Origin of the sequence: Sphingomonas sp. CFBP 13706 (genome assembly GCF_014842355.1) — a bacterium.
In the GTDB taxonomy this organism is placed as follows: Bacteria; Pseudomonadota; Alphaproteobacteria; order Sphingomonadales; family Sphingomonadaceae; genus Sphingomonas; species Sphingomonas aerolata.
Window position 1 is genome coordinate 57,672 of record NZ_JACYVM010000008.1, and the last position, 57,671, is coordinate 115,342.

Genomic DNA, 57,671 nt, shown 5'->3' on the forward strand with positions numbered 1-57,671 from the left:
CGTCAGTCGACCTCGTCAACCCGCTGATGGGCACCGATTCCGACTATACGCTGTCGTACGGCAACACCTATCCCGCGGTCGCGGTGCCGTGGGGGATGAACTTCTGGACGCCGGTGACGGGCAAGCCGGGCAGCGGCTGGGGCTACACCTATGACGGCAACAAGATCAACGGCATCAAGCAGACGCACCAGCCCAGCCCCTGGATGAACGATTATGCCGCGTTCGCGCTGATGGCGACGACCGGCGCGCTGAAGGTCAAGGCGGACGAACGCGCCTCGTGGTACAGCCACAAGGCCGAGGAGAGCCGGCCCTATAGCTACAAGGTCTATCTCGCCGATTACGACGTGACCGCGGAGGTCGCGCCGACCAACCGCGCCGCGCAGTTCCGCTTCACCTTCCCCGAAAGCGACGACGCGCACATCATCCTCGACGGCTATGCGGGCGGATCGATGGTGTCGGTCGATCCAGCCAGGCGCCGGATCACCGGCTATGTCCGCAACAACCATGGCGGCGTGCCGGGCAATTTCCACAATTACTTCGTCGCCGAATTCGACCACGCCTTCACGGTCAGCCGGACCTGGGACGACAACGGCCAGATCGCCGCGACGCCGGTGCGCGAGGGCGATCATGTCGGGGCGGTCGTCAGCTTCAAGACGCGCAAGGGCGAGCAGGTCGGCGTCAAGGTCGCGTCGTCGTTCATCAGCCTCGACCAGGCCGAGCGCAACCTGCGCGGCGAGATCGGCGGCGACGGCTTCGAGCAGACCAAGGCCAAGGCAAAGGCGGTCTGGCAGCGCGAGTTCGACCGGATCGAGGTGAGCGATCCCGACATCGACAACCGGCGCACCTTCTACTCCGCGCTCTACCGCATGCTGCAGTTCCCGCGGATGTTCCACGAGGTCGATGCCAAGGGGCAGACGGTCCATTACAGCCCCTATGACGGCAAGGTGCATCCGGGGTTTCTCTATACCGACAACGGCTTCTGGGACACGTGGCGCGCGGTCTTCCCGTTCTTCGCGCTGATGTATCCCGAGCGCGACAGCGAGATCATGCAGGGGCTGGTCAACACCTACAAGGAGTCCGGCTGGCTGCCCGAATGGGCGAGCCCCGGCCACCGCGACGTGATGATCGGGTCGAACTCGGCGAACCTGATCGCCGACGCGTATCTGAACGGCGTGCGCGGGTTCGACGTCGAGACGTTGTACGAGGCGATGGTCAAGAACGCGACCACCTCGCAAGGGCGTCCGGTCGACAAGAAGGGCGCGGTCGTCGGCGCGGTCGGGCGCGAGGGCGTCGAATATTACAACCGGCTGGGCTATGTGCCCTATGACGTCGGCATCAACGAGAATGCCGCGCGCAGCCTCGAATACGCGACCGCCGACTTCTCGATTTCGCGGCTCGCGAGCGCGCTCGGCAAGACCGAGGATGCCAAGCTCTATGCCGCGCGGGCGCAGAATTACCGCAAGCTCTACGACACGCAGAGCGGGTGGATGCGCGGGCGCAACCAGGACGGCAGCTGGTCGACCCCCTTCAACCCGTATAAATGGGGCGACGCGTTCACCGAGGGCAATGCGCTGCATTACGGCTGGTCGGTGATGCAGGACGTGCAGGGGCTCGCCGACCTGATGGGGGGCAAGGAGGCGTTCGTGAAGCGGCTCGATTCGGTCTTCACCACGCCGCCGATCTTCGACGACAGCTATTACGGGCAGACGATCCACGAGATCCGCGAGATGCAGATCGTCGACATGGGCCAATATGCGCATGGCAACCAGCCGATCCAGCACATGCCCTATCTCTATGACTGGGCGGGGGCGCCGTGGAAGACGCAATATCATGTCCGCGACGTGATGAAGAAGCTCTACGCGCCGACGCCTGACGGCTATCCGGGCGACGAGGATAACGGCCAGACCTCGGCCTGGTACGTGTTCTCCGCGCTCGGCTTCTATCCGGTCACGCCCGCGGTCGGCCAATATGCGATCGGCAGCCCGCTGTTCCGCACCGTCAGACTGACGATGCCGGGCGGCAGGGCGCTGACGATCGAGGCGGCGAACAACGGGCCGGGCAATGTCTATATCCAGTCGGCGAGCTTCAACGGGACGGCGCACGACAAGCCGTGGCTGACGCGCGAGGCGCTGCAGAAGGGGGGCACTTTGCGTTTCGTGATGGGGGCGACGCCGAACCGCAAATGGGGTGCGGCCAGCAGTGCTGCGCCCTTCTCGATGAGCGCACCGGTGGCCAAGCCATGAGCGGCGCGCGCTTCACCCCCCGCCGCCGCGACGTGATGACCGGTGCGGCAGCGCTCGCACTGGCCACCGCGCTGCCCGGTGGGGCGGTTGCCGCGCCGCTGGCGAGCAGGCGGCCGCCGCGTGGCGAGCGTCGCTTCGTCAGCGCCGCGGTCGAGGCCGAGATCGCGCGGGTGAAGGCGAAGATCGCCGACCCCGAACTCGCCTGGCTGTTCGAGAATTGCTACCCCAACACGCTCGACACCACGGTCCGGCTGGGCATGGTCGACGGCAAGCCCGACGCGTTCGTCATCACCGGCGATATCGAGGCGCTGTGGCTGCGCGACAGCTCGGCGCAGATGCAGACCTATGTCCATCTCGCGGCCAAGGACGCAGGTCTGCGCCGGGTCTTTGTCGGGCTGATCGCCCGGCAAGCGCGCTGTATCCTGATCGACCCCTATGCCAACGCGTTCATGGACGATCCGACCGCGAAATCGAACCTGGGCGCGCGGACCGACCAGACCGAGATGAAGCCGGGCGTCGCCGAGCGAAAATGGGAGATCGACTCGCTCTGCTACCCGATGCGGCTCGCGCACGGCTACTGGACCGCGACGCGCGACAAGACGCCGTTCGACGACCTGTGGGCGCAGGCGATGGTCCGCGCGGTCGCCACCTTCCGCGAACAGCAGCGTAAGGACGGCAAGGGCCCGTATCATTTCCAGCGGCTGAACGTCTCACCGACCGAGACGCTGATGTTCGAAGGCTATGGCGCGCCGACACGCAAGGTCGGGCTGATCCATTCGATGTTCCGCCCGTCGGACGATGCGTGCCTCTATCCCTTCCTTATCCCGTCCAACCTGTTCGCGGTGTCGGCGCTGCGCATGCTGGCGACGGTCCAGCGCGAGGCGCGCGGCGATACGGCGGGCGCGGCGGACAGCGAGGCGCTGGCGACCGAGGTCGAGGCGGCGCTGCGCATGAATGGACGGATGCCGGACGGGCAGGGAGGTGAGGTCTGGGCCTATGAGGTCGACGGCTTCGGCAATGCGATCTTCATGGACGATGCCAACGTGCCGAGTCTGTCGGGCCTGCCGCTGCTCGGCGCGGCGGACCGCGCCGACCCGCTGTTCCGTCGCACCGCCGCGCTCGGCTGGAGCGATCGCAACCCCTATTTCTTTGCGGGCAAGGCCGCGCAGGGGATCGGCGGGCCGCATATCGGCCTCGACATGATCTGGCCGATGTCGATCGTCACGCATGCGATGAACAGCGATGACGACGCCGTCATCCGCCAGTGCCTGACATGGCTGAAGACGACGCATGGCGGCACGGGCTTCATGCACGAATCCTTCCACAAGGATGATCCGACGAAATTCACGCGCAGCTGGTTCGCCTGGGCCAACGGGCTGTTCGGCGAGCTGATCCTCGACCTCGAGCGCCGCAAGCCCGCCTTGCTCGCCGCGCGCTACTGACATGGACCTACGGGAGAGACACATGACCACCGCCAACCGCCGCCAGGTGCTCGCCACCACCGGGCTTGCCGGCCTTGCGGGCGTGCTGCCCGCCGCCGGTGCCACCGCGCAGGGCCAGCGCCCGACCGCGGGCAAGCCCGATCTGTTCATCGGCACGGGTGGCCACGGCCACACCTATCCCGGGCCGTCGCTGCCGTTCGGGATGGTCCAGCTCGGCCCCGACACCGACAACAGCCGCTGGGATGCGTGCTCGGGCTATCACCAGGATGACGGCTCGATCATGGGGTTCAGCCACACGCATCTGTCGGGGACGGGGATCGGCGACATGCTGGACGTGCTCGTCGTGCCGACGCGCGGGCCGCTCAAGCTCAAACCCGGTGCGCTCGACAAGCCGCAGGAGGGCTATCGCCAGCGCTTTTCGGACGAGCTGGCCGAGCCCGGCTATTACCGCGTGAAGCTCGAATCGGGCGTGCTTGCCGAGCTGACCGTGACCGAGCGGACGGGGCATCACCGCTACACCTTCCCGCAGGGCGCGGGGCACATCCTGATCGACTTCGCGCACATGATCCTCGACGTCTGGGACAAGGGCGTGCTGATCGACGAGGCGTCGCTGGCGCTGTCGCCCGACGGGATGCTGACCGGCAGCCGCCGCGTCCACCGTTGGGCGAAGGGTCGGCGGATCCATTTCGCGATGCAGCTATCGCGTCGCCCCGACCGCGTCGAATTCTTCGGCGACGACGACACGCCGGCACCCGCGGGCGCGAAGGCGATCACCGGCAACCGGCTGAAGGTCGCGCTGTTCTTCGACCAGGCGGGCGGCGAACCGATCCTGATCAAGACGGGCATCTCCGCGGTCGACGTCGCGGGCGCCAAGGCCGCGCTGGCGGGCGAGGCCCCGGGCTGGCAGTTCGACAGCGTGCGCCGGTCGGCGGCGCGGACCTGGCAGACGCAGCTCGACTGTATCCGTGTCGAGGGCGGCACGCCCGATCAGCGCACGATCATGGCGAGCGCGCTGTATCATACGTTCCTGTCGCCCACGCTCTTCACCGACCGCGACGGCCGTTATGTCGGGCTCGACCGCAAGGTGCACACAGCGGCGCCGGGTGATCCCGCGTACAGCACCTATTCGCTGTGGGACACGTACCGCGCGCTGCACCCGCTGCTCAATCTGGTCCAGCCCGACAAGGCCGCGCAGTTCACGCGCGATCTGGTCCGCCAGACGATCCAGAGCCCGGCGGGCTCGCCGGTCTGGCCGCTCCAGGGTGTCGAGACCGCCTGCATGATCGGCTGGCATTCGGTGTCGGTGCTCGCGGAGGCGTGCGTGAAGGGCGTGAAGGCGGACTATGCCGCCGCCTGGCCGCAGATCCGCCGCCGTGCGTTCGACCGCAGCTTCCGCGATCTGGAGAGCACGCTCGGCCGCGGCTATTATTACGACCTCGGCTTCATCCCCGCCGACAAGGTCTGGGAGTCGGTCAGCCGGACGCAGGAATATGCGTATGACGACTGGGCGATGGCGGTGCTCGCGGACGCGGCGGGCGCCTCCGCCGACGCGCAGGCGTTGCGCAAGCGCAGCCTCAACTACCGCAACGTCATCGATCCGAAGATCGGCTTCGCGCGGCCGCGCTTCGCGGACGGGACCTGGTGGGCGGACTATGATCCGATCCAGCTCGGCCACAACCCCGACAAGCACCGCGATTATACCGAGGCGAATGGCTGGCAGGCGACGTTCCTCAACCAGCACGACATCTACGGACTGATCGACCTGTTCGGCGGCGATGCCGGGTTCGTGAAGAAGCTCGACGCGCTGTTCGTCGCGCCGTCGACATTGCCCAAGAACGCGCCGCCCGACATTTCGGGTCTGGTCGGCCAATATGCGCATGGCAACGAACCCGATCAGCATGCCGCGTACATGTATGCCTATGCCGGTGCGCCGTGGAAGACGCAGGCGATGGTGCGGCGCCTGTGCACCGAGATGTACAAGGCCGATCCCGACGGCGTGATCGGCAACGACGATTGCGGGCAGACGAGCGCGTGGTTCATCTTCTCCGCGCTCGGCCTCTACCCGGTCGATCCGGTCAGCGCGGTCTATGTCTTCGGCTCGCCGCTGTTCGACGCCGCGGAGGTCGCGCTCGGCGGTGGCAAGACGCTCAGGATCACCGCGTCGGGCAATGGTCCGCAGGCACCCTATGTCCAGTCGGTGCGGTGGAACGGCAAGCCCTGGACGAAGAACTGGATCGGGCATGCGGACCTCGCCCAGGGTGGCGAGCTCGCCTTCGTGATGGGGGACAAGCCGTCACGCTTCGGCACGGCGAAGGCGGATCGTCCGCCATCCTATCACCCCGGACCGCGTCCGACGCGGGCTTGAGGGCGACCGCGCCGTGCCGGGTGCTGCTGCACCTGGCGCGGCGCGGGGGTTCGTTAGCGGACGACCAGACGCGTATAGAGGTGCCAGGTCGCATAGCCGAGCCAGGGCAGCACCACCGCCAGCCCGATCGCGAGCGGGATCAGCCCGAGGACGAGCAGCCCGGCGACTCGCACCCCCCAGCCGAACACCGCGCGCGGGTTGCGTCGCGCCGCCGCGAGCGAGGTGCGCAGCGCGAGGCCTGCATCGACCGGCTGATCGACCACCATCGGGAACGCGACCAGCGCGAAGACCAGCGTCGCGATCGCGAACGGCGCGCCTGCCAGATTGCCGAGCAGGATCAGCGTCCACCCCTCCTGCGTGGTGAACAGCCGGCCCGCGACGTCGCCGATCCGCAGCGGTGCGGTCGCACCGAAGGTCAGGTCATAGACCGCATAGGCCGTCGCCAGCCATCCGACCATGAGGGCCGCGAGCCCGGCGGTGAGGACCGCGAGCGGCAGGCGGCTGCGTCCGTTGAGCGGATCGAGGAAATGCCACCAGCTCGAGTCGCGCCCCTCTTCGCGGCGACGCGCGAGTTCGTAGAAGCCCGAGGCGGCGGCGGGGCCGAGGATCGAGAGCCCTGCGACCAGCGGGAAGAACAGCGGGAGCAGCGGCGCGTTGTACGTCACCACCGCGGCGACCAGGCAAACGATCGGATAGAGCAGGCCGATCACGATCAGGTCGCCGCGCTTGGCGAGAAAATCCTTCCACCCCTCGGCGAGGGCCCAGCGCAGGTCGGCGGTGCCAATCTCGCGGATCTCGGGGATGGCGGGTGCTGGCGCGATGAAGCTGTGCGGATGGGTGGCCATGATCTGCTCTCCGTTCAGGGGGTGGCGTATATCCTCGTCATGCGGGGTATCGTTGGGCGGCGTGACCGAACGGCCGGTTCAGCCGCACGATCGCCCAGTTGAGCCAGGCCGCAAAGCTGACCCACAAGAGATAGGGCGCGATCAACAGGCTCGCGAAGCGGTCGTTGGGCCACAGCCCGACGACCAGCGCGACCAGCGACGCCCAGAGAAACACGACCTCAATCAGCGCCCAGTCGGGGCGCCGCGCGCGGAAGAACAGCGGGCTCCACAGCAGGTGGAAGACCGCGTTGACTGCAAACAGCGTCACCACCTCCGCGCGCGTCGCGGCGTCGGGCGCGGCGGTCCAGGCGATCGACGCGGACCAGGCGGCGAGGGCGAGGATGATCGTCCAGGCGGGACCAAACAGCCAGTTTGGCGGCTGCAACCGCGGCTTGCGCAGCGTGCGGTACCAGGGGCCGATCGGCGTCATCAAGCCGCCGACGACGCAGAGCGCGATGGCGGTACTGCCGCTCACGACAATCGGGTTAAGCATTACATTGTCCATCTTGCCGAGTGTCCAATGCGTGTTACACCTTTGGCATGCGCGTGTCTTTCCCCTTTTCGGCGATCGTCGGTCAGGACGAGATGAAACGCGCGCTGCTGATCGCGGCGGTCGATGCGCGGATCGGCGGGGTGATGGTGTTCGGCGATCGCGGCACGGGCAAGTCGACCGCGGTGCGTGCGCTCGCCGCGCTGCTGCCGCCGGTGCGGGCCGACCAGGCGGGGTATCAGGACGGGACGCCGCGCAGCGGGCAGGTGCCGGTACCGTTCGTCGACCTGCCGCTCAGCGCGACCGAGGACCGGGTGGTCGGCGCGCTCGATCTCGAACGCGCGCTGGGGGCCGGGATCAAGGCGTTCGAGCCGGGGCTGCTCGCGCGCGCCAATGGCGGCTTCCTGTATATCGACGAGGTCAATCTGCTCGAGGATCATATCGTCGACCTGCTGCTCGACGTTGCCGCGTCGGGCGAGAATGTCGTCGAGCGGGAGGGGCTGAGCGTCCGCCACCCGGCGCGGTTCGTGCTGGTCGGCAGCGGCAATCCCGAAGAGGGCGAATTGCGGCCGCAGCTGCTCGACCGGTTCGGGCTGTCGGTCGAGGTCCGCACGCCGCAGGATCTGGAGCAGCGCGTCGAGATCCTCCGGCGCTGCGATGCGTTCGAGCGGTCGCCGGCGGCGTTCGTCGAACATTGGGCGGCGGACGAGCGCGCGACGCTGGCGGCGATCGCGCGGGGGCGGGCGGGGTTGCCGATGGTCGTGCTGCCCGACGCGGTGCTCGCCTTCGCGTCGCGGCTGTGTATCACGGTGGGGGCTGACGGGTTGCGCGGCGAACTGACGCTGATGCGGGCGGCGCGGGCGCTCGCGGCGCTCGAGGCGGTGTCGGAGGTGACACAGGCGCATGTCGCGACGATCGCGCCGATGGCGCTGCGCCACCGGTTGCGGCGCAACGTGCTCGACGAGACCGGGTCGACCGCGCGGATCTTGCGCGCGCTGGAGGAGGTGGCGGGGTGAGCGGGCGGGCAGCGGGGGCGCCGGATCCGCTGGCCGATGCACTGATCGCGGCGCGGCTCTGTGCGGCCGATCCCGGGCTTGGCGGCATCGCGCTGCGCGGCGGCGGCGAGCTGCGCGATGCGGTGATCGCGGCGCTGCGGTCGCATCTGCCGCCCGATGCGCCGATGCGGCGGGTGCCGGTCCATGTCGATGACGACCGGCTGTTCGGCGGGCTGGATCTGGTCGCGACGCTGGCCCAGGGGCGCGCGGTGCAGCGCGCGGGGCTGCTCGTCGAGGCGGCGGGCGGGGTGCTGCTGCTCGCGATGGCGGACCGGCTGTCCGATGCGGTTGCGGGGCGGATCGTCGCGGCGATGGACGGCGGCGGCGTCGGACGATGCCTTGTCGTGGCGCTGGACGACGGGATCGGTCCCGACGAGCGCCCGCCCGCGGCGCTGCTAGAACGGCTCGCGTTTCGCATCGACCTGCACGACGCGAAGCCCGTGGCGGCGATGCAGGGCGGGGAAGATTTCGGGGACGCGGGGACGCCGCCGACGTCCGAGGCTGTCCTTGCGACGCTGGTCGCGACCGCGGCGGCGCTGGGCATCGAGACCGCGCGTGCGCCGCTGTTCGCGTTGCGCGCGGCGCGGGCTGCGGCGCGGTGTGCGGGGCGCGACGTCATCAGTGACGAGGATCTGATGCTCGCCGCGCGGCTGGTGCTCGCGCCGCGCGCGACGCGTCTGCCGGCCGAGCAACCCGACGACTCGCCGCCGCCCGAGCCGCAGCCGCCTGACGCGCCGCCGCCGGACGCGGGGGATCGCGACCAGCCGGAAGGCGAAACCCGGCCGCTCGACGACGTCGTGCTGGAGGCCGCGCTCGCGGCGCTGCCGAAAGATGTGCTGGCGCAGATCGCGGCGGGGGGCATCCGGCGCGGGAGGACGCGCGCGTCGCGCGGGGCGGGCGAGCGGCGTCGATCGCCGGCGCGCGGTCGGCCCGTCGGGGTGCGCCCGGGTGTGCCGGGCGGGGGGCAGCGCCTGAGCCTGATCGACACGCTGCGCGCGGCCGCGCCGTGGCAGCGGCTGCGGCGCACGGCGGACAGCGCGTCGCGGGTGCTGGTCCGCCGCGACGACCTGCGGATCCGCCGGTTCGAGACGCGCGCTGAATCGGTCACGATCTTCGTCGTCGATGCATCGGGATCCGCCGCGCTGTCACGACTCGCGGAGGCGAAGGGCGCGGTCGAGCTGCTGCTTGCCGATTCCTATGTGCAGCGCGCGCAGGTCGCGCTCATCGCGTTCCGGGGCAGCGGCGCGACCGTGCTGCTCCCGCCGACCCGGTCGCTGGCACGCGCGCGGCGATCGCTCGCCGAGCTGCCGGGCGGGGGTGGCACGCCACTTGCGGCCGGACTGCGCGCCGCGATCGACGTTGCCGATGCGGCACGCGCGCGCGGGCAGACGCCGTTCGTGGTCCTGCTGACCGACGGGCGCGCGAACATCGCCGCGGATGGCCGGGCGGTGCGCAGCGTCGCCGCCGCGGATGCGAGCGCCGCCGCCGCCGCGCTCGGCCGTGCGGGAATCGCTGCGGCATTCCTCGACATTTCCGCGCGGCCGGGACCCGAGGGGGCGGCGCTCGCCGCGGCGATGCAGGCGCGCTATCTCCCGTTGCCGCGCGCGGATGCGGCGCGGATGCACGCGGCGGTCCGCGCGGTGCAGCCCGCATGAGCGCGCCGCGCTGGAGCGTCGAGGGACGCGACTGGCCCAATCGCGCCACCAGCCGGTTCGTCGCGGCCGGCGGCCTGCGCTGGCATGTCCAGACCTTCGCGCCCGAGGCGCCCGAGGCCCGCGACGCGCCTGCGACGATCCTGCTGCTCCACGGCACCGGCGCGGCGACGCATAGCTGGCGGACGCTCGCGCCGTTGCTCGGCCAGCTCTACCACGTCGTCGCGGTCGACCTGCCCGGGCATGGCTTCACCACCGGCCGCCCGGTCGGCGGCCTGTCGATCGCGGGCATGGCGGGCGCGGTCGCGACGTTGCTCGGCACGCTGCAGGTCACGCCGCAGGTGATCATCGGCCATTCGGCGGGGGCGGCGATCGCGGCGCGGCTGGCGATCGACGGCAGGGCGTCCCCCGTGGCGATCATCGGGTTAAGTGCCGCGCTGCTGCCCTTTCCGGGGTTAGCCGCGACACTGTTCCCGACGACGGCGCGCGCGCTGTTCGTCAACCCGATCGCGCCGCATCTGTTCGCGCGGATCGCGCGCACCCCGGGCGAGACGGGTCGGTTCCTGTACCGGTCGACCGGATCGCGGATCGATGATGCGGGCGTAGCCTGTTATGCGGCATTGCTCGGCACGTCGGCGCAGTGCGCGGGCGCGATCGGCATGATGGCGGCCTGGGATCTGGTCGGATTGCGGCGGGATCTGGCGCGGTTGAAGACGCCGGTGCTGCTTGTGCATGGCGACGCCGACCGGGCGATCCCGCTGTCGAATGCGCGCGAGGCGGCGGCGGCGGTCGGTGACGGGCGGCTCGAGACGCTGCACGGGCTCGGCCATCTCGCGCATGAGGAACGCCCCGAAGAGGTCGCGGCGATCGTCCGGCAATACATGGAGGCCCATATATGACCGGTGTTCTCGGCCTGCTCGACCTGATGATCGCGGGCGCGCCGGTCATCATCTTCTGCGTGTGGCAGCTCGTCTCGGTCAATCGGGCGATCGCGAAGGACAAGGTCGCCAGAGACTCCCTGACACCGCCCGACGCCGCTTCACCAGAAGGCGCGGGGCATCCGGTAGGGGAGCATCGACTGGACGATCGGTGACCGGAAGCGACCGAGCGCGAGGCTTTCATGCACCGCGCGTACCTCCTCGCCGAACAGTCGCGTGGCGAGCGCGGAACGGGCATAGAAGGGGGCGTCGATCCACGTCTTCACCACGCGCGGGCGATGTCCCGCATCGGCCCGCGTCGCGCGCTTTATGAGCCAGCCGGTCCGCGGCAGGGCCGCCGGGGCGGGCTGGACGACGTCGTGCCACCGGCCCTGCGCATCGAATTTGAGCGCGAGGTCGAACGGCGTGCCGTCGCGGCGTCGCCCCTCGTACAGCACCGCGACGTCGCTTTTCAGATGCGCGCGCGACCAGTGCCAGTCGTCGAACCCCGCCTCGAGCGGTTCGTCGCCGAAGTTCGAATCGAAATAGCCGGGGCCCGACCAGCGGACGCCGGGATGCGTCATCGCGACCTCAACCTGGGCGCGGGGTGCGACCGGATGCCAGCGATGCCGCCCGCCCGGATCGAGCGCGAAGGCGGTGGTGCCGATCATCGCGGGGCTGACCCGGATCGTGCCGCGCACAGGGTAGGGCAGCGGCGCGGATCGTTCGCGGATCTCGATCACCAGCGTGTCGCCGTCCCAGCTGAGGCCGCTCGGGCCCACCACGAAATGATCGGGGCCCCGGTCGACGCGGTGCGCGGGACGTTCGGTCATCGCCCAGGCGCTGCCGCGCGGGCCGGTCAGCGCGACGTTGATCGCACAGTGGTTTTCGGGGGTCTTCCGGCCGCTGAGCTTGTAATAGGGCGAGAAGACGCTGCCGATGAAGGCGATGATCGTCAGCCCGTGGGCGCCGTCCGCGCTGGTCGCGTCGACATACCACCAGGCATAGCCCTGGGCATCGACACGAACGTCGAAGCGTGGTCCCTGAGCAGGCAGTCGACGGCTAGCCGGCCGGAAAGCGCCGCCATCGGGACGCCCGCGCCGGGGTGGGTGCTCCCGCCCGCGCAATAGAGCCCAGGGATCCGTGTCCGGCTGCCCTGCCGGCGGAAGGACGCCGCCCACCCGTGCGAGGCCCGTCCATAAAGGGCTCCACCCGTCGAGGGACACAGCGCCTCGAACGCGTGCGGCGTCGTCATGACGGTCGAGGGCGCCAGATCGAGCGAAAGTCCCGCCTGCGAAACGCCCTCCAGCATGCGCCTCGTCCATGTCGCGATCTCCTCCTGGCTGGTGTCCGGTCCGTCGCCGGTGGGCGGCGCGTTGACGATGATCTGCACGCGTTCGGGGCGGGCCGGGGCGGGCGCGCCGCGGCGGTCGTCGTCGCCGCTGTCGCTGCGATCCTGCGCGCAGACATAGACGCTCGGCCGGGCGGCGGCGCGACCGGCCGACAGCGCGGCGAATTCGGCCGGATAGTCGTCCGAGAAGAAGACGGTGTGGCGGGCGAGCGGAAAGCCCGCGGCCTGCGCGTGTCCGGTCCACACCATCGCGCTGAGCGATCGGTGCGCGGCGGGAACGGGGGCGACCGCGTGACGGACCGCGGCGCCGAACCGGCCGACGGCGATCGCGGCGGGATCGGCGTTGCAGATCACCGCCGACGCGGCGATGCGCTCGCCATCCTCGAACATGACCCCGGCGGCGCGGCCCCGCTCGATGAGGATCGCGCGGACCGGCGCGCGGTAGCGGAAGCGGACGCCGTTCTGCCGGCCAAGCGCCTCGAGTGCGAGCGCGAGCCGATACATGCCGCCGTCGATCAGCCACACGCCGCTCGCCTCGACATGCGCGATCAGCATCAGCGTCGCCGGGCACTGCATCGGCGACGCCCCGCAATAGGTCGCATAGCGCGCGAACAGCTGGCGCAGGCGCGGGTCGGTGAAATAGCCGCCGAGCGCGTGCCACAGCGACGTATAGGGGCGCAGCGTGCAATAATCGCCAAGGCCGCGCAGACCCATCCGCCAGCCCAGCGTCAGCGGCCCCGGGCGTGTCGCGTGGAGAAAGGGCCGGTCGAGCGCGGTAAAGAGCCGTTTCGCCTCTGCCCGGAACGCGCGATAGCCGCGGGCATCGGCCGCGCTGGCAAAGGCGCCGATCGCGTCCTCGCTCGCGGCGGGATCGGCGAACAGGTCGAGGCGGGCGGGGCCCCAGGCATGGCGGGCGAGCAGCGCGGCGGGGCGCATCGTCACGTGCCGATCGAGCGTGTCGCCGCATGCCGCGAAGACATCCTCCATGACCGATCGCAGCGTGAACACCGTCGGCCCCGCGTCGATCGCGTCGCCGTCGACCGCGATCGTCCGCAGCTTGCCCCCTGGCCCGGGTTGCGCCTCGACGACCGTCACGGTGCGGCCTTGCGCGGCGAGCAGCGCGGCGCTGACCAGCCCGCCGACCCCCGCCCCGATCACCACCACGCCCGCATCCGCCACCGGCATCCTCCAATTGACGCGATGCTAACACCTGTCCACAAATATGGACATATGAAAACGTATCATCATCTTTTCGCCCGTGTACGGGAGCGGTGGCTGGACTGTCGCAACCGCCTGCTTGCCGATCCGCGTGTCCAGCACGCGGCGCAGCGCTTTCCGCTCAGCCGGCCGATCGCACGTCGTCGGGCGGGCGCACTGTTCGATCTGGTCGCAGGGTTCACCTATTCGCAGATCCTTGCCGCCTGTGTCGAAACCGGGCTGCTCGCGTTGCTGGCACGCGGCCCGGCGGACGCGCAGACGATCGCGGCGCAGCTCGACCTGCCGGTGGCGGGCGCAGAACGGCTGTTGCGCGGGGCGGCGGCGCTGCGGCTCGTCGAGCCGCGCGGGGCGGACTGGGCGCTCGGCAGCGACGGCGCGGCGCTGCTCGGCAATCCCGGCATCACCGCGATGATCGCGCATCACCGTCTGCTCTATGCCGATCTGGCCGATCCCGTCGCGCTGCTGCGCCGCGGGGGCGGGGGCGGGGCGGTGTCGGATCACTGGCATTATGCCGAGTCGGCGGGGCAGGGCGATGCCGCCGCGGTCTCTGCCTATTCGACGCTGATGGCGGCGTCGCAACCGATGGTCGCAGCACAGACACTCGCGGCCTATCGGTTCGACCGGCATCGCCGCGTGCTCGATGTCGGCGGCGGCGAGGGGGCGTTTCTGTGCGCGCTCGGGGCGCGGTTCGCGACGCCCGGTCTCGGGCTGTTCGACCTTCCCGCGGTGACCGAGCGCGCGCGGGGGCGGTTCGACTCGGCGGGGCTGGGGACGCGCGCGACGCTGCACGGCGGCGATTTCCTCATCGATCCGCTGCCCGAGGGCTATGATCTTATCACGTTGGTGCGCGTCCTGCACGATCATGACGACGCGGTGGCGCTGACGTTGCTGCGTCGTATCCATGCTGCGCTGCCCCCCGGCGGCACGCTGTTGATCGCCGAACCGATGGCGCAGACGCCGGGCGCGGAGCGGTCCGGCGATGCGTATTTCGGCTTCTACCTGCTCGCCATGGGGACCGGCCGACCGCGTAGTGTCGCGGAGATTCGCGCGATGCTGCACGCTGTGGGCTTTGGCCAGGTCCGCACCCGGCGCACGGCGCTGCCGCTCATCACCTGTGTGATCACCGCAACACGATAATGTGTCCAATTAAGTTGACAACATGATTTGTCTAGAGCAGATTACGATCATGATCTGATGGAGGACGGGGCGGTGGGCAACGGACGTATGGACGCACTGGCGGTCATACTGGAAGCGCCGGAAAGGCTTGCGCTCCGCACGCTGTCGCTCACCCCGATGGGCGATGCCGATCTGTGCGTCGAGATCGACTGGAGCGGGATCAGCACTGGCACCGAACGGCTGCTGTGGAGCGGTCGGATGCCCGAATTTCCCGGCATGGGCTATCCGCTGGTCCCGGGATATGAATCGGTCGGGCGGATCGTCGATGCCGGTGTCGAGGCGCGCGCGCGGATCGGCGAATATGTCTTCGTCCCCGGCGCCAATTGCTATCGCCAGGCGCGCGGCCTGTTCGGAGGGGCAGCCCGGCGCGTGATCCTGCCCGGTGCGCGCGCGGTGCCGATCGACGCGACGCTCGGGCGCAACGGCGTGCTGCTCGCGCTCGCCGCCACCGCGCACCACGCGATCGCGGTCGGCGGCGCGCCCGATCTGATCGTCGGTCACGGCATATTGGGGCAGCTGATCGCGCGGATCGCGGTCGCGTCGGGGGCAAGCGCGCCGACGGTGTGGGAGGTCCAGCCGGCACGTCGGATCGGCTCCGGCTACCGCGTGATCGACCCGGTCGACGATGATCGCTCCGACTATCGCACGATCTGCGACGCGAGCGGGACCGCCGATATCCTCGACCTGGCGTTCGCGCGGCTCGGCAAGGGCGGCGAGGTGGTGCTGGCCGGCTTCTACGACCGGCTGTCCTTCGCCTTCCCGCCGGCATTCCTGCGCGAGGCGCGGATGCGCGTCGCCGCCGAATTCACCCCTGCGGACATCGCCGCGGTGCTTGCGCTGATCGAGACCGGGCTGCTCGAGCTCGACGGCCTGATCAGCCACACCCGACCCGCGGGTGAGGCGATGGACGCCTATCCGCAGGCCTTCACCGACCCCGATTGCGTCAAGATGGTCCTCGACTGGAGAGCGCTATGAGCATGTTCGATCCCGGACCCCTGCGCCGCGAGGCCGAACAGGAGCCGGATCCGGTCCCGACCGGCCCGGTCACCAAGGACACGCAGATCATCGCGATCTACGGCAAGGGCGGCAGCGGCAAGTCGTTCGCGCTGGCGAACCTCAGCTACATGATGGCGCAGCAGGGCAAGCGCGTGCTGCTGATCGGCTGCGATCCCAAGAGCGATACCACCTCACTGCTGTTCGGCGGCAAGTCGACCCCGACGATCATCGAGACCAGCTCGCGCAAGAAGCTCGCGGGCGAGGAGATCGGGATCGAGGACGTCTGCTTCCAGCGCGACGGGGTGTTCGCGATGGAACTGGGCGGCCCGGAGGTCGGGCGCGGCTGCGGCGGGCGCGGGATCATCCACGGGTTCGAGACGCTCGAGAAACTCGGGTTCCACGAATGGGGCTTCGACTATGTCCTGCTCGACTTCCTGGGCGACGTGGTGTGCGGCGGCTTCGGCCTGCCGATCGCGCGGGACATGTGCCAGAGGGTGATCGTCGTCGCGTCAAACGACCTGCAATCGCTCTATGTCGCGAACAACGTCTGCAAGGCGGTCGAATATTTCCGCAAGATGGGCGGCAATGTCGGCGTCGCAGGGATGATTCTCAACAAGGACGACGGCACCGGCGAGGCGCAGGCGTTCGCCGCCGCGGTCGGCATCCCGGTGCTCACCGCGATCCCCGCGAACGAGGACATCCGCAAGAAGAGCGCGAACTACCAGATCATCGGCAAGCCCGGCGGGCAATGGGCGAGCCTGTTCGAGGAGCTTGCGGTCAATGTCGCCGAAGCTCCGCCGCTTCGGCCGACGCCGCTCGACCAGGATGGGTTGCTCGGGCTGTTCTCGGCGGATGTGACGGGCGCGGATTATGCGCTGAAGCCTGCGAGCCAGGCGGACATGCGCGGGGTGGCCTATGTGGCGAAGCCGACGCTCGAGGTCGTGTACGATGCGGTCTGAGGTGGGCCTTCCTTCTTCTGCTTCGAAGCCCCTCCCCTTCAGGGGAGGGGTTGGGGTGGGGACGTCCGACCGCGTNCGCCAATACTACAACCCTCCGCTCCGCCGCCGAACTCGCGGGAAAGTCCGACATCCTAGCCCGCTACGACGCCGACTACCCCAAAGGCCCGCACGACCAACCGCAATCCATGTGCCCCGCCTTCGGATCGCTCCGCGTGGGGCTTCGCATGCGCCGCACCGCCACCGTCCTCTCGGGCTCGGCCTGCTGCGTCTACGGCCTGACCTTCACGTCGCATTTCTACGGCGCGAAACGCAGCGTCGGCTATGTGCCCTTCTCGTCCGAGACGCTGGTGACGGGCAAATTGTTCGAGGACATCCGCGACGCGGTCCACCAGCTCGCCGATCCGGCTCTGTACGACACGATCATCGTGACCAATCTCTGCGTGCCGACCGCGAGCGGAGTGCCGCTGCAACTGCTCCCCGACCAGATCAACGGGGTGCGGATCATCGGGATCGACGTCCCCGGTTTCGGCGTGCCGACGCATGCCGAGGCGAAGGACGTGCTGGCGGGGGCGATGCTCGCCTATGCGCGCAAGGAGGCCGAGCAGGGCCCCGTTGCCGCGCCGAAACAACGCCCCGACCGGCCGAGCATGACTCTCCTGGGCGAAATGTTCCCGGCTGACCCGCCAGGAATCGGGCTGTTGCTCGAACCGCTGGGCCTTGCGGCCGGCCCGGTCGTCCCGACCCGTGAATGGCGCGAGCTCTATGCGGCGCTCGACTGCGCGGTGGTGGCCGCAATACACCCCTTCTACACCGCCAGCGTGCGCGAATTCGAAGCGGCGGGGCGGACGGTGGTCGGCTCGGCGCCGGTCGGCGCGGACGGGACCGCGGCGTGGCTCGACGCGATCGGCGCGGCGTGCGGGATCGCGCAGGACAGGGTCGATGCGGCGAAGAACCGTGTCCTCCCGGCGATCCGCGGCGCGCTGGCGGCACGGCCGATCAAGGGGCGGATCACCGTATCGGGCTATGAAGGTTCCGAACTGCTCGTTGCGCGACTGCTGATCGAGAGTGGCGCGGACGTGCCCTATGTCGGCACCGCCTGCCCGCGCACGCCCTGGTCGGAACCCGATCGCGACTGGCTGGTGAGCCGCGGCGTGCAGGTCCAGTATCGCGCGAGCCTCGAACAGGATCTTGCCGCGGTCGACGCGTTCGGCCCCGATCTCGCGATCGGCACCACGCCGGTGGTCCAGCACGCCAAGCAGAAGGCGATCCCGGCGCTCTATTTCACCAACCTCATCTCGGCGCGGCCGCTGATGGGGCCGGCGGGGGCGGGGAGCCTTGCGCTGGTCGTCAACGCGGCGCTTGCCAATCAGGCGCGGTTCGACCGGATGACCGCGTTCTTCGACGGTGTCGGCACGGGCGCGACCGCCGGTGTGTGGGAAGACACGCCGGTTGACCGGCCCGAATTCAAGGCGAAATACGCCGCCAAACGCATCGCCGCCGCCAAGGCCGAAGAAAGCGTCGGGGTATGACCCTCATCCTCGATCATGACCGCGCGGGCGGCTATTGGGGGGCGGTCTACGCCTTCACCGCGATCAAGGGATTGCAGGTGATCATCGACGGGCCGGTGGGGTGCGAGAATCTCCCGGTCACCTCGGTGCTCCATTATACAGACGCGCTGCCGCCGCACGAACTGCCGATCGTCGTCACGGGCCTTGGCGAGCAGGAGCTTGGACGCGACGGCACCGAAGGCGCGATGAAGCGCGCTTGGGCGACGCTCGATCCGGATCTGCCCGCGGTCGTCGTGACGGGGTCGATCGCCGAGATGATCGGCGGCGGCGTCACGCCCGAGGGCACGAATATCCAGCGCTTCCTGCCGCGCACGATCGACGAGGATCAATGGCAGTCGGGCGACCGCGCGCTGACCTGGCTGTGGACGCAGTTCGGACCGAAGAAAGTGCCCGCGCCGCGTCCGCTGAAAGACGGCGAGCGCCCCAGGGTCAACATCATCGGGCCGATGTACGGCAGCTTCAACATGCCCTCCGATCTCGCCGAGATCCGCCGCCTGATCGAGGGGATCGGCGCGGAGGTGGGCATGGTCTTCCCGCTCGGCAGCCATCTCGCTGATGTCCGCAAGCTGGCGGACGCGCAGGTCAATGTCTGCCTGTACCGCGAGTTCGGGCGCGGACTGTGCGAGATACTCGAGCGCCCGTATCTGCAGGCGCCGATCGGGCTGGAGAGCACGACGCTGTTCCTGCGCAAACTCGGCGAATTGCTCGGGCTCGATCCCGAACCGTTCATCGCGCGCGAGAAGCACACGACGATCAAGCCGCTGTGGGACCTGTGGCGCTCGGTCACGCAGGATTTCTTCGGTACCGCGAGCTTCGGCATCGTCGCGACCGAGACCTATGCGCGCGGGCTCCGCAATTTCCTCGAAACGGACATGGGGTTGCCCTGCCACTTTGCGTTTGCGCGCTCGGCCGGGATCAAGCCCGACAATCAGGCGGTGATCGACGCGATCCGCGGCAACCCGCCGCTGATCGTCTTCGGCAGCTTCAACGAGCGGATGTACATGGCCGAGGCGGGCGCGCGGGGCGTGTACATCCCGGCGAGCTTCCCCGGCGCGGTGATCCGCCGCCACACCGGTACGCCGTTCATGGGCTATGCCGGCGCGACCTATCTGATCCAGGAGGTGTGCAACGCGCTGTTCGACGCGCTTTTCCACATCCTGCCGCTTGCCGGACAGCTCGACCAGGTCGAGGCGACGCCGGCGCGGATCGAGCGCGACGTCGCGTGGGACGACGACGCCAAGGCCGCGCTCGACGCGGTGATCGAGCGCGAACCGGTGCTGGTGCGGATCTCTGCCGCCAAGCGCATCCGCGACGCGGCCGAACGCGGCGCGCGGCGCGCGGGCGAAGCGTCGATCAGCACGGACCGCCTCGCGCACGCAATCACCGAAAGCCGCGGGCGATGACCCCGGCACTGCCTTTCCCGTCCGGCCCCAGCGGTGCCGATGCGGGTGACTCCTTCCTCGCGGGCATCCGGTCCGCCTGGATCCAGGGAGCGCGTTTCACGCTCCCCTTCTCCTCGGGAACAACGGAGACGTCATCATGAGCGACCTGAGAGACAAGGACGAGAGGATGGGGCTTGGCACCTACCTCACGCCCGAAGAGGCCAAGGAGTTTCACAAGCTGTTCATCACCAGCTTCCTGATCTTCACCGTCGTCGCGGTCATCGCGCATTTCTTGGTCTGGAACTGGCGCCCCTGGTTTTGAGCCGCACGCCCTAATCGCAAACCAATGAGAGGAACCACGTCATGTGGAGAATCTGGCTGATCTTCGATCCGCGGCGTTCGCTCGTCGCTCTGTTCACGTTCCTGCTGGTGCTGGCACTGTTGATCCACTTCATCCTGCTCAGCACTGATCGCTTCAACTGGCTCGATGGCCCGCACAAAGCGCCCGCCGTCACCGCGCCCGCGGGCAGTTGATGCGACGATCGGCGGTTGCGGAGGACGGGGGCAGACCGAACCCGTCCTCCCATACCCCCTGGCTCCACCGCAGTCCCGACCCCGGCCGATCGGCGCGGGGTGATGGGACGGCGTGACGGGATGCCGTGACGAAACGGGGAAACGGAGACGTGCCATGGCGCTGTTGAGCTTCGAGCGAAAATACCGGGTGCGCGGCGGGACGCTGCTTGGCGGCGACCTGTTCGACTTCTGGGTCGGGCCCTTTTACGTCGGGTTCTTCGGCGTCACGACCGCGATCTCCGCGCTGCTCGGCACGTTGCTGATCTTCTACGCCGCCTCGCTCGGGCCGAGCTGGAATCCCTGGCTGATCAGCATCGCGCCGCCCGACATCGCCTATGGTCTGGGGCTAGCGCCGCTGCGCGAGGGCGGGTTCTGGCAGGTCATCACGATCTGCGCGATCGTGGCCTTCGTGTCCTGGGCGCTGCGCGAGGTCGAGATCTGTAACAAGCTCGGCATGGGCTATCACGTGCCCTTTGCCTATGGCTTTGCGATCTTCGCCTATGTCTCGCTGGTCGTCGTCCGACCATGGCTGCTCGGCGCATGGGGCTTCGGCTTTCCGTACGGGATCTTCAGCCATCTCGATTGGGTGTCAAACACCGGCTACCAATATCTCCACTTCCACTACAATCCCGCGCACATGCTCGCGGTGAGCTTCTTCTTCACGACCGGGGGCGCGCTGGCGTTCCACGGCGCGCTGGTGCTGTCCGCGGTCAACCCGGCGGAGGGCGAACCGGTCAAGTCGCCGGAATATGAGGACGCGTTCTTCCGCGACACGATCGGCTACTCGATCGGGACGCTCGGCATCCACCGGCTGGGCCTGTTCCTTGCGCTGTCAGCAGGGTTCTGGAGCGCGATCTGCATCATCATCTCGGGGCCGCTCTGGACGCGCGGCTGGCCCGAATGGTGGACGTGGTGGCTCAACCTGCCGATCTGGTCCTGAAGGGGGTATGGCGATGGCGCGCTATCAGAACATGTTCACCCAGGTGCAGCTGCGCGGACCGCTCGAGGCGGGACCGCGGCTTCCCCCGGGCAGCTTCCCGCGGGTCGGCACGGGGACCTATAACTACTGGATGGGCAAGCTCGGTGCGGCCCAGATCGGTCCGATCTATCTCGGCAGGCTGGGCCTCGCCTCGCTGATCTGTGCCTTTCTGGCGTTCGAGATCATCGGGTTGAACATGGCCGCCAGCGTCAACTGGGACCCGGTCCAGTTCGCGCGCCAGCTGCCCTGGCTCGCGCTCGAGCCGCCCGGCCCGCAATGGGGGTTCAAGCTGCTGATGCCGCTTTCCGAAGGCGGCTGGTGGCAGATGGCGGGCTTCTTCATGAGCGCGTCGCTGATCCTGTGGTTCGTGCGGACGTACCTACGCGCGCGCGCGCTCGGCATGGGGACGCATGTCGCCTGGGCGTTCGCGGCGGGGATCCTGCTGATCCTGACACTCGGCTTCATCCGGCCGATGCTGATGGGCAGCTGGGCGGAGGCGGTGCCGTTCGGCATCTTCCCGCATCTCGACTGGACCGCCGCCTTCTCGATCCGTTACGGCAATCTGTTCTACAACCCGTTCCACTGCCTCTCGATCGCGTTCCTCTATGGCTCGACGATGCTGTTCGCGATGCACGGCGCGACGGTGCTGGCGATCGGCCGCTATGGCGGCGAACGCGAGATCGAGCAGATCACCGACCGCGGCACCGCGTTCGAGCGCGGCGCGCTGTTCTGGCGGTGGACGATGGGGTTCAACGCGACCGCCGAGTCGATCCATCGCTGGGCCTGGTGGTTCGCGGTGCTGACCCCGCTGACGGGCGCGATCGGGATCCTGCTGACCGGGACCGTGGTCGACAACTGGTATCTCTGGGCGGTGCTGCACGGTTATGCGCCGGGCTATCCGGACACCGGCGTCGTCGATCCCGCCTTGCTCCCGGGAGGTGTACGATGACCGCATTACCCACCAAGACGCCCGCCAAGGCGCCCACCAGGACAATGGTACTCGGCGTGGCGCTCGTCCTGCTCGGGGGGTGCGAGATCGGCCCCAAGACAGCCACGCAGACGGGCTATCGCGGCGCCGGACTGAACCAGATCATCAACCCCAAGCTGATCGCGGCGGCCAGTGCGATACCCGAAGCGCCCTATCCGTTGCCGCCCGAGGGCGGTCCCACGGCGGGTGAAAGCTACGAGAATGTGAAGGTGCTCGCCGGACTGGGCCGCGAACGGTTCGATCATCTGATGGCCGAGATGACGCAGTGGGTCGCGCCGCCCGAACAGGGGTGCAATTACTGCCACAACCCGGAAAACATGGCGTCGGACGAGAAATACACCAAGATCGTCGCGCGCCGGATGTTGCAGATGACTCAGGCGATCAACGGACGCTGGGCGAGTCACGTCAAGCAGACCGGGGTGACCTGTTACACCTGTCATCGCGGCAATGCGGTGCCCGCGTATAAATGGGCGATCGCCGAGGGGACGCCCGAGCCCGGCAAGGTGCTGGGCAACCGGCATGGCCAGAACGCGCCGAACCCGAATGTCGGCTATGCGTCGCTGCCCTATGATCCGTTCGCCGAATATCTCGGCGGACGGGCGCAGATCCGTGTCGCCAGCAGCAGCGCGTTCCCGAATGCCAACCACATCGTCTCGATCAAGGCGGCGGAGAAATCCTATGGGCTGATGATGCATGTCAGCGGCGCGCTGGGGGTCAATTGCACCTATTGCCATAACAGCCAATCGTTCCGCTCCTGGAACCTCAGCAGCGCGCAGCGGGGTACCGCCTATTACGGTATCCGCATGGTCCGCGACATCAACCAGACCTACATCACGCCGTTGCAGCCGATCTTCCCGGCCAATCGCAAGGGGCCGCATGGCGATCCCTACAAGGTGAACTGCACCACCTGTCACCAGGGCATCAACAAGCCGCTGGGCGGGGTCAGCATGATCGACCAGGCGCCGATCCTGAGGGGCGCGTTGATCGCCCGCGCGGTGCCCGAGGGCGGACCAGGTGCCGGCGTCGCGGTGCCGGCCGCCTTTGCCCGGCCGGCGGCGATGACGGACACAAAGTGATGTGGTCCGCGCCGCCGGGGGCGCGGATCTCACCGCCATCGGCCAGGCGGGCCTGAGGATGCACAATCACCCGATGCGCGCGGCGCTAGCCGAGGAGATGCACCTTCGGCGACTGCCGCGCTTTGCCGCGCCGTGCCGGCTGGTGCAGATCGTGACCGTGCTCGAGGAGGCGGCGGCGGACGCGGCCCGCGCGCATATCGCGACGCTGGCCGAGCAGGGCCGTGAGATCGTCCCCGTGGCGGGGAAATATGGCGTGCTGGGCCTGGGGCCGGTGACGCTGGTGTGGGAGCGCCATACGGAATTCGCGACCTATACGCTGTTGCGCGGCGGTGCGGGCGAGGCCGAGGCTGGGGCAGAAGCCGGGGCCGGGGCCGCCGCCGGCACGCCGTCGCGATACGCGCCGTCGCTGTTCGGTCCCGGCCCGTTCGAGCCCGCGCTGTCGGCCATATTCAAGGACCTGCCCGGTGCGATCATCCGGGCGACGCAGATCGCGCTGGTGCCTCGCGCGGCGGGCGATCCGACACCCGACGATCTCGAACGCTGGTTCGCGTCGGAAGCGACGATCCTGTGCGACGTCGCGGACGGCGCAGGGCGGATCGTGTCCGATTTCCGGCTCAACCCCGACGGCTATGGCCGGCTGCTCGTGCTCGACCGAGGCCTCGAGCGGGACGAACCGGCGCAACTCGTCATGCGGCTTCAGGAACTGGGCAATTACCGGAACATGGCGCTGCTCGGCCTGCCGCTGGCGCAGCGGCTGACGCCGAGCGTCACGGATCTGGAATCGCGTCTGGCGCATCTGACCCAGGCGGTCTCCGAACGGACATCGGAAGACGACCGGCTGCTCGACGAGCTGACCTACCTGTCCGCACGGCTCGCCCGCCTCGTCGCGGAGACACGCTATCGGATGAGCGCTACGCGCGCCTATGCGCAGTTGAGCACCGACCGTCTCGCCAGCCTGCGGATCGGCGGGGTGCGCGGCTATCAGACACTGGGCGATTTTACCGAACGGCGGCTGGTACCTGCGGTCCGGACCTGCGATTCCTTCTCGGCCCGGCTCGAGGATCTGTCGCAGCGCGCTGCCTGGACGAGCGAGCTGCTGCGGACGCGGATCGACATCGCGCTCAGCAAGCAGAATCGCGACCTCCTCTTGTCGATGGATCGTCGCGCGACGGTGCAGCTGCGGCTGCAACAGACGGTCGAGGGGCTCTCCGTCGTCGCGATCAGCTATTATCTGGTGTCGCTCATCGGCTATCTGCTGACTGCCATTCCGGGCGTCCATCATGACGTCGCCACGGCGGCGGCGGTGCCCGTGGTGATCGCGCTTGTCGCGCTGGGGCGCTGGCGGATGCACAAACACCTGGCAGCGTGACGCCCGGCGGCGGCGGTCCAGAGCCGTCGGCGCCCCTTAGACGCCGACGGCACCCGGTCAGGCCGCCATCGCCCGCCGCGCCAGCGCGCATTGCGACCAGATCTCGCTGAGCGCGGTCACCAGCGTGTCGATATCGGCATCGCTGTGCACCGGCGACGGCGTCAGCCTGAGCCGTTCGGTCCCCACCGGGACGGTCGGGTAATTGATCGGCTGGACGTAAATGCCGTGATGTTCGAGCAGCCAGTCGCTGATCCGTTTGCACTTGTGCGCATCGCCGACCATCACCGGGATGATATGGCTTGGATTGTCGACCGTGGGAATGCCGGCCGCATCGAGCCGGCGGCGGACGGTGGCGACGCGATCGCGGTGCCGCGCACGCTCGACCTGGCTCACCTTCAGATGACGGATGCTCGCGGTCGCGCCCGCGGCGAGCGCGGGGGGGAGGGCGGTGGTGAAGATGAAGCCGCTAGCGAAGCTGCGGACGAAATCGCACAGCGCCGCCGACGCCGCGATATAGCCGCCCATCACGCCAAAGGCCTTGCCGAGCGTGCCCTCGATCACCATGACCCGGTCCATCAGCCCCTCGCGCTCGGCAACGCCGCCGCCGCGCGGACCATAGAGACCGACGCCGTGCACCTCGTCGAGATAGGACAATGCGCCATGCGCCTCGCAGACGTCGAGCAGTTCGGCGATCGGCGCGATATCGCCGTCCATCGAATAGACGCTTTCAAAGGCGACGATCTTGGGCCGCGACGGATCGAGTTGCGACAGCCGACGATCGAGATCCGCAGGGTCGTTGTGCGTGAAGACCTGCACCTCGGCGCGGCTGTGGCGGATGCCCTCGATCATCGACGCATGGTTGAGTGCGTCGGACAGGATGACACAGCCGGGCAGCCGCGCGCCGAGCGTACCGAGCGCGGCCCAGTTCGAGACATAGCCCGAGGTGAAGAGCAACGCCGCCTCCTTCCCGTGGAGATCCGCCAGTTCGGCCTCGAGCAGCACATGGCTGTGCGTCGTCCCCGAGATGTTGCGCGTCCCGCCCGCGCCCGCGCCGCACCGGTCGATCGTCGCATGCATCGCCTCGAGCACCGCGGGGTGCTGGCCCATGCCGAGATAATCGTTCGAGCACCACACCGTCACCGGTCGCCGGGTCCGACGGATGACCTGTTCGGCGGCGGGAAAGGCGCCGGCAGTGCGCTCGAGCTCGGCAAACACCCGGTAGCGCCCATCGTCGCGGAGCGCCGCGAGTTCACCTTCGAAAAATGCCTCATAGTCCATGCGATCGTCCCCGTCCGTCGGTGATGGCGGCCTGTGCCGCTCGTGTGGAGGAAGCGGCCCAGCGCCAGAGGCGCGCATCGCGCATCGGCAGGACCAGAAACAGATGCTCGACGAGCCCGAGAACCGCCAGCCCCGCGAGCAGCGTACCCGCGGCCGCAGCGCCGCTACCGGCGGGGGCGGCCTCTGCGACCGTCCAGGCCCACGCCGCGATCGCGCCACTGGCGAGGATCGAGACCGGGAACAGCGCGTTCAGCCGGCGCTTGCGGAAATAGCTTTTGAGATAAGCCAGATGCGCGGGAAACACCTCGTCGCTGAGATTGGGCACGCCCAGATACAGGTTGAACTTGGCCGACAGCCGCAACACGAACAGCAGCAGGAAGGTGAGCGGCGCGGCCTGGTTCGGCCCGCCCCAGCTGACCGCGAAGAGCAGGATCGCGGTCGCGGCGATCGCGAGCTCGTGATGGATCACGGTGGCGGTCGCGGCGCGGAAGCGGGGCCACCCGGTCGCGTCGGGCGGACATTCGGTGCGACGCGGACCCGCAACCGCCCCCATGAGAAAGCTCATTTCGTGCCAGCCCCAGATCAGGATGGCCGCGGCGAACCCGGTATAGGCGGCGCCGGCGCTCGCATCGTCGGCGATCGACCCGACCAGCGCGACCGCGGCGATCGCGACCAGCCCGGCAAGCGTCAGGCTGGTGCGGAACGTCGCCGCGGGGCGGCTGTCGAGCCAGACCACCGCGGCCGTCCCGATAAACCACATCAGCAGCGCGAAGAGCAGCGGGGGGACGCTCACCACGCCGGGACCAGCCGCACCGTCGCGGGCGCGGTGTTGCGCTTGACCGGCGTGAGATACAGCCAGGCGAAGCTGACGGCGGCGGCCGCGGTCAGGCCGAGCCGCTGGATCCCCCCGATCACCCCGCCGCGCGCCTTGGCCGCGTCGATCGCCCCCGCGATCCGCCGCATCCGCTCGAGCCCGGCGCGGAAGCGCGGGCTGTCGGTGTCGAGCACGACCGGGAACACCTGCCGCGTGATCGCCGAACAGATCGAAAAGACGCGCATGTCATAGTCGGTCGGGTCGATCCCCAGCGCCGTGTGGAAGGCGGGCCGGTTGTGATCGCGCACGTACATCGTCGCATAGACCGCGACGAGGAAGAAGCGGATCCACCATTGGTTGACGCCGCGCAGCAGCTTCGGATCGGTGCGCATCAGGATCGCAAAGGCATCGCCGTGGCGGAACTCGTCATTGCACCAAAGTTCGAACCAGTCGAAGATCGGGTGGAAGCGCAGCTCGGGATGCCGGGCGAGGTGGCGGTAGATGGTGATGTAGCGCGCATAGCCGATCTTCTCGCTGAGATAGGTCGCGTAGAAGATGAATTTCGGCCGGAAATAGGTGTATTTCTTCGTCCGCGTGAGGAAGCCGAGATCGACGCCGATGCTTGCATCCTTGAGCGTGTCGTTGATGAAGCCGGCATGGCGGCTCTCGTCGCGGCTCATCAACTTGAACAGCTGTTTGACGTCGGGGTTGGTCACGCGCTTGGCGATCTCGGCATAGAGAATGCAGCCGGAGAATTCGGCGGTGAGCGAACTGACGAGGAAATCGGTGAATTCCTCGCGGAGCCCGTCGGGGAGGCTTTCGATCACACCGTCGAACGCGGCGGTGCGCTTGAAGTGCAGGCGGTTGGGATCGCTCGCCATCTCGCCGATCAGCGCATCCCATTCGCCGCGGACCGCCGAGACGTCGATCCGGTCCATCGCGGCGAAATCGGTGGTGTAGAAGCGGGGTGACAGGACGGTGTCGGCGCGGGCGATCGCGAGTGTATCGGGCAGGGGGGTATCGGGCAGGGGCGTATCGGGAAGGGGCGGGGGCGACGCAGCGAGAGGGGCGGCGCGCGGCGCGGGGGCGAGGGTGGTGATCCTGTTCATGCTATCGTCCGATCCGAAAAGCTGACCTCGTATAATTCCGTCATCGCGAAATGGCCGGCGAACTGCGTCCAGAGCCGCCCGGCCAGACCCGCGCGTTCGACCGTCGCGATCCGGTCGACGACGCAGCGCTCGCCGAACCCGACCCGGATCGGTGCGCCGTGCACGCGGACGCGGTCGCCCGGCCCGATCGCGACATCGCCCGCCAGCACGACATGCGCGCAGAGGAACGCGTCGCTATGCTCGATCTCGACGCGGCAGGGCGTGTCGAACCGGGTGGACCGCAGCAGCGTCATGTCCCGGGCGCCTGTGCGGGCAACAGCGCGGCAAAGGTCGCGCGGTTGGTCGGGCCGAAGGCGCTGAGCTCGATCGTCCGGCCCGTCGCGGTGTCGGTCAGCGACAATTCGCCGTCGCGCCAGAGCGTCAGCGTGAAGGGGGGGCGGTTGTCGATCCCGCGCGCGCGCCGGTCGCGCGCGAGGCCGCGCATCACGCCGCGGACGAATCCCGTCTTCTGCCCCGCCGCAATCACCGCCACGGTCCCGCCGCGCGCATTGCCGATCACCACCGAGCCATCGGCGCGGTCGACGAAGCGCAGGTCGCGCGACGCGACGGGGGCGATCCTGGCCTGTTCGCGCATCAGCACGGGCGAGGCCGCCGGGGCGATGTTCGCGATCCGGACGATGCTCGTCGCCGCGAGCGTGAAGGCCAGCAACGCGCCGGCGCCGATGAGCGTGGTGCGCGGGACGAGGTCCGGATGGCGATGCGTGCCGCTCATGCCGCCTGCGCCTTGGCGAAGACGCCGCCGGCCGGCGCATGCTGCGCTGGGTCGGAAGCCGCCAACTGCCCTGTCGGGTGCACCGTCAGGCAGGTCCGGGCGATCAGCGCGGCGACGGTCGCTGCCTCGGGCACGGCGCGGAGCATCGGCCGGGGCGTGACGATCCGCCAGGGCCGGGCGTGCGGCCACAAGGCGAGATAGCCGAGCTTGTAGCGGCCGGTGACCGTCAGCGGCATGTCACCCGTCCCGTCGGCGCGCTCCGCGAGATCGACCGCGCCGATCAGCGTCAGCGGCAGGTTGATACATTTGGGCAGCGCCATGCCGATCCGCAGCACCACGCGGTGGGTGGTCAGCGTATAGAGCGTCGTCCGCGCCGCGCCCCAGGCGAGCAGGTGGAGCAGTGCGACCCCCAGCAGCCCGACGATCGCGGTCATCGCCGCTCCGACGAGGTCCCGCGGACCGTCGATCCCCTGCCGTCCGGCCTCCGCCAGCGCCCACAGCGTCAGCGCCGCGAAATAGGCCGCGACCAGTCGGGTGTGGAAGGCGGTGCGCGCGAGCACCCGCCAGTCGGGTGATCCCTGCCACAGGATCCGCTCACCGGGCGGGGGCACCCCGGGAAGGCCGGGGATCGGTTCGACGTCATGCTCGGTCACAGCAGCGGCTCCTGACGTGCGGGCGTGGCATAGAGATAGCCGCCGCCGAAATAGGCCTGGACGCGCTCCTCCTCGTACAGCGTGATCCGGTCGGCGGCCTCGATCGGCGGCACGTCGGCGAACTGGCTGGCGAGCAGCGCGTCGATGACGACGCGGCGGCGGCGACGATCGACCTTGGCCATCATCATCGGCGCGAGCACCGCGCGGCCACCGACCGACACCTGCATGTAGCGGATCAGCCGGTCGGCGCGGTCGATCCACAGATCGTCGATCGTCCCGGCGACCACGCCATCCGCGCCCAGCATCGGCCATCCGAGCAGGTCGGGATCGCCGACCGCGACCGCATAGTCCGACGCCACGCTGAGCGGGACGATCCGCGGATGCCCCTCCATGTCGAGATCGGGATGCCGCGCGCGCTCGGCCCAGGCGGCGGGACCGATGCCGTCGACGAGCGGGTTGCCGGTCGGCGCATAGGGGGCGCCCGCGAACCGGTCGGTGCGCCTCGCGGCGATGTCGACGGGCTCGCGCCCCTGGGTCGGCGCCGTGACGCGGCCACGACCGAAGGGCAGCAGGAACGACTTGGTCGAGGCGGTATGCAGCGGGCCACCGACCGTATCGAGCCGGCCGGTCAGTTCGTCCTCGAGCGGATAGCCCTCGCGCCGATCCTCGCGGCGCAAATAGAAGACGAGCACGAGGAAGAACAAGGCGAACGCCCAGAGGACCAGGAGCGCGACGTCGATGCCGGATGTCAGATGCGGGTTCATGATCGTCCCTTCAGACCGGAAATTCGCTGAGACCGAAACGCGGCACCGGCCGCTCGCCGACCGCATCGACGATCGCGCCCCGACCGCGCACGAGCGGGCCGAGCGCGACGAGCGTGCCGAGCAACAGGAGAATCTCGACGCCGTAGACCGCGGCATAACCGGTGACACGGGTCGCCAGCGTCGGGCCGTACGCCCCCGCCAGCGCCGCCGCCGAGACGAGGTCGCGCAGGACCGCGCCGAGTGCGATCGCAACACCAGCGCTGCTCGCCTGCACCGCGCCCCAGGCCCCCAGCGCGAGCCCGGTGCGTCCGTCGAGTGGCCCCGCGTCGGCGATCGCCATCGCGGCGGTCAGCGTGCCCACCGAGAACAGTCCGCCGCCAAAGCCGATCAGCGCCGCGCCGGTGCCGAGCAACGCGACCGACGACAGCGCGCCGGCGAAGATCACGCACAGGAACGCGGTGACGCCGAGCACGCCGCCAAAGCCCGCCAGCTGATGCGGATCGTCGCCCTCGCCAAGCCGTCTGGCGGCGAGCGCGAACCCGCCCAGCATGCCGAGCGCCCAGAGCGCGGTCAGCGCGGTGGTCGCACCGACCGTCATGCCGAGCACCTGCCCGCCATAGGGTTCGAGCAGCACGTCCTGCATGCTGAACGCCGCCGCGCCCAGACCGACCGCGACGAGCAGCCGCAGCGTGCGCGGGCGGGCGATGAAGACCGCCCAGATCGCGCCGAAGTTCGGGCGATCGGGCCGGGGCACGACCGAGCGAGGCCCCCGCGCTTCCTGTTTCCAGATCGCGACCAGATTGAGGACGACGGTCAGCATCGCTGCGCCCTGGATCAGCTGAACCAGCTTGGTCGGGGTGAAATCGGCAAGCAGCCGGCCGATCACGATCGCGCTGACCATCATGCCGAGGACCAGCATGACGTAGAGCAGCGCAACGACACGCGGCCGCGCATCGTCGGGGGCCAGATCGGTCGCGAGCGCCAGCCCCGCGGTCTGCGTGGTGTGCATCCCCGCGCCGACCATCAGGAAGCCGAGCGCCGCGCCGATCTGCCCGAAGATCGCGGGGCCCGTGCCGCCGCCGGTCATGACCAGCAGCGCGAAGGGCAGGATCGCCAGCCCGCCGAACTGCAAGAGCGTGCCGAACCACAGATAGGGCACGCGCTTCCATCCGAGCAGCGAGGCATGGTGATCCGACCGGAACCCGATCAGCGCGCGCGACGGCGCGAACAGCAGCGGCAGCGAGACCATCGCCGCGACGAGGCTGGTCGACATGCCGAGCTCGACGATCATGACCCGGTTGAGCGTGCCCGTCAGCAGCACCGCGGTCATCCCGACCGACAGCTGCACCAGCGACAGCCGCAGCAGACGCCCGAGCGGCAGGTCGTCGGTCGCGGCGTCGGCGAACGGCAGGAACCGGGTGCCGAGCCGCGCCCAGAACGCGCCGGTCTTCAAGGCGACCAGCCGGTTCATGCGGCGACCATCTCCAGCGCGTGGCTGGTGTAGAAGCCGCTGGCGACGCGCGCGTCGCGGCCGATCCGCGCATGGCCGACGCTCGCGCGCAGCTGCGCGCGCAGTACACGTTCGCGAACCGGCTCGATCGCCGGCGCACGGTCCGCGAGGGGAAAGAGCGTGCCGATCGCGTGCATTACGAGGAGCGGCCGGGTCGACGGCGCGAAGGTGAACAGCATCGAACCGCGCGTGCGTCGGGTCAGCGTCTCCACCAGCTCGACGAGGTCGCTGCTGCGGTAATGGATCAGCGAATCCATGGCGACGACATGATCGAACATGCCGAGCGCAGCGTCGCGCATGTCGCCGACTCGCCAGTCGATCGCGAGCCCGGCCGGCGACCGGTCGCGCGCGACCTCGACAAGGCTGGCGGCGAGATCGATCGCGACGACCGCCGCGCCGCGCCGTGCCGCCTCGACCGCCAGCGCGCCCGTGCCGCAACCCGCATCGAGCAGCCGCAGCCCGGTCATGTCCGCGGGCAGCCAGGACAGCAACGTCTCGCGCATCCGGTTGCGGCCGGCGCGGACCGTGGCGCGAATGCCGCTGACGGGCGCATCGGACGTCAGCCGCGCCCAGGTCTGCGACGCGGTGCGGTCGAAATAGGTTTCGAGCCGGTTGCGGCGCGCGGCATAGCCGGTGGAGGGAACCAGGCTGGCCATCATTCGAACCCCAGGAATTCGAAGATGTCACGATCCTTCATCGGCACCGCATCGAGCGCGTCACAGCCCGACCAGAGCAGCGCGGCGAGGCGTTTATATTCGTCGCACGCGGCCGCGACCTCGGGCGTCTGCTCCATTTCGAACAATGTGCATTTCTTGAGGCGGCTGCGCCGGATCGCGTCGAGATCGGGGAAATGCGCGATACGCTTCAGCCCGGTGGCGGCATTGTAGCGGTCGATCTCGTCGGTCGCGGCGGACCGGTTGGCGATGACGCCCGCCATCCGCACCTCGTAATTCTTTGCCTTGGCCTGGATCGCGGCGGCGATGCGGTTCATCGCGAAGATGCTGTCGAAGTCGTTCGACGCGACCACCACCGCGCGCTCGGCATGCTGCAGCGGGGCGGCGAACCCGCCGCAGACGACATCGCCGAGCACGTCGAACAGCACGACGTCGGTCTCCTCGAGCAGATGATGCTGTTTCAGCAGCTTGACGGTCTGGCCGACGACATAGCCGCCGCATCCGGTGCCCGCGGGCGGCCCCCCCGCCTCGACGCACATCACGCCGTTATAGCCTTCGAACATGTAATCCTCGGGCCGGAGTTCCTCGGCGTGGAACTCGACGGTCTCGAGCACGTCGATCACCGTCGGCATGAGCTTCTTGGTCAGCGTGAAGGTGCTGTCGTGCTTGGGATCGCAGCCGATCTGCAGCACGCGCTTGCCGAGCAGCGAAAACGCCGCGGACAGGTTGGACGAGGTCGTCGACTTGCCGATCCCGCCCTTGCCGTAGATCGCGAACACCTTGGCGGTGCCGATCCGGTCGGCGGGATCGAGCCGGACCTGGACGCTGCCCGCGCCATCGGGCCGGGTTGCAACGGGGCGGGTAGGGGGATCGAGCAGGGCCATGATATCGTCCTTATGCCGCGACCGCGGTGATACCCTCGAGGCGATCCTCGAGGTCGTCGCTTGCCGCGTGAAGCGCGGCCAGTGTTGCTGCGTCGGGTGACCAGAAATGCCGGTCGCTCGCTTCGATCAGGCGGTTGGCGACACGCGCCGACGCCTTGGGGTTCAGCGTCGCCAGCCGTTCGCGCATCGCGTCGTCGAGCACATAGGTCTCGCTGATCCGCTGATAGACCCAGGGGCTGACGTCCCCGGTCGTCGCCGACCAGCCAAGCGTGTTGGTGACGTGCGCCTCGATATTGCGGACGCCCTCGAAGCCGTGCTTGAGCATCGCTTCGTACCAGAGCGGATTGAGCATCCGGGTGCGCGTCTCGAGCTCGACCTGTTCGGACAGCGTCCGGACCTTGGTCGCGCCCTGCGTCGCATCGACGATATAGACCGGGGCCGCGCTGCCGCGCGCGCGCGTGATCGAGCGGCTGATCCCGCCCAGCGCATCGACATAATGGTCGATGTCGGTGACGCCGAGTTCGACCGAGTCGAGATTCTGATAAGCGAGGTCGACGCCCGCGAGCGCGGCCTTGAACAGATCGGCCTGGCGCGCGGGGGTGCCGGTGCGGCCATAGGCATAGCCCTTTTGCCGTTCGAACACCTCGGCGATCTCGTCGGGATCGCTCCACGCGCCATCGTCGATCAGCAGGTTGACGTTCGTGCCATAAGCACCCTCGGCATTGGAAAAGACGCGCAGCGCCGCGGTTTCGAGGTCGCAGCCGGTCTGCTCGGAATAAGCGAGCGCGTGGCGGCGCACCGCGTTGCGGTCGAGCGGTTCGTCGGCGGTCGCGGCGAGCCATGCGGCCTCCGCGATCATCCGCGTCTGGAGCGGCAGCAGGTCGCGGAAGATGCCCGACAGCGTCACGATCACGTCGATCCGCGGGCGACCGAGCTCGTCGAGCGCGATCAGTTCGGCACCCGCGAGCCGGCCATAGCCGTCGAACCGCGGGCGTGCGCCGATCAGCGCGAGCACCTGCGCGATCTGAGTCCCCTCCGATTTGAGGTTGTCCGTCCCCCAGAGCACCATGGCCAGCGTCTCGGGGAAGGCCGCGCCGCTCGCGGTGTGGCGCGCGATCACCTCGTCGGCCTGTGCGACGCCCTGCGCCATCGCGAAGCTGCCCGGGATCCGGAACGGATCGAAGCCGTGAATATTGCGCCCGGTCGGCAAGGCCTTGGGATTGCGCAGCACGTCGCCGCCGGGCGCCGGGCGGACGAACCCCGCATCGAGCGCATGGATCAGCGCACCGAGTTCGGGATTGTCGGACGACAGCGACGGATCGGCGCCCGCGGCGATCATCTGCGCGCGCATCGCCTCGGGCAGCGGCTCGCCGAGCACATGCAGGCCGTAGGGGATCAGCTCGCGTTCGACTTCGTAGAGATTGGCCGACAAGGCATCGAGGTCGCGCGCGTCGAGATCGAGCGCGGCCGCCGAAGCGACGATCATCGGATCGAGCAGGTCGCGCTCCGCGTCCGACGGCGACGAGCGCCACCGCTCGAGCAGCGCCTTGAGCTCGGTCATCCCCTTGTAAAGCCCCGCTTCTGCGAGCGGCGGCGTCAGGTAGCTGATCAGGGTCGCGCCCGAGCGGCGCTTGGCGATCAGCCCTTCGGACGGATTGTTCGCGGCATAGAGATAGAGGTTGGGCAGATCGCCGATCAGCCGTTCGGGCCAGCAGTCGCCGCTCAGCCCCGCCTGCTTGCCGGGCATGAATTCGAGCGCGCCGTGCGTGCCGAAATGCAGGACCGCGTCCGCGGCGAAATCCTCGCGCAGCCAGCGGTAGAAGGCGCTGAACGCGTGGGTGGGGGTGAAGCGGCCCTCGAACAGCAGCCGCATCGGGTCGCCCTCATAGCCGAAGGCGGGCTGGATCCCGACGAACACCTGCCCGAACTGCGCGCCGAGGACGTGGATCGATGCGCCGTCGCTCTGCTGGCGGCCGGGGGCGGGGCCCCATTGCGCCTCGATCGCGGCCAGATGCGGCTCGCGCCGGACATGGTCGTCAGCGGGGATGCGCGCATGGACATTGGCATCGGCGCCGTAGCGCGCGGCGTTGCCGTGGAGCACCGCCTCGCTCAGCGCGTCGACGTCGGCGGGGACGTCCACCGCATAGCCCGCGGCCGCGAGCGCCGTGAGTGTCGCGTGGAGCGACTCCCAGACGGCGAGATGCGCCGCGGTGCCCGTCGCGCCGGCATTGGGCGGGAAGTTGAAGAGCACGACCGCGAGCCTGCGCGCGCGTCGTTCGGACCGGCGCAGGTCGACAAGGCGCGCGACCTTGCCCGCCAGCGCCTCGGCGCGGTCGGGGCAAGGGCGCATCTCGCGCGTCAGCCCGGATTCGGTGAAGGTGCAGCGGCGCGCGCACCCGCTGCACGCGCCCGATCCGTCGGCACGACCGCCGAACACGCTGGGGACGACCGCGCCGTCGAGTTCGGGAATTGCCACCATCATCGTCGCCTCGAGCGGCAAAAGCCCCTGACGCCCCGCGCCCCATTGCTGGAGCGACTGGAATTCGAGGGGATGCGCTGCGACATAGGGCACGTCGAGCGTCGCCAGGATCGCCTCCGCCGCCTCGGCATCGTTATAGGCGGGGCCGCCGACGAGGCTGAACCCGGTGAGCGAGACGACCGCATCGACGATCGGCACGCCGTCGCGCATGAAGAAGCGCTCGATCGCGGGGCGCGAGTCGAGCCCGCTGGCAAAGGCGGGGATCACGCGCAGCCCGCGCGCCTCGAATGCGGCGATCGCGCCGTCATAATGACCCGTGTCACGGCCGAGCAGATAGGAGCGCAGCATGAGCACGCCGACGGTGCCGCGCGAGCCTCCCACCCCGGGCAGCGCGTCCACCCGGTCGGCGATCCGGCCCGGTATCGCCGGATGGTAGACGCCGACCTCTGGATAGTCGTGCGGCGCGGCGGCGCGGACCGCATGGCCCGCATAACGGCCGGCGAGCGCCTGGATCATCGCGACGACATTGTCGTCGCTGCCCGCCAGCCAATATTGCAGCGTCAGGAAATAGGCGCGGACGTCCTGCGCGGTGCCGGGGATGAACCGCAGGATCTTGGGCAGCCGCCGCAGCATCCGCATCTGCCCCGCGCCCGACGAGGCACCGGGCTTGGCGGATCCGCGCAGCCGCTTGAGCAGCGCGAGCGGACCGCTGGCCGGCTTGTCCATGCGATAGTCGCCGAGCTTGGTGAGCCGGACGATCTCGCTGCCCGACATCAGCCCGACCATCGCGGCGCAGGCCTCGCGGCGCGCGGTCAGCGCGGGGAGAACCGCGCGGATATGGTCGTCGAGGAACAGCATCGTCGCGATGACGATGTCGGCGCGGCCGATATCGGCGATGCAGCGATCGAGCGACCCGGTGCCGCGATCCCAGTCGGCCGCGGCGTGGAAGCCGATCGTGATCCCGCTATCGTCCGCGGCGAACCGTGCGGCCGCGCGTTCGGCGGCGCCCGACAGATGGTTGTCGAGCGTGACGATCACGACATGCAGCGGGACCGGGCGGCGGATGGCGCTATCGGGCATAATGGGCCTTCGCATCATAGAGCGTGTCGATCGTGATCGTCGCGACGTCGCGCTCGGCGGCGAATCGTTCGGTGTTGCGACGCGCCTTCCCGCGGACGAAGAAGGGGATCTTGAGCAGCTCGCGCTCGGCATCGGCGGACCAGACGCGCGCCGCGCTGGCGTCGGGGGCGGGGCGCGATGCGACCTCGGGCGATACCGGCTGTGGCGCTGTCTCGGGCGCCACCGGGAGGGGCGCGAGATGGCTCGCGCCGGCCATGTCGCTGAACTCGAAATCGTCGCGGAACATCGTCAGCAGATGCTCCTCCAGCCCCATCACGAGCGGATGGACCCAGGTGTCGAACAGCACGTTCGCGCCCTCGAACCCCATTTGCGGCGAGTAGCGCGCGGGGAAATCCTGGACATGGACGGGGGCCGAGATCACCGCACAGGGGATCCGGAGCCGCTTGGCGATATGCCGTTCCATCTGCGTGCCGAGCACCAGTTCGGGCTGCAGCGCCTGGATCGCCTCCTCGACGACCAGATAGTCGTCGGTGATCAGCGGCGTGACGCCGTAGAGCGCCGCGGCGGCGCGCAGGTCGCGCGCGAATTCGCGGTTGTAGCAGCCGAGCCCGACGACCTCGAACCCGAGTTCGTCCCGCGCGACGCGGGCGGCGGCGATCGCATGCGTAGCATCGCCGAAGATGAAGACGCGCTTGCCCGTCAGATAGGTCGAGTCGACCGAGCGGCTCCACCAGGGCAGGTGGCCAGGGTCGCACGCGCCCGTCGGATCGATCCCGGTCAGCGCCGCCAGCTCGGCGATGAACTCGCGCGTCGCGCCGTGGCCGATCGGCACGGTGGTGACGACGGGCTGTCCGTGCTCGCGCGCGAGCCAGCGGCAGGCGGTGTCGGCGATCTCGGGATAGAGGCAGATGTTGAAATCGGCGTCGGGCAGCCGGGCAATGTCCGCGGTGGTCGCGCCGAGCGGCGCCACGACGTTCACCGCGATCCCCAGCGCATCGAGGATGCGGCGGACTTCGATTACATCGTCGCGGTGTCGGAAGCCGAGCGCGGTCGGGCCGAGGATGTTGGCGGTCGGGCGCGCGTTTGCCCGGTTCGGCGCGGGGCTGGGCGCGAGGGTCCGGACGAGCTGGTAGAAGGTCTCCGCCGCGCCCCAATTCTCCTTGCGCTGGTAGCTCGGCAGTTCGAGCGCCACGACCGGGCAGGGCAGGTCCATCGCCGCGACCAGCCCGGCGGGATCGTCCTGGATCAGTTCGGCGGTGCACGATGCGCCGACCAGCATCGCGCCCGGCGTGAAGCGCGCATAGGCATCGCGCGCCGCGGTCTGGAACAAGGCCGCGGTATCCTTGCCGAGATCGCGCGCCTGGAAGGTCGTGTAGGTGACCGGCGGGCGCTTGCCGCGCCGCTCGATCATCGTGAACAGCAGGTCGGCATAGGTGTCGCCTTGCGGCGCGTGGAGGACATAATGCACGTCCTCCATCGCGGTCGCGATCCGCATCGCGCCGACATGGGGTGGTCCCTCATAGGTCCAGACGGTCAGCTGCATCACACCCTCAGCAGGTCGCGCCGCCGCAGCGGTCGCGCGAAGAGGTCGGCGAGGTCGCCCGCCTGGTCGAAGCCGTGGACCGGCGAGAAGACCAGCTCGATCGCCCATTTCGTCGTCAGCCCCTCCGCCTCGAGCGGGTTGGCGAGACCGAGGCCGCAGACGGTAAGGTCGGGGCGGTCCGCGCGCAGGCGGTCGAGCTGGCGATCGACATCCTGCCCCTCGCTCAGCCGCGTCGCGGCAGGAAGCAGTGCGAGTTCGACCGCGAGGTGGCGGCGGTGAAGATAAGGCGTGCCGACCTCGACCGGGACCATGCCGAGCTCGGTTGCGAGAAAGCGCGCGAGCGGGATTTCGAGCTGGGAATCGGGCAGGAAGCTGATCCGCCGTCCCTCGAGCAGCGGGCGTGCATGCGCGAGCGCGCGCTTGGCGCGTTCGCGGCCGGGTGCGATCGTGCGCCGGAACTGCATCGCGTCGACGCCGAACGCCTGGGCGGCGGCGTACAGCCAGTCGGTCGTGCCCTCGGCCCCGAACGGGAACAGCGCGTCGAGTCGTGTCGCGCCGCGATCCTCGAGCGCGCGCGCCGTCTCCCCGAGAAACGGCTGGGCGAGCAGGAAGCGCGTATTGGGCCCGACTGGCGGCATCGCCCCCGCACGCCGTGCGGGCAGGCTGTGGACCGGGCCGATGCCGAGCGCGTCGAACAGACGGAGGAACTGGTCCTCGACGACATCGGGCAGCGCGCCGACGATCATCAGGCTCGGCGCGGGGGATGCGTCAGCGGCGAGGCCGGGGACCAGCGCCGCGAGGCAGGCATCCTCCCCCTCGGTGAAGGTCGTTTCGATCCCGCTGCCCGAATAATTGAGGATCCGGGTCGTCCCGCCATGCTTGACCGATAGCCGGACCGCGGCGCGCGACAGGTCGAGCTTGATCACCTCCGACGGGCAGGAGTCGACGAGGAACAGCAGCTTTATGTCGGGCCGGCGCAGCAGCATCTGGTCGACGATGCGGTCGAGCTCGTCATTGCAGTCCGCCATCCCCGCGAGGTCGCGCTCCTCGATGATCGCGGTGGCGAAGCGCGGCTCGGCAAACACCATCACGCCCGCCGCCGATTGCAGCAGATGCGCGCAGGTCCGCGAGCCGACGACGAGGAAGAACGCGTCCTGAATCTTGCGGTGCAGCCAGATGATTCCGGTGAGCCCGCAGAACACCTCGCGCTGGCCGCGCTCGCGCAGCACGGGCGCGGCGTCGCATCCGGTCCGGCCGAGATGGTGCGCGGTTGCCAGGGGGGCGGTGGGCAGGGGGGTGGAAAGCGGCGCGGTCATGACGCGACCATGCCCGCCGGTGCACGCTGCAACCGCGCGGCCCGCAGCTTGATCAGGAACTGTGCGGCATTGACGACGTAGCTCGCATAGGCCGCGAGCGCGAGCCACATGCGTCCCGCCTCGCTGCCGAAGTCGCGGGCGAGCGCGACGAGATAGGCGGTGTGCAGCGCGAGCACGAGCATGCTCACCACATCCTCCCAGAAGAAGGCGGGGGCGAACAGCCATTGGCCGAACACCTGCTTCTCCCAGATCGCGCCGGTGATCATGATCGCGTAGAGCGCGCCCGTCTTGACCACGATCGATATCGTCGCGGCGACCACGCCATCGCCCGTCGCCAGATAGCGCAGGACCAGCGTGAGACTGACGAGGAAGATCAGGAACTGGATCGGGGCGAGCACCCCCTGGACCAGCGTCCAGGCCGACGAGTCGCGGCGCTCGCGCTGGTCCGGCGTGTAGAGCGGGGCGGCTGCCCGGCGGGCGCCCGGGACGGCCGTGCCGCCCTGCCGATCTGCCGGAGAAAGGTCGTTCGCTCGCATCGCGCCCCGCCTGCCCAAGTTCCGCTCGGACCTTACACCCGCCCCTTAAAAAGTGTCAAGTTATTTAGACGTCCATAAACCGGAACAGCTTGTGCGGTGCAGCAAAACCGTCCGGTTGTCAGTCAATTGCAAGTGGGATATGCTGCGAGTCGCCGCTAATCTGCCAAATGCAGGTCCCGGTCTGTAGTTGTTGGCGTGTCGACCAGGCTGGGGAGAGCCGGTAATGGCAGCGGTTACTCACTATTCGCGCGGTTTCCGGTGGAGCACCGGGTCGTTCGCACGTCGGGACTGGAGCGATGGCCGCCGAGATCTTGGTCCGGGGCCGCGTCGCGATGACGGGGACTATGATCGCCCTTTGTCGGCGCTGATCGAATGCGAGATCATTCCGCGGCTGATGGCGGCACATGCCAGTGCGGCGATGCCCTCTGCCGAGATCGGGACGGATGGCCCGATCGACAGCGTCGAGGTGGGCATCTTCGCGCCGCTGGTGATGCAGGTCGATGCCGACCGCCTGCTTGCGCACATCGAGACGATCCTCGACCGCGGTGTTTCGGTCGAGACGGTCATGGTCGATCTGCTCGCACCCGCCGCGCGCCTGCTCGGTGAATATTGGGATGATGATCGCTGCGATTTCGTCGATGTCACGATGGGGTTGTGGCGGCTGCAGGAAGTCGTGCACGAGATTGCCGGCCGCATGCCCAGCATTCGGACAGATCCGGGCGATCGACATCGGGCATTATTCGCGTCGTTACAGGGCGATCATCACAGCTTCGGGACGATCGTCCTCGACGAGGTCTTTCGGCATGGCGGCTGGCTGACGGACCGGATCAACGACGCGGAAACGCCCGTGTTGCTGGATGCCGCAACGGCGGACTGGTTCGATATCATCGGATTGACGATCAGTTGCGACTGCCATATCGCCGGACTTGCATCGATCATTGCTGCGTTGCGAGGGGTTTCGCGAAATCCTCGTGTCTGCATCATGGTCGGCGGTGCGATTTTCAATGCAGACCCGGATCTCGCCACCAAAGTCGGCGCCGATGGTACCGCGTCCGATGCGAAACTCGCGCTGAAACTGGCCGGCAATCTTCTCCGCGAAAGCGCATGGGGGACCACGGCGTGTAATTGATTGCTGCAGATTGGAGCGCGACGCTCGTCGATGGACAAGACTATCGCCTCTTCCCCGCATCTGGCCTTCGCCCGCCCCGACGCCGCGCCCGGGGCCCTGAGCGCGCGCGTGGCCGCGTCGCTGCTCGCGGCCGTCGGCGACGTCGCCTTCATCCTTGCCGCCGATGGGCGGATCCTCGACGTTGCGGTGTCGCAGGGTGATCTTGCCAATCACGGCTTTGCCGGCTGGGTCGGCGAACGCTGGATGGACACGATGACGGTCGAAAGCCGTCCCAAGGCGGCCGAGATGCTTGCGGCGGCGGGCCGCCCCGAACCCGCGCGCTGGCGACAGGTGACGCATCCCGCGGCGGGTGGCGATGTGCCGGTCCGCTATCTGGTGATGTCGCTGGGCACTCCCGATCGGCTCGTCGCGATCGGCCGCGACCTGCGCGGCGCGGCGGCGACGCAGCAGCGGCTGCTGCAGACGCAACAGGCGCTGGAGCGCGACTATATCCGCCTGCGCCAGGCCGAGACGCGGTACCGGATGGTGTTCGACATGGCGTCCGATGCGATCCTGGTCGTCGACGCCGGGTCGCGCCGTATCCGCGAGGCGAATCCGGCGGCGCTGCGGCTGCTCGATGCCGCCGCCGATACGCTGGTCGGTGCACCGGTCAGCACGATCGTCGATCCGCATGATCGCGACGACCTGGTCGCGCATCTCGGTGCGGCGGAGGCGGCGGACGATGTCGCACCGGTCGCGCTGCGGCTCAACGATCGCGCGGTCGACGTGCGGATCGATGCGAAGCTGTTCCGTCAGGCGCGCAGCCCGTCGCTGATCGTCCGGATCGAGGCGGTCGAGCCGGTCGTCGGTGCGCGCCGGCACGAGGCGACGCTGGGCGACGTGGTCGAGCGCATGCCCGATTCGTTCGTGCTGGTCGATCGCGACTTGGTGGTGCTGACCGCGAACGCCGCCTTTGTCGAGCTGACCGAAATGCCGTCGATCGAGCGGCTGATCGGCGCGCGGCTGGGCGCGTGGCTGGGCCGGCCGGGCATCGATCTCGAGCTGATCGTCGCGCAGCTGCGCGAACATGGCTCGGTCCGCAACGTCGCGACGATCCTGCGCGGCGCGGCGGGTGCGCAGGCCGAGATCGAGGTGTCCGGCGTGGTCGCGCCGATGGGTGGCAGCGAGTGTTTCGGCTTCACGATCCGCCATGTCGGACGCCGCCTGCGCCAGGTGCCGCTGGTCGCGCACGACACGCCGCGATCGGTCGAGCAGCTGACCGAGCTGGTCGGCCGCATGTCGCTGAAAGAGATCGTGCGCGAGAGTACTGATCTGATCGAGCGTCTCTGCATCGAGGCGGCGCTGGCCTATACGTCGGACAATCGCGCGTCAGCGGCGGAAGTGCTCGGCGTGAGTCGGCAAAGCCTCTATTCGAAGCTTCATCGCCACGGCCTTGGCAATCTCGTGTCGGGTGACGGCTGAACGCGCGAGTGTTATCAACGTTGGTGTCAACATATGTTGACAGATGAGAGTGTCTGATCCTAGCTTCGTGACATGGATCGCCTGTCCGCTTCCCGTGTCGCGATGCCGCCGCCCGCGGCTCGCGACGTGCTGGAACTGCTCAAGCCGGTCACCTGGTTTCCACCGATCTGGGCGTTCCTGTGCGGGGTCGTGTCGTCGGGCGTTCCGCTGGGCGATCGCTGGCCGTTTCTGCTGGGAGGTGTCCTGCTGACGGGGCCGCTGGTCTGCGGCACGAGCCAGGCGGCCAATGACTGGTTCGACCGCCATGTCGATGCGATCAACGAGCCGCTGCGGCCGATCCCGTCGGGGCGGATCGCCGGCAGCGGGGGCTTGTGGATCGCGATCGCGGGCAGCCTGATCTCGGCGGCGGTCGGGGCGGCGATGGGGCCGCTGGTGTTCGCGGCGACCGGCGTCGCGCTGGCCTGCGCCTGGGCCTATAGCGCGCCGCCATTCCGCTTCAAGGCGAGTGGGATCTGGGGGCCCGCGGTGGTCGCGCTGACCTATGAGGGGCTGACCTGGTTCACGGGCGCGGCGGCGATGACCGGCGGCTGGCCCGATGCTGCGGTGATGGTCATACTCGGCCTCTACACCGCCGGCGCGCACGGCATCATGACGCTCAACGACTTCAAGGCGGTCGAGGGCGATCGGATGATGGGGTTGCGTTCGCTGCCGGTCGTGCTGGGGGTGAATCGCGCCGCCCGGCTGGCCTGTATTGTCATGGCGGTCCCGCAGGTCGCGGTGATCGGCCTGCTGGCGCTATGGGGGCACGGGCTTGTCGCGCTGCTGGTCGCGGCGTTGCTGGCGGGGCAATTGGCGCTGATGGTGCGGCTGCTGCGCGATCCGCTCAAGAATACGCCGTGGTATAACGCGACCGGCACGACGCTCTATGTCCTCGGGATGCTGGCGTCGGCGTTCGGGCTCGGCGGGGTGGCGGGGTTGTGAGCGGGGTCCCGCTCGGCTGGCTCGGTATCGTGCGGCTCGGGCTGGTGCAGAGCGCGATCGGCGCGATCGTGATGCTGGCGACCTCGCTGCTGAACCGCGTTATGGTGGTCGAATATGCGCTGCCCGCGGCGCTCCCCGCCGGTCTGGTCGCCTGGCATTATGCGGTCCAGCTGTCGCGACCGGTCTGGGGGCATGGTTCGGATCGCGGCACGCGGCGGACACCCTGGATTGTTGGGGGCATGGCGGTGCTCGCGCTCGGCGCCTTGCTCGCGGTCGGTGCGCTGCCGCTGCTCGCCGCACGCGCGCCCGGGGGGCTGGCGCTGGCGATTGCCGCGTTTGCGATGATCGGCATGGGCGTGGGCGCGGCGGGCACCTCGCTGCTGGCATTGCTCGCGACGCGAGTCGCGCCCGAACGGCGCGCGGCGGCGGCGGCGATCACCTGGATCATGATGGTCGCGGGGATCGCGGTGACCGCGGGAGTGGCCGGTGCGCTGCTCGAACCCTTTTCCGCAGCGCGGCTGACCCGGGTTGCGGCCGGCGTCGCGGCGTGCGCATTCGCGCTGGCCGTGGTGGCGCTTCTCGGCGTCGAGGGGGCTGCACCGTCCAGGACACTCGCCACGCCGGTCGACGCGTCCCGGCGGGGGGAGCGATCGGCTACGCTGACGGCGGCGTTGCGGACGATCTGGGCCGATGGCGAGGCCCGCCGCTTCACGCTCTTCGTCTTCGTCTCGATGCTGGCCTATGCGATGCAGGACCTGATCCTCGAGCCGTTCGCCGGGCTGGTGTTCGGGCTCGCGCCGGGTGCCTCGACGCAACTGTCAGGGGTGCAGCACGGGGGTGTGCTCGTCGGGATGATCGTCGCGGGGGTCGGCGGCGGGGCGTTTGGCGGCGGGCGGGGTGAAGGCGGGGAGACGCGCGGGCTGCGCTGGTGGATCGGTGGCGGGTGTCTCGGGTCGGCGGCGGCGCTGGCGGGGCTCGCGCTGGCGGCGCGGATCGGGCCGGGCTGGCCGCTGACCGCCAATGTCGCGCTGCTCGGGCTGGCCAATGGCGTCTTTGCGGTCGCGGCGATCGGCGCGATGATCGCGCTCGCGGGACGCGGGCAGGCAGAGGGGCGGGAGCAGGCGGGACTCCGCATGGGCGTGTGGGGCGCAGCGCAGGCGATCGCCTTCGGGCTTGGGGGGCTGCTCGGCGCGACGGGCGTCGATCTCGGGCGGAGCCGGATCGACTCTCCCGCCACCGTCTTCACCCTGGTCTTCCTGGCCGAGGCGCTGGTCTTCGTCGTCGCCGCAGCGCTGGCGATGCGCAGGCCGGGTCGCCAGCAGGACATGACGCCAGTCGCGCGCGCGCGCGGCGGCATGACGACCTATGACTGCGTCGTCGTCGGCGGCGGCCCGGCCGGGGCGACCGCCGCTGCCGAGCTGGCGCAGGCGGGGCGATCGGTGCTGCTGCTCGATCGCGCCGGCCGGATCAAGCCGTGCGGCGGCGCCATCCCGCCGCGGCTGATCCGTGATTTCGCGATTCCCGATCATCTGATCGTCGGGCGGGCGCGAACCGCGCGGATGATCGCGCCGTCGCGGCGTGCGGTCGACATGCCGGTCGATCCGAGCGGCGCGGGCGGCTATGTCGGCATGGTCGACCGCGACACGTTCGACGAGTGGCTGCGCGACCGCGCTGCCAAACAGGGCGCTGAGCGGCGCACCGGGCGGTTCGAGGCGATCGTCCGCGACGGCGATGGTGGCGCACAGGTCCGCTATACCGATGGCGAGGGCGATCATCGCGTCCGCGCGCGGTGCGTGATCGGTGCGGACGGCGCCCGGTCGCGCGTCGCCGAGGCGGTGTTCGACGATGCGGTGCGCAACCCGTGCGTCTTCGCCTATCACGAGGTGATCCGTACGCCGCAACCCGGCACCGCAGGGTTCGATCGCACCCGGTGCGACGTCTTCTATCAGGCCGAATTTTCGCCCGATTTCTACGGCTGGCTGTTCCCGCACGGCGACACCGCGAGCATCGGCGTCGGCAGCGCGCACAAGGGGCATGGTTTGCGTGACGCGACCAGCCGGTTGCGCGTGCGGCTCGGGCTCGAAACGTGCGTGACGCTGCGTCGCGAGGGCGCGCCAATCCCGCTCCGCCCGTTGCGGCGATGGGATAATGGCCGCGACGTGCTGGTAATCGGCGATGCCGCGGGGGCGGTCGCGCCGGCCTCGGGCGAGGGGCTTTATTACGCGATGCTGTCCGCGCGGTTCGCCGCCGAGGCGGTCGATACCTTCCTCGCCAGCGGAGACCCCAAGGCGCTCGGCGCGGCGCGGCGGCGGTTCATGCGCGCGCATGGGCTGGTGTTCCGCATCCTCGCGATCATGCAGCATTTCTGGTACCGCGACGATCGCCGACGCGAACGCTTCGTGGCGATGTGCGCCGACCGCGACGTCCAGCATCTGACCTGGCACGCCTATATGAACAAGCGGCTGATCTATGCGCGGCCGCTCGCCTATGCACGGATCTTCGTCAAGGACATGCAGCATCTGCTGCAGACCGCGAGCTGATGCACGATGGATAGGGTCTGGATCTTTCCGGTGTGCATCGCGGCATTGCTCGCGACATTGGTGGCGCTGGTGGGCGCGACGATCATCGACACCGGATCCTGGTATGCCAGTCTGCTCAAGCCGCATTGGGCACCGCCCGACGCCGCCTATGGGCTGGCCTGGACCGCGATCTACAGCTGCACGGCCCTGGCGGGCGTGACGGGGTGGCGGGCGATTGCGGGGTGGCGCGAGCGCGAATGGCTGCTCGGCCTGTTTGCGGGCAACGGGTTTCTCAACATCCTGTGGAGCCTCGTCTTCTTCCGCCTGCAGCGGCCTGACTGGGCGGTCGCGGAGATGGTCGTGCTCTGGCTGTCGATCCTGTTGCTGATCGTCGTCCTGGCCCGGCATTCGCGGTCTGCGGCAGCGCTATTGCTGCCCTATCTGCTTTGGGTGGGGTTCGCGGGTTACCTCAATCTGGCGATCGTCCAGCTCAACGGACCCTTTTCCTGACCTGGCTGTTCGCCAGCGGGCACGCGGTTGATATCGTGCTGGGGGTCATCGCCCTCGAACTTCTCTGGCTGAGACGGCAGGGGTGGAGCATGGCGATCGCGGCACTTCGGCTGGCGCCGGGCATGCTGATGCTGTTCGCGCTGCGCACCGCGCTGACCGGGCTCGACTGGCGATGGATCGCGGTGCCGCTGATCGTGTCACTGCCGGTCCATCTTGCCGATCTGGCGCGGACGGCACGGGGGTAGATGTCGGTCACGTCGGCGCGCGGGAGCCGGCATGGCGCTTCGGACGCGGACCTGTTCCCGACCCCGCCCGATCCCGCAATCGGCGCGAGCGGGACCGGTGGGGCAGGAGCAGCGGCTTCGCTCAGCCGCCGGCTTGCAGATAGGCGATCACGTCGGCGCGCTTCTGCGGATCAGGGATGCCCGGGAACGCCATCTTGGTACCCGGGACGACGCGTTGCGGTTTTTCGAGATACTGGAACAGCTTTTCGGGGGTCCAGGTGATCCCGCTATTCTTGTTGGCGGCGGAATAGGTGTAGCCGGCGACGGTTCCCGCGGCGCGGCCGACCACTTCGTGCAGCGAAGGGCCGATCTTGTTCACGCCGGCGTCGATCGCGTGGCAGGTCTGGCACGTGATGAACGCGGTCTTCCCCTTGGCGGCATCGCCCGTATAGCCGGCAAATTTGACGCCGCTGAGCGTATCGACATTGTCGGCAGCCGGCGCGGCGGCGGAGGCCGTTGCCGCCGGCGCGGCAGCCTCAGTCGGAGCCGCCGCGTTTGCGGTAGCGGCTTCCGGCGCGGCGGCAGCGGTTTCGCCCGCGGCGGGCTCCTCGGCCGCCTTTTTCGAGCAGGCTGAGAGCGCCGTCGCCGAGAGCGCGACGCAAAGTGCCAGATGTCCAAACCGAATCGTGGATGCTGATTTCATAATCCTGCTCCTCTCGACCAAGCGCCGGGTCCGCATGCCAGGCTGTACACTGTCTATTATTATTCACAGTATCTGCCGTCCAACACTTTGTTTCAGCAACTGTAAGGAGCGGCCCGCGAAAAGGCGTCGGAGGGCGCGGGGATGCGCCGGAGATAGCGACCGCGAAATGCGCGGCATGGTTTGATATCGCGACGTGCCGGGCGATGTATGACAATGCAGCCGCCCGCTATCCGACGCTCGATCTGCTCACGCTGCTGGGCAGGCTGCGTGTTGCGGGGACGGTGGAACGTCCCGCACCGGTGTGGGACTGCAAGACAACCACCGCGATTCCGATGACCGCCCCCGCTACCGGCATCGCCCACGCCATGGCCAGCAGTTGTCCGCCGCCGGTCTCGCCGAGCGGGGCGGTGCCGGTCCAGCCGGCCAGGGCGAGGCCCTGACCGAACAGCGCACCGCCGATCCCGCCACCCAGCTTCAGCGTGAGGAGCAGCAACGCGACCGGCACCGCCTCGAGCCGGACCCCGGTCCGGCGCTCACCGTGATCGATCGCGTCGGCGAGCAGCGCCCAGATCATCATCTGCACGCCGGCATTGCCCGCACCGAACAGCGCGATCCCCGCCATCATGCCGCGCGGTCCCGTCGCGAACACCGCCGATCCGACCGCAACGAGGATGAGCGCTGCTGCAAGAGCGCCGTGCTGGCTGGCGCGCCGGCTCGCTCCGACCCAGACCGGCAGCATGACGAGTTGCGACAGCGCGAGCGTCGTGAGCGCGCGCGCGGTCCAGTCGGGGTCGTGGATCACCCCCTTGCCGATATAGGCGAAGGACCGCGCAAAGACCGGCAGCGTCAGCGCCTGTGCGAAGCCGAACACCAGCAGCGCACAGAACGGACGATTGCGGAGGATCCAGACCCGGAGCGGCGTTTGCGGCCTGGCCGGTATTCGCGGCGGCTCGGTGGCGGCGGGCCCCGATGCGGCGGCCAGCCACAACGTCGCGACATAGGCGAGGGCGGCACAGGCCGTGGTGGCGATGAGGCGATGACCGCCTGCAAGCGCGGGGTCGACAAAGGCGGGCGCGGAGCCGGCGACCGCCAGCGCGCCGAGGCAGCTGAACATGTACCGCAAGGCGGAGAGCATCGTCGCGGCACCCTGTCGCCCGGTCATCCGCATCATCAGCGCATTATGCGCGACATCGCAGGTCGCATAGGCGGTGCGGAAAACCAGTACGAGGCTGATCGCCCAGGGAATTATGAAGGATGGCTGGGGAGTCGGGAGGAGGAAGACGATGGTGAAGGGGATGGTGACGACAGGGGCGGCGAGGACGAGCAGGCGGCGGTAGAGCCCCGCGCGGTCGGTGGCGCGGTCGAGGATGCGGCCGAGCAGCGGGTTGCACAGCCCGTCCCAGACCAGCCCGAGCATCACGATCAGCCCGGCGGCGAGCGGCGATATCCCCCAATATTCGGTCAGCGTGAACATCAGGAAGACATCCATCGTCGACGCGAGCAGGTTCTTGCCGAAATTGCCGCTCGCATAGCCGAGCATCCGCGCCGTGGCGGGCGGCGCGGCGGCGGCGGCGTTATCGGGGGTGGAGCATGCCATCGACCGCGACCCTAGCGCGGCTGTCTTGCAGTTGCGGGACATTTTGCGGCGGCGATGCCTGCGTGGTGACGACCAGCGTACCGCCACGCATCAGATCGGCATGATCGATCCGCGTCGTGGACAGCGCGCGTCCGTCCAGGGTTACCCGTTGTATGACGCCGTCCGCTGGTCCGTCGCGGCGGATGCTGAGCACGCGCCCCTTGCCGAGATCGAGACGGACCCGTTCGAACGCGGGCGTCGTCGGGACGTACCAGGGCTCTCCCGGTACCAGCGGATAGAGCCCGAGCGCCGCGAAGACGTACCAGGCGGTCAGGCCGCCCGCGTCATCATCCATCCCGTCGGCAAATCCCTGCGGTGCCAGCGCGAAGCTGCGACCGACGAACGGCACCGCCAGCTTGCCGCTGTTGGTATAGGGATGCGCGATCGGCCGGGTCAGGATCGTCCGGACGAGATCCGCGGTCGGCCGGGGCTCGCCCAGCGCGGCGAACATCCAGGGGACGTGGATGTCGGGCTCGTTCGTCATGTTGAACAGGCCCTGCCCGAAGAAAGTCTCGAGTTCGCCCAGCAGCCGCGCGCGCCCGACCGTCTGGGTGATCCAGCCGAGATCGAAGACCGGCGCCCAGCGATATTGCCACAATGTACCCTGATAGAGCCCGCGCGCCTTGACGACGTCGCCGTCCGCGCCGGGCGACTGGAACACCGAGCGCCACATTGGGCGGTAGGACAGCGCCTTGGCGGTGAAGCGCGCCGCGAGATCGGTGCGGCCGAGATCGCGTGCGAGTTCTGCGGTCGCCCAGTCGTCATAGGCGGCCTCGATCTGTTCGTCGGGGGTGCCGCGCTTGAGCGTGGCGCTGTCCGCGACCATGCCGGCGAGCGCCGCGTCCGTGTCGAACGCGATCCGCTTGCGGTGCATATCGAGCAGCGCGATCCCGGCATGTTCGGTGCGCACCGTCAGGAAGGGTTCGTCGCGGGTCGACCATTGCGGCTTGCCACCGGCATAGAGCGCGACAAGCGAGGCGGCGATGTCGGCGCTGCGCTCGGGCTGGAGAAGCGCCAGCAGCGGCATCTGCGTGCGGTAATTGTCCCAAAGCGACCAGCTGGCATAGCGCGTCCGGCCCTTGGGCGAGACGGCGATGCGGCCGCTCTTGTCGCGGTGCCGGCCGTCCGGATCGTCGATCGCGACCGGGGTCTGCATGACGCGGTAGAGCGAGGTGTAGAACAGCGCGCGGCGGTCGCGCCGACCAGTCGGCACCACCCGTCCGAGCACGCGGTTCCAGTCGGACCGGGTCGCCGCGGCGATGGTCGCGAACGGCCGGTCGCCCAGTTCGGTGTCGCGGGTCAGCGCCGCGCCGCCGCCGTCGACGCTCGACAGGCCGGTGCGGATCTCGATCCGGTCCCCCGCGCGGGCGACGAGGCGGAGCGTCGCCAGATCACCGGCGCCGACACTCAGCCGGCGATGCACGAGGCGCCCGTTGACCCGGATCCGGCTGGCGGTGTGGAGCCGATAGGCGCCCTGGTCGCAGACGGTGCCCGCAACGAGATCGGCACGCAGGTCGTCGCTGTCGAGGCGTGCCCAGTTGGCCGAGAGCCGTTTGGCATAGCTGCGTCGCGGGTCGATCCGCAGGTCGAGCGTGCCCGCGCGCGGCACGGTGAAGCGCAGCACACCGCCGCCGCGCGTCGCGGTCGTCTCGGCAAGGATGCCGCCGTCGTAGCGGACGCTGTAGGTGCCGGCGCGCGCGCGTTCGCTGGGCTTGTCGATCCGCGCAGGGACTGCATCGCTGCCGGCGTAGCGTAGCGCGATCATCAGGTCGCCGCCCGCACCGCCGCAGCCGACGCCGACGCCGCGCGTGTGCGAGAAGCCGAGCAACGTGGTGGCCGCGTGATCATAGCCGGCGTGGTTGGCGGGGCTGGTGTCGGGGCCGAGCTGGACCATGCCGAACGGCGCGACCGCGGCGGGGGTGAGTTGGCCGAAATCGGCGAGTGTTCCGACCAAGGGGGCGACGAGATCGGCGGGGGTGTCTTGGGCTGAGACGGCGGCGGCGGGGGTTAGGAGCAGGGTGAGGAGGAGCGGATGGGCGAGGATGCGGCGTGACCGTCGCGGTTGGAGTGGGGTCGGGATGGCGGGGAGGAACGCGCGTTGTTCCCGATCAGTGCCGTTTCCCAACTGGGCCCCGGCCTTCGCCGGGGTGGGGGTGGGGGTTGGGGAGTTTGTGTTTGCGGGGTCTGACCGCTGAAAGACACTGGTCATGGGTCGAGCGGATCGCGGGGATCGTGGCGGAGCGATTGGCGCGACGGGCGGAATTCGAGGTCGTAGACGGACAGCCGCCGGCCGATCGCGCCGGGCATGTAGCCGAGTTCGGCGGTGTTGCGCGTGGTAAAGGTCGGGCTTTCGATATAGGCGCTCTGCTGCGCGTCGGTGACGATCAGCGTCGGCCGGTCGAGCGGGATGCCGAGCGCGGCCATCCGCCGCGTGGCGTTGCGCAGATTGGTCGTCGTGTGCCGCGCATAGGGTTCGAGGATGATGCGATCGGCGGGGATCGCGTAGCGCTCGATCAGCGCGCGGCGGATCTCGACGGCTTCGACGAAGCGGGTGCCGCGCGGGTGGACCGCGCTGCCCGAGACGAGGATGAACGGGGCGAGCCCCTGGCGAAAGCGTTGCGCGGCGAGCAGCGCGTGGAGCTTGCTGCGCGGGCTGAGCCGTGTGGCGCTGTCCTCCGGCCCGACGCCGGGCACGATCAGCGCGGTATAGCGGAAGGCGGCCCAGTCGGTGTGTGCGGCCGCGGCACGCGCGCCGGCATTCTCGCGGTCGTCGAGCGGTTCGAACAATGTCGCTGCGGTCGCGTCGTTGCCATCGAGCAGCGCGAGCGCGAGCGCGACGCTGCCGTCGAGCGTGTCGGGCGCAGCGCCTGAGGCGGCGCGGGCGAACTCGATCCCGACTGCGACGCCGTCGGCGAAATACGGGACCGCGGGGGTGAAGACGGGGCCGTCGATCGCGGGATAGCGTGACGGATGGCCGAGCCCATAGACGCGAAGCACCGCGTTCAGCCCGTCGAGCTCGGCATCGATCGCCGCGACCGGTGCGAGATCCGCGTTCGCCGCGAGCGGCGGCAGCCCGCGCTTGCCCGCGAGCCGATCGAGGATCGCGACGAGCGCGGCGCGATCCCCGGTCGTCCAGATCGCCGCCTCGATCGTGCAGGCGGCTGCGATGCCGCACGCCGCGCGCCGCGCGGTGCGGGCGGCCTGCAGCGTCCCCATCGCCGGGTCGCGGTCGAGTGCCTGCGCCCAGCGCGGCGTAGCGCGTAACGCGCCGAGCCGGGGAAACAGGCGCTGCGAAAGCGCGTCGATCGGGGCGTCGGGGGATCGCCCGACCTGCCCGGTTGCCGCCGGCGCCGGTCCCTGCGCGGCGAGCGGCACCGATGCGGTGGCCGCCAGCGCCACCGCGAGGATCATCCGCAGGCCGGTCACCAGGACTTGCTGACCACGAGGCGGACGTTGCGCCCGAAGATCGGACGGCCGTAGATCGCGTCCGCGGTGCCCTGGCCGCTGAGCTGGTCGGTGCGCGTATTGCCCTCGGTCAGGCCCTTCGCATTGAAGATGTTGTCGCCGACGACCTGCATCTGCCACGTGTTGCGCGTCAGCGTGATGCCCGCGCCGACCGTCCCATAGGCGGGCAGCGCGGTGTTGTTGAAGAAATCGACATAGCGTTTCCCGACATATTCGTAGCGACCATAGAGCTGGACCGCATTGCCGGCGATGTCGAAATCGACCGAGGGGCGGATATTGCCATAGACCTTGGGCTCGCGGACGAGCTGGTTGCCCTCGACATCGCCCGCGCTGGCGCCGTTCGCGTTGACGAGGCTCTTGTACTTGGGATCGCTGACCGTGAGCGCGCCGGTGACCGCAAAGCCGTAGGGCAGCGCGAGATTGCCGTCGATCTCGATCCCCTTGATGTCCGCCTTGCCGACGAACGGGACTGACTGGTCGTTGCGGCCGGTGACCGGGTCGAGCGCGACGAACGAGGCGTTGAGCGGGTCGTAGCGCGTGTAGAAGCCGATGACATAGAGATAGGACCGGCCGAACGCGGCCTTCAGCCCGACCTCATACTGGTTGGCCTTGGGCGTCAGGATCGTCGGGTTGATCTGATAGGTGACCTGCGTCGAGGGCGGGGTTTCGAGATGCGAGGCGCGCGCATAGGCGCCGAGATGGCGGGTGACGTCGTAGTTGATGCCCGCGGTCCAGTTGGTGATGTCGGGCGCGAGCGAGGAGCGGATGATCTGGCCGGTAAAGGCGCGCACGGCATTGTCGGCGAGCGTCGTCGGGTCGCCGAGATTGGCCGAGGTCGTCGCAAAGGCATAGCCGTCAAAGCTGTAGCGTTCGTGACGGATGCCGCCGTCGATCTTCAGCCCCGGGGTCAGTTCCCAGGTGTCGTTGGCGTAGAAGGCGTACATCGACGCGTCCGTGTTGCCGCGGTTGAGCGTGGTCGTGTAGCGCAGCACGCCATTGTCGGTCACCGATCCGAGCGCCTGGCCGGCGGCGTTATAGGCGATCAGGTCGAGCGTGCGCGGCTTGCCCCGGACCTCGAGCAGATAGTCCTGATAGGCGACCTCGTTGGTTTCGCCGTACAGGCTGCCATAGACGCCGACGCGCAGATCGTGCGTGCCGAAGCCGGTCGCGATCGATCGGGTGACGCTGAGATCGCCCTGGGTCGAGTAGAATTTCGACGTGACGTCGCGGAACTGCGCGGGGACGACCAGGCCGGAGGCTGCATTGGGGTCATAGACCTCGGCGCCGTCGGTGCCGGCGATCGCATAGCCGAGGCGGGTGACGCCCGCGCCGAAGGCGGTGCGTGCGGCGGTCAGATAGCTGCCTGCAAAGGCGGTCGCGTCGGACGGATTGCTGGTCGAATAGAGCGCGTTGAAGTGGAGCTTGCCGATGCTGACCCCGCCCTTGGCGGCGACCTTCCAGCCGTCGTAATCGGCGTCATACTGAACGCCGACATTGCCGAACTGCGTGTGGCGGCCATTGCCGAGATCGGCGCCGACATTGCGCGTCGTGCCGTCGGCCTCGCGGTAGCGGATCGTCGCGTTGCGCAGCGCGGGCGAATTCATCGTGCCGCTGAAGAAGTCGATATACTGGTTGAGCGACTTGGACGGATCGCGCGGGTCGGCGGTCGGGATCGGCAGGTAGAAGACGTTGTGGTCGTTCAGGTAATTGCCCGACACGCGCAGCGACCCATTCGAGAAGTCATGCTTGATGTTGGCGCGGATCTGGCCGCCGCGGTCGTTGGGGAAGCCGTTGTCGCGATAGCCGTCGTGGCGGCGGAGGAAGCCGCCGATCGCGTAATAGGTCGAATCGTCGATCGGCCCGGCCTGATAGCCGTCGATCCGGTAGAGGCCGGTGTCGCCGAGCGTGAGCTGTGCCTTGCCGCGCACCGTGTCGGTGCCCGAGACGGTGATGTTGTTGACGATCGCGGCGGCATAGCTCGCATAGACGGGGGCGGGGCCGCCGCGCACGACCTCGACGCGCTGCGTCATCAGGTCGAAGCGGTTGAGGCTGTCGCCGCGGAAGAAGTTGCCGTCATTCTCGTGGAACAGCGGCAGGCCGTCCTGCTGGAAGGTGACGAGGCCGCCGTCGCTGGGCAGACCGCGCAGCCGGATGATGTTCTGGACCTCGCCGCCGGTATTCTCGACGGCGAACCCCGGCAGCTTGCCGAGCAGATCGGCGAAGTTGAGCGGCGCGAGCTTCTGGATGTCGGCGTTGCTGAGCGAATTGACCGCATAGGAGACGTCGAAGCGACGCTGTTCGCGCGCGGAGCCGGTGACGATGATGTCGGTACCGGCGACGGGGTCGGTTTGGGCGGGGTCGGCCTGGGCGGGGTCGCTGGCCTGGTCGGCAGCGGTCGCGGTCGTAGGAGCTGAAGATGCCGTCTGCGCCCAGGCCGGCGTCTGTGCCGCAATCCCCAGCGCGATCAGCGCACATCCCGAACGCAAGCCGTGTTTTGTCATGATTTTTTCTCCCACCCGATTGATATGTCAGCCGTTGGTCGGGAAATATGACAAAATTAATTAATTTCACGAAATAAACTAATCGGCTATCTGGTGCGGCGAAGGGACGTGTGCGGATGGCGATGTCGCGGTTGAGACTGGATGACGACGAGCGGCGCGTGATGCAGATCCTGCGGTCCTGGGGGGCACGGTCGCGCAAGGATCTCGCCGCCGATCTGGGAATGAGCGCGACCAAGATCACGCGGCTGTCGGCGACGCTGCTCGCGCACGGGCTGATCGAGGAATGCCCGGGGGCGGCCCCGGTCGCGCCGGGCCGCCCGGCGGTCCCGCTGCAAATCTCGCCCGAGGCGGGATACGGGGTCGGGGCGATGCTCCACCGCGGGCTGCTCGAGGTGGCGCTGGTCGACTATGCGGGCGGCGTGATCGCGCACCGGTCCGCGCCGTTCGACGATCCCGATCCGCGCGTGTTCGCGCAGCGGGTGACCACCGCGATGCACGAGATGGCGATCGCGAACCGGCTGCTCGGCCGGCGGCTGCTCGGCGTCGGGATCGGCGTACCGGGGGCGGCGCTGTCGATCGAGGGGACGCGGCGCTGGACGGTCGACAGTCTGGCGGCGTGGCGCGGGATCGACCTGAAGGCGTTGTTCGAGGAGCATATCGGCCACCCGGTGTGGATCGAGAACGACGCGAACGCGGCGGCGCTCGCCGAATATTATGTCGGGGGGCTGATGCGGCGCTGTTCGACCGCGGTCGTCATCCTGCTCGGGCACGGGATCGGCGCGGGGATCATCGTCGAGGGGCGCATCCTGCGCGGGGCGATGGCGAGCGCGGGGGAGATCGGCTGCCTCTACCCGACCAGCGCGCCGCGCCCCTCGACGCTCGACCTGTTGTCGACGTTGCGCGAGGCGGGGTGCGCGATCGACTCGCTGGTGGACTTCGACCGGGTGATCAAGGGCTATGAGCCGGTCGTCGACGCGTGGGTGCTCCGCGCCGCGGGGCAGATCGTGCCGATCATCAACTGGGGGATCGCCTGGATCGATCCGGGTGAGTTCGTGATCTCGAGCCCGTTGCCGACGCCGATCCTCGACGCGCTGGTCCGCAACATCGATTTCGGCGCGATGCACATCGGCGACCATTGCAGCGTCCCGCCGCGCATCTCGGTATCGACGCTGCAGGGCGCGGCCGCGACGATCGGCGCGGCGCTGATGCCGATCCACGCGACCGCGGTCGGCTGACGCCCGGTCCCGCCGTTACGACGGAGCTCGCGTCGCCGTCGCCGTCGCGGGCATCCGGACCCGCAGCGTCGCGGCCGCGCCGAGCACCATCAGCGCACCCGACACATACAGGATGTTGCGCGGGTCGCCGCCGAGCAGCGGCTGGTAGAAGAGCGGGACGGTCAGGCTCTCGATGATCATCGGGATGACGATGAACATGTTGAAGATGCCCATATAGACGCCGTTGCGTTCGGGCGGGATCATGTCGATCAGCATGACGTACGGATTGCCCATCATGCTCGCCCAGCCGATGCCGATGCCGAGCATCGCGACGAACAGCCCCGCCTCGTCGCTTATGCCGGGGATCGCCAGCATCGCGACGCCCGATGCGAGCAGGCAGCCGGCATGCGCCGTCTTCGCACCGAAGCGGCGGGCGACGGGCACCAGCGCGATCGCCGCGACGAACGCGACCGCATTGTAGAAGGCGCCGAGCTGGCCGACGGTCAGTACGGTATCGCGGAACGCGACGCTCTTCGCATCGGCCGTGCCGTGCAGCGAGCGCGCGACCGCGAAGGTAATGAACTGCCAATAGGCGAACATCGCATACCATTGGCACAGCATGGCGAGCGCGAGCTGGCGCATCGGCCGGGGCATCTCGACCAGCGCGGTCTTGAGGTCGCGCAGCGTGCCGCCGAGCGTCAGCGGTTCCTTCGCCAGCCGCGCCTTTTCTTCCTCGGGAAGGGGCAGTTCGGGTACGCGCAGGACCGACCAGAGGATCGTCGCGAGCGACAGCACCGCGCCAATCAGGAAGGCGATCCGCGTGATGTCGGGGATGCCGTTGCCATCAACCGCATCCTTGTTGAAGCCGATCCAGACGAGCAGCGACGGCGCGAGATAGGACAATGTCTGCGCAAGGCCGGTGAACGCCGACTGGGTCAGGAACCCCGCTGCGCGCTGATCATCGGGCAGCCGGTCGCCGACATAGGCGCGGTAGGGCTCCATCGTCACGTTATTGGCGGCGTCGAGCACCCACAACAGGCTGGCCGCGACCCACAAAGTCGGGCTGTACGGCATGGCGAGCAGGCACAGGCTGCACAGCACCGCGCCGACGAGGAAATAGGGGGTCCGCCGCCCGATCCGGGTCGAGGTCCGGTCGCTCATCGCGCCGATCAGCGGCTGGATCAGCAGCCCGGTCACTGGACCCGCGAGCCAGAGCAGCGGCAGGCTCGCCTC

Annotated in this window: 49 protein-coding genes (2 of these 49 cut by a window edge); 25 read left to right on the plus strand and 24 right to left on the minus strand. The window is 69.0% G+C overall.

Annotated elements, in window-relative coordinates:
* The 3 genes in view from IFS44_RS14855 to IFS44_RS14865 are tightly spaced (at most 22 nt apart) and all read left to right on the plus strand, a layout consistent with a single transcriptional unit that may run on beyond the window.
* Positions 1-2,243: the 3' portion of a GH92 family glycosyl hydrolase gene (locus IFS44_RS14855; protein WP_446740863.1), read on the plus strand. The gene continues 115 nt to the left of window position 1, outside the view; 2,243 of the gene's 2,358 nt are visible here — the last part of the coding sequence; its start codon lies off the left edge, out of view; it ends in the stop codon at positions 2,241-2,243.
* Positions 2,240-3,685, plus strand: a complete 1,446-nt coding sequence (locus IFS44_RS14860; RefSeq protein WP_244650332.1) for a glycoside hydrolase family 125 protein — start codon at positions 2,240-2,242, stop codon at positions 3,683-3,685. The genes IFS44_RS14855 and IFS44_RS14860 overlap by 4 nt, the downstream gene beginning before the upstream one ends.
* A gap of 22 nt (positions 3,686-3,707) precedes the next feature.
* A complete protein-coding gene (locus IFS44_RS14865; RefSeq protein ID WP_192099001.1) occupies positions 3,708-6,050 on the plus strand; it encodes a GH92 family glycosyl hydrolase in 2,343 nt (780 codons plus the stop codon).
* 53 nt (positions 6,051-6,103) lie between these two features.
* On the opposite strand, the gene IFS44_RS14870 is transcribed toward IFS44_RS14865, so the two are convergent.
* Positions 6,104-6,895 carry a DUF2189 domain-containing protein gene (locus IFS44_RS14870; protein WP_192099002.1) on the minus strand — a complete coding sequence of 264 codons (792 nt, stop codon included), beginning with the start codon at positions 6,893-6,895 and terminating at the stop codon, positions 6,104-6,106.
* Positions 6,896-6,932: 37 nt separating this feature from the next.
* A complete protein-coding gene (locus IFS44_RS14875) occupies positions 6,933-7,427 on the minus strand; it encodes a TspO/MBR family protein (RefSeq protein WP_192099003.1) in 495 nt (164 codons plus the stop codon).
* A gap of 47 nt (positions 7,428-7,474) precedes the next feature.
* Between IFS44_RS14875 and IFS44_RS14880 the strand changes: the two genes are divergently transcribed.
* Genes IFS44_RS14880 through IFS44_RS14895 form a run of 4 tightly spaced genes read left to right on the plus strand, consistent with a single transcriptional unit; the run spans position 7,475 to position 11,224 of the window.
* The gene (locus tag IFS44_RS14880) at positions 7,475-8,440 is read left to right on the plus strand and encodes an ATP-binding protein (RefSeq protein WP_192099004.1); all 966 of its coding nucleotides are present in this window, start codon (positions 7,475-7,477) and stop codon (positions 8,438-8,440) included.
* Positions 8,437-10,134: a magnesium chelatase subunit D gene (locus IFS44_RS14885; RefSeq protein ID WP_342366436.1), complete on the plus strand. Its 1,698-nt coding sequence runs from the start codon at positions 8,437-8,439 to the stop codon at positions 10,132-10,134. Before IFS44_RS14880 ends, IFS44_RS14885 begins: the two co-directional genes overlap by 4 nt.
* Complete coding sequence (bchO, locus tag IFS44_RS14890; protein ID WP_192099005.1) at positions 10,131-11,030, plus strand: alpha/beta fold hydrolase BchO; 900 nt, start codon at positions 10,131-10,133, stop codon at positions 11,028-11,030. Before IFS44_RS14885 ends, bchO begins: the two co-directional genes overlap by 4 nt.
* Complete coding sequence (locus IFS44_RS14895) at positions 11,027-11,224, plus strand: hypothetical protein (protein ID WP_192099006.1); 198 nt, start codon at positions 11,027-11,029, stop codon at positions 11,222-11,224. Before bchO ends, IFS44_RS14895 begins: the two co-directional genes overlap by 4 nt.
* Here IFS44_RS14895 and IFS44_RS14900 read toward each other — a convergent pair.
* Both IFS44_RS14900 and crtD read right to left on the minus strand, forming a co-directional pair.
* Positions 11,171-12,103 (minus strand): hydratase, encoded by a 933-nt coding sequence (locus IFS44_RS14900; RefSeq protein WP_342366443.1) that lies wholly within the window; start codon positions 12,101-12,103, stop codon positions 11,171-11,173. The genes IFS44_RS14895 and IFS44_RS14900 overlap by 54 nt on opposite strands.
* Positions 12,004-13,578: a 1-hydroxycarotenoid 3,4-desaturase CrtD gene (gene crtD, locus IFS44_RS14905; RefSeq protein ID WP_342366437.1), complete on the minus strand. Its 1,575-nt coding sequence runs from the start codon at positions 13,576-13,578 to the stop codon at positions 12,004-12,006. Before crtD ends, IFS44_RS14900 begins: the two co-directional genes overlap by 100 nt.
* A 51-nt stretch (positions 13,579-13,629) precedes the next feature.
* Here crtD and IFS44_RS14910 point away from each other — a divergent pair, with 51 nt between their 5' ends.
* The 11 genes from IFS44_RS14910 to IFS44_RS14960 all read left to right on the plus strand — a co-directional run bounded on the left by IFS44_RS14910 (position 13,630) and on the right by IFS44_RS14960 (position 24,683).
* Positions 13,630-14,754 carry a methyltransferase gene (locus tag IFS44_RS14910; RefSeq protein ID WP_192099009.1) on the plus strand — a complete coding sequence of 375 codons (1,125 nt, stop codon included), beginning with the start codon at positions 13,630-13,632 and terminating at the stop codon, positions 14,752-14,754.
* Between the two features lie 87 nt (positions 14,755-14,841).
* Entirely contained in the window at positions 14,842-15,768 is a 927-nt protein-coding gene (bchC, locus tag IFS44_RS14915; protein ID WP_192099082.1) for a chlorophyll synthesis pathway protein BchC, read from the plus strand.
* A complete protein-coding gene (locus tag IFS44_RS14920; RefSeq protein ID WP_192099010.1) occupies positions 15,765-16,748 on the plus strand; it encodes a chlorophyllide a reductase iron protein subunit X in 984 nt (327 codons plus the stop codon). The genes bchC and IFS44_RS14920 overlap by 4 nt, the downstream gene beginning before the upstream one ends.
* A 128-nt stretch (positions 16,749-16,876) precedes the next feature.
* The gene (bchY, locus tag IFS44_RS14925; RefSeq protein WP_192099083.1) at positions 16,877-18,277 is read left to right on the plus strand and encodes a chlorophyllide a reductase subunit Y; all 1,401 of its coding nucleotides are present in this window, start codon (positions 16,877-16,879) and stop codon (positions 18,275-18,277) included.
* Positions 18,274-19,719, plus strand: coding sequence for a chlorophyllide a reductase subunit Z (gene bchZ, locus IFS44_RS14930; RefSeq protein ID WP_192099011.1), 1,446 nt, complete (start codon positions 18,274-18,276; stop codon positions 19,717-19,719). Before bchY ends, bchZ begins: the two co-directional genes overlap by 4 nt.
* Before the next feature lie 136 nt (positions 19,720-19,855).
* On the plus strand, positions 19,856-20,020 hold the full coding sequence (gene pufB / locus IFS44_RS14935) for a light-harvesting antenna LH1, beta subunit (protein ID WP_081874172.1): 165 nt from the start codon (positions 19,856-19,858) through the stop codon (positions 20,018-20,020).
* A gap of 41 nt (positions 20,021-20,061) precedes the next feature.
* Positions 20,062-20,232, plus strand: coding sequence for a light-harvesting antenna LH1, alpha subunit (gene pufA / locus IFS44_RS14940; RefSeq protein ID WP_081874173.1), 171 nt, complete (start codon positions 20,062-20,064; stop codon positions 20,230-20,232).
* A 154-nt stretch (positions 20,233-20,386) separates the two neighbouring features.
* Positions 20,387-21,211: a photosynthetic reaction center subunit L gene (gene pufL / locus IFS44_RS14945; protein WP_031439813.1), complete on the plus strand. Its 825-nt coding sequence runs from the start codon at positions 20,387-20,389 to the stop codon at positions 21,209-21,211.
* Between the two features lie 13 nt (positions 21,212-21,224).
* Positions 21,225-22,199, plus strand: coding sequence for a photosynthetic reaction center subunit M (gene pufM / locus IFS44_RS14950; protein WP_192099012.1), 975 nt, complete (start codon positions 21,225-21,227; stop codon positions 22,197-22,199).
* Positions 22,196-23,314: a photosynthetic reaction center cytochrome PufC gene (gene pufC / locus IFS44_RS14955; RefSeq protein WP_244650333.1), complete on the plus strand. Its 1,119-nt coding sequence runs from the start codon at positions 22,196-22,198 to the stop codon at positions 23,312-23,314. The genes pufM and pufC overlap by 4 nt, the downstream gene beginning before the upstream one ends.
* A 1-nt stretch (position 23,315) precedes the next feature.
* Positions 23,316-24,683, plus strand: coding sequence for a DUF3422 domain-containing protein (locus IFS44_RS14960; protein WP_342366438.1), 1,368 nt, complete (start codon positions 23,316-23,318; stop codon positions 24,681-24,683).
* 57 nt (positions 24,684-24,740) lie between these two features.
* On the opposite strand, the gene hemA is transcribed toward IFS44_RS14960, so the two are convergent.
* The 14 genes from hemA to bchF are packed head-to-tail and all read right to left on the minus strand — an operon-like array spanning position 24,741 to position 40,095.
* Positions 24,741-25,961, minus strand: a complete 1,221-nt coding sequence (gene hemA / locus IFS44_RS14965) for a 5-aminolevulinate synthase (protein WP_192099013.1) — start codon at positions 25,959-25,961, stop codon at positions 24,741-24,743.
* The gene (gene puhE, locus IFS44_RS14970) at positions 25,951-26,754 is read right to left on the minus strand and encodes a putative photosynthetic complex assembly protein PuhE (protein WP_192099015.1); all 804 of its coding nucleotides are present in this window, start codon (positions 26,752-26,754) and stop codon (positions 25,951-25,953) included. Before puhE ends, hemA begins: the two co-directional genes overlap by 11 nt.
* Entirely contained in the window at positions 26,751-27,884 is a 1,134-nt protein-coding gene (gene acsF / locus IFS44_RS14975; protein ID WP_192099017.1) for a magnesium-protoporphyrin IX monomethyl ester (oxidative) cyclase, read from the minus strand. Before acsF ends, puhE begins: the two co-directional genes overlap by 4 nt.
* A complete protein-coding gene (locus tag IFS44_RS14980) occupies positions 27,881-28,177 on the minus strand; it encodes a hypothetical protein (protein WP_031439820.1) in 297 nt (98 codons plus the stop codon). The genes acsF and IFS44_RS14980 overlap by 4 nt, the downstream gene beginning before the upstream one ends.
* Entirely contained in the window at positions 28,174-28,656 is a 483-nt protein-coding gene (gene puhC, locus IFS44_RS14985; protein ID WP_192099019.1) for a photosynthetic complex assembly protein PuhC, read from the minus strand. Before puhC ends, IFS44_RS14980 begins: the two co-directional genes overlap by 4 nt.
* The gene (puhB, locus tag IFS44_RS22630; RefSeq protein ID WP_192099021.1) at positions 28,653-29,309 is read right to left on the minus strand and encodes a photosynthetic complex putative assembly protein PuhB; all 657 of its coding nucleotides are present in this window, start codon (positions 29,307-29,309) and stop codon (positions 28,653-28,655) included. The genes puhC and puhB overlap by 4 nt, the downstream gene beginning before the upstream one ends.
* Positions 29,306-30,073, minus strand: a complete 768-nt coding sequence (gene puhA / locus IFS44_RS14995) for a photosynthetic reaction center subunit H (RefSeq protein WP_031439823.1) — start codon at positions 30,071-30,073, stop codon at positions 29,306-29,308. Before puhA ends, puhB begins: the two co-directional genes overlap by 4 nt.
* A 10-nt stretch (positions 30,074-30,083) precedes the next feature.
* Positions 30,084-31,544, minus strand: coding sequence for a BCD family MFS transporter (locus tag IFS44_RS15000; protein WP_192099023.1), 1,461 nt, complete (start codon positions 31,542-31,544; stop codon positions 30,084-30,086).
* Positions 31,541-32,239: a magnesium protoporphyrin IX methyltransferase gene (gene bchM / locus IFS44_RS15005; protein ID WP_192099025.1), complete on the minus strand. Its 699-nt coding sequence runs from the start codon at positions 32,237-32,239 to the stop codon at positions 31,541-31,543. Before bchM ends, IFS44_RS15000 begins: the two co-directional genes overlap by 4 nt.
* Entirely contained in the window at positions 32,239-33,141 is a 903-nt protein-coding gene (gene bchL / locus IFS44_RS15010; protein ID WP_192099027.1) for a ferredoxin:protochlorophyllide reductase (ATP-dependent) iron-sulfur ATP-binding protein, read from the minus strand. The genes bchM and bchL overlap by 1 nt, the downstream gene beginning before the upstream one ends.
* 10 nt (positions 33,142-33,151) lie before the next feature.
* A complete protein-coding gene (locus IFS44_RS15015) occupies positions 33,152-36,700 on the minus strand; it encodes a magnesium chelatase subunit H (protein ID WP_192099028.1) in 3,549 nt (1,182 codons plus the stop codon).
* The gene (gene bchB / locus IFS44_RS15020; protein ID WP_192099029.1) at positions 36,690-38,243 is read right to left on the minus strand and encodes a ferredoxin:protochlorophyllide reductase (ATP-dependent) subunit B; all 1,554 of its coding nucleotides are present in this window, start codon (positions 38,241-38,243) and stop codon (positions 36,690-36,692) included. Before bchB ends, IFS44_RS15015 begins: the two co-directional genes overlap by 11 nt.
* On the minus strand, positions 38,243-39,559 hold the full coding sequence (locus IFS44_RS15025) for a ferredoxin:protochlorophyllide reductase (ATP-dependent) subunit N (RefSeq protein ID WP_192099031.1): 1,317 nt from the start codon (positions 39,557-39,559) through the stop codon (positions 38,243-38,245). Before IFS44_RS15025 ends, bchB begins: the two co-directional genes overlap by 1 nt.
* Complete coding sequence (gene bchF, locus IFS44_RS15030) at positions 39,556-40,095, minus strand: 2-vinyl bacteriochlorophyllide hydratase (RefSeq protein ID WP_166748191.1); 540 nt, start codon at positions 40,093-40,095, stop codon at positions 39,556-39,558. Before bchF ends, IFS44_RS15025 begins: the two co-directional genes overlap by 4 nt.
* Before the next feature lie 223 nt (positions 40,096-40,318).
* On the opposite strand from bchF, the gene IFS44_RS15035 reads away from it, so the two are divergent.
* The 6 genes from IFS44_RS15035 (at position 40,319) to IFS44_RS15065 (ending at position 46,940) form a co-directional block, all read left to right on the plus strand.
* Positions 40,319-41,224: a cobalamin B12-binding domain-containing protein gene (locus IFS44_RS15035; protein WP_192099033.1), complete on the plus strand. Its 906-nt coding sequence runs from the start codon at positions 40,319-40,321 to the stop codon at positions 41,222-41,224.
* A gap of 30 nt (positions 41,225-41,254) precedes the next feature.
* A complete protein-coding gene (ppsR, locus tag IFS44_RS15040; protein ID WP_192099036.1) occupies positions 41,255-42,685 on the plus strand; it encodes a transcriptional regulator PpsR in 1,431 nt (476 codons plus the stop codon).
* A gap of 72 nt (positions 42,686-42,757) precedes the next feature.
* Complete coding sequence (gene chlG / locus IFS44_RS15045) at positions 42,758-43,666, plus strand: chlorophyll synthase ChlG (protein WP_192099038.1); 909 nt, start codon at positions 42,758-42,760, stop codon at positions 43,664-43,666.
* Positions 43,663-46,206 (plus strand): geranylgeranyl diphosphate reductase, encoded by a 2,544-nt coding sequence (locus IFS44_RS22800; RefSeq protein WP_342366439.1) that lies wholly within the window; start codon positions 43,663-43,665, stop codon positions 46,204-46,206. The genes chlG and IFS44_RS22800 overlap by 4 nt, the downstream gene beginning before the upstream one ends.
* Positions 46,207-46,212: 6 nt before the next feature.
* A complete protein-coding gene (locus tag IFS44_RS15060; protein WP_192099040.1) occupies positions 46,213-46,695 on the plus strand; it encodes a TspO/MBR family protein in 483 nt (160 codons plus the stop codon).
* Positions 46,696-46,784: 89 nt separating this feature from the next.
* Positions 46,785-46,940 carry a hypothetical protein gene (locus tag IFS44_RS15065; protein WP_192099041.1) on the plus strand — a complete coding sequence of 52 codons (156 nt, stop codon included), beginning with the start codon at positions 46,785-46,787 and terminating at the stop codon, positions 46,938-46,940.
* 121 nt (positions 46,941-47,061) lie between these two features.
* Here IFS44_RS15065 and IFS44_RS15070 read toward each other — a convergent pair whose 3' ends face one another.
* The 5 genes from IFS44_RS15070 to IFS44_RS15090 form a co-directional block, all read right to left on the minus strand.
* The gene (locus IFS44_RS15070; protein ID WP_192099043.1) at positions 47,062-47,622 is read right to left on the minus strand and encodes a c-type cytochrome; all 561 of its coding nucleotides are present in this window, start codon (positions 47,620-47,622) and stop codon (positions 47,062-47,064) included.
* A gap of 226 nt (positions 47,623-47,848) precedes the next feature.
* Positions 47,849-49,219, minus strand: a complete 1,371-nt coding sequence (locus IFS44_RS15075) for an MFS transporter (RefSeq protein ID WP_192099045.1) — start codon at positions 49,217-49,219, stop codon at positions 47,849-47,851.
* The gene (locus tag IFS44_RS15080) at positions 49,197-51,212 is read right to left on the minus strand and encodes a glycoside hydrolase domain-containing protein (RefSeq protein ID WP_244650334.1); all 2,016 of its coding nucleotides are present in this window, start codon (positions 51,210-51,212) and stop codon (positions 49,197-49,199) included. The genes IFS44_RS15075 and IFS44_RS15080 overlap by 23 nt, the downstream gene beginning before the upstream one ends.
* Positions 51,213-51,463: 251 nt before the next feature.
* Positions 51,464-52,684, minus strand: a complete 1,221-nt coding sequence (locus IFS44_RS15085; protein WP_192099047.1) for an ElyC/SanA/YdcF family protein — start codon at positions 52,682-52,684, stop codon at positions 51,464-51,466.
* Positions 52,681-55,224, minus strand: coding sequence for a TonB-dependent receptor (locus IFS44_RS15090; RefSeq protein ID WP_192099048.1), 2,544 nt, complete (start codon positions 55,222-55,224; stop codon positions 52,681-52,683). Before IFS44_RS15090 ends, IFS44_RS15085 begins: the two co-directional genes overlap by 4 nt.
* A gap of 116 nt (positions 55,225-55,340) precedes the next feature.
* Between IFS44_RS15090 and IFS44_RS15095 the strand changes: the two genes are divergently transcribed.
* Complete coding sequence (locus IFS44_RS15095) at positions 55,341-56,459, plus strand: ROK family transcriptional regulator (protein WP_192099049.1); 1,119 nt, start codon at positions 55,341-55,343, stop codon at positions 56,457-56,459.
* Positions 56,460-56,474: 15 nt separating this feature from the next.
* Here the strand turns inward: IFS44_RS15095 and IFS44_RS15100 are convergent, their stop codons facing one another.
* A protein-coding gene (locus tag IFS44_RS15100) for an MFS transporter (protein WP_192099050.1) crosses the window boundary here: on the minus strand, positions 56,475-57,671 show its 3' portion. The gene runs 126 nt beyond the window's last position; 1,197 of the gene's 1,323 nt are visible here — the last part of the coding sequence; its start codon lies off the right edge, out of view; the stop codon is at positions 56,475-56,477.

Bases quoted from the DNA above. Each gene is read 5' to 3' on its own strand.
- IFS44_RS14860 (WP_244650332.1), top strand. From the start codon at position 2,240: ATGAGCGGCGCGCGCTTCACCCCCCGCCGCCGCGACGTGATGACCGGT.
- IFS44_RS14865 (WP_192099001.1), top strand. From the start codon at position 3,708: ATGACCACCGCCAACCGCCGCCAGGTGCTCGCCACCACCGGGCTTGCC.
- IFS44_RS14870 (WP_192099002.1), bottom strand. From the start codon at position 6,895: ATGGCCACCCATCCGCACAGCTTCATCGCGCCAGCACCCGCCATCCCC.
- IFS44_RS14875 (WP_192099003.1), bottom strand. From the start codon at position 7,427: ATGCTTAACCCGATTGTCGTGAGCGGCAGTACCGCCATCGCGCTCTGC.
- IFS44_RS14880 (WP_192099004.1), top strand. From the start codon at position 7,475: ATGCGCGTGTCTTTCCCCTTTTCGGCGATCGTCGGTCAGGACGAGATG.
- bchO (WP_192099005.1), top strand. From the start codon at position 10,131: ATGAGCGCGCCGCGCTGGAGCGTCGAGGGACGCGACTGGCCCAATCGC.
- IFS44_RS14895 (WP_192099006.1), top strand. From the start codon at position 11,027: ATGACCGGTGTTCTCGGCCTGCTCGACCTGATGATCGCGGGCGCGCCG.
- IFS44_RS14910 (WP_192099009.1), top strand. From the start codon at position 13,630: ATGAAAACGTATCATCATCTTTTCGCCCGTGTACGGGAGCGGTGGCTG.
- bchC (WP_192099082.1), top strand. From the start codon at position 14,842: ATGGACGCACTGGCGGTCATACTGGAAGCGCCGGAAAGGCTTGCGCTC.
- IFS44_RS14920 (WP_192099010.1), top strand. From the start codon at position 15,765: ATGAGCATGTTCGATCCCGGACCCCTGCGCCGCGAGGCCGAACAGGAG.
- bchZ (WP_192099011.1), top strand. From the start codon at position 18,274: ATGACCCTCATCCTCGATCATGACCGCGCGGGCGGCTATTGGGGGGCG.
- pufB (WP_081874172.1), top strand. From the start codon at position 19,856: ATGAGCGACCTGAGAGACAAGGACGAGAGGATGGGGCTTGGCACCTAC.
- pufA (WP_081874173.1), top strand. From the start codon at position 20,062: ATGTGGAGAATCTGGCTGATCTTCGATCCGCGGCGTTCGCTCGTCGCT.
- pufL (WP_031439813.1), top strand. From the start codon at position 20,387: ATGGCGCTGTTGAGCTTCGAGCGAAAATACCGGGTGCGCGGCGGGACG.
- pufM (WP_192099012.1), top strand. From the start codon at position 21,225: ATGGCGCGCTATCAGAACATGTTCACCCAGGTGCAGCTGCGCGGACCG.
- pufC (WP_244650333.1), top strand. From the start codon at position 22,196: ATGACCGCATTACCCACCAAGACGCCCGCCAAGGCGCCCACCAGGACA.
- hemA (WP_192099013.1), bottom strand. From the start codon at position 25,961: ATGGACTATGAGGCATTTTTCGAAGGTGAACTCGCGGCGCTCCGCGAC.
- acsF (WP_192099017.1), bottom strand. From the start codon at position 27,884: ATGAACAGGATCACCACCCTCGCCCCCGCGCCGCGCGCCGCCCCTCTC.
- IFS44_RS14980 (WP_031439820.1), bottom strand. From the start codon at position 28,177: ATGACGCTGCTGCGGTCCACCCGGTTCGACACGCCCTGCCGCGTCGAG.
- puhC (WP_192099019.1), bottom strand. From the start codon at position 28,656: ATGAGCGGCACGCATCGCCATCCGGACCTCGTCCCGCGCACCACGCTC.
- puhA (WP_031439823.1), bottom strand. From the start codon at position 30,073: ATGAACCCGCATCTGACATCCGGCATCGACGTCGCGCTCCTGGTCCTC.
- IFS44_RS15000 (WP_192099023.1), bottom strand. From the start codon at position 31,544: ATGAACCGGCTGGTCGCCTTGAAGACCGGCGCGTTCTGGGCGCGGCTC.
- bchM (WP_192099025.1), bottom strand. From the start codon at position 32,239: ATGGCCAGCCTGGTTCCCTCCACCGGCTATGCCGCGCGCCGCAACCGG.
- bchL (WP_192099027.1), bottom strand. From the start codon at position 33,141: ATGGCCCTGCTCGATCCCCCTACCCGCCCCGTTGCAACCCGGCCCGAT.
- IFS44_RS15015 (WP_192099028.1), bottom strand. From the start codon at position 36,700: ATGCCCGATAGCGCCATCCGCCGCCCGGTCCCGCTGCATGTCGTGATC.
- bchB (WP_192099029.1), bottom strand. From the start codon at position 38,243: ATGCAGCTGACCGTCTGGACCTATGAGGGACCACCCCATGTCGGCGCG.
- IFS44_RS15025 (WP_192099031.1), bottom strand. From the start codon at position 39,559: ATGACCGCGCCGCTTTCCACCCCCCTGCCCACCGCCCCCCTGGCAACC.
- bchF (WP_166748191.1), bottom strand. From the start codon at position 40,095: ATGCGAGCGAACGACCTTTCTCCGGCAGATCGGCAGGGCGGCACGGCC.
- IFS44_RS15035 (WP_192099033.1), top strand. From the start codon at position 40,319: ATGGCAGCGGTTACTCACTATTCGCGCGGTTTCCGGTGGAGCACCGGG.
- ppsR (WP_192099036.1), top strand. From the start codon at position 41,255: ATGGACAAGACTATCGCCTCTTCCCCGCATCTGGCCTTCGCCCGCCCC.
- chlG (WP_192099038.1), top strand. From the start codon at position 42,758: ATGGATCGCCTGTCCGCTTCCCGTGTCGCGATGCCGCCGCCCGCGGCT.
- IFS44_RS15060 (WP_192099040.1), top strand. From the start codon at position 46,213: ATGGATAGGGTCTGGATCTTTCCGGTGTGCATCGCGGCATTGCTCGCG.
- IFS44_RS15065 (WP_192099041.1), top strand. From the start codon at position 46,785: ATGGCGATCGCGGCACTTCGGCTGGCGCCGGGCATGCTGATGCTGTTC.
- IFS44_RS15070 (WP_192099043.1), bottom strand. From the start codon at position 47,622: ATGAAATCAGCATCCACGATTCGGTTTGGACATCTGGCACTTTGCGTC.
- IFS44_RS15075 (WP_192099045.1), bottom strand. From the start codon at position 49,219: ATGGCATGCTCCACCCCCGATAACGCCGCCGCCGCCGCGCCGCCCGCC.
- IFS44_RS15090 (WP_192099048.1), bottom strand. From the start codon at position 55,224: ATGACAAAACACGGCTTGCGTTCGGGATGTGCGCTGATCGCGCTGGGG.
- IFS44_RS15095 (WP_192099049.1), top strand. From the start codon at position 55,341: ATGGCGATGTCGCGGTTGAGACTGGATGACGACGAGCGGCGCGTGATG.